The 57,671-nt window shown below is 48.0% G+C and carries 48 protein-coding genes and 15 tRNA genes (1 of these 63 running past the window's edge); 58 read left to right on the forward strand and 5 right to left on the reverse strand.

Annotation, left to right across the window (positions count from 1 at the left end):
- The first annotated feature begins 3 nt into the window (after window positions 1-3).
- From FHS17_RS26285 to FHS17_RS26405, 25 genes are all read left to right on the forward strand, one after another.
- A tRNA-Ser gene (locus tag FHS17_RS26285) sits at window positions 4-94 on the forward strand.
- A 43-nt stretch (window positions 95-137) separates the two neighbouring features.
- A tRNA-Glu gene (locus FHS17_RS26290) sits at window positions 138-212 on the forward strand.
- Between the two features lie 79 nt (window positions 213-291).
- Window positions 292-367 (forward strand) — tRNA-Val (locus FHS17_RS26295).
- A 16-nt stretch (window positions 368-383) separates the two neighbouring features.
- Window positions 384-460: transfer RNA gene (locus FHS17_RS26300), tRNA-Met, on the forward strand.
- A 36-nt stretch (window positions 461-496) separates the two neighbouring features.
- Window positions 497-573: transfer RNA gene (locus FHS17_RS26305), tRNA-Asp, on the forward strand.
- 15 nt (window positions 574-588) lie between these two features.
- Window positions 589-664, forward strand: a tRNA-Phe gene (locus FHS17_RS26310).
- Window positions 665-692: 28 nt separating this feature from the next.
- Window positions 693-768, forward strand: a tRNA-Thr gene (locus FHS17_RS26315).
- An 8-nt stretch (window positions 769-776) separates the two neighbouring features.
- Window positions 777-860: transfer RNA gene (locus FHS17_RS26320), tRNA-Tyr, on the forward strand.
- Window positions 861-864: 4 nt separating this feature from the next.
- Window positions 865-938 (forward strand) — tRNA-Trp (locus tag FHS17_RS26325).
- A 24-nt stretch (window positions 939-962) separates the two neighbouring features.
- A tRNA-His gene (locus FHS17_RS26330) sits at window positions 963-1,038 on the forward strand.
- 33 nt (window positions 1,039-1,071) lie between these two features.
- Window positions 1,072-1,147, forward strand: a tRNA-Gln gene (locus FHS17_RS26335).
- 5 nt (window positions 1,148-1,152) lie between these two features.
- Window positions 1,153-1,227, forward strand: a tRNA-Gly gene (locus FHS17_RS26340).
- A gap of 14 nt (window positions 1,228-1,241) precedes the next feature.
- Window positions 1,242-1,315, forward strand: a tRNA-Cys gene (locus tag FHS17_RS26345).
- Between the two features lie 18 nt (window positions 1,316-1,333).
- A tRNA-Arg gene (locus FHS17_RS26350) sits at window positions 1,334-1,410 on the forward strand.
- A 12-nt stretch (window positions 1,411-1,422) separates the two neighbouring features.
- Window positions 1,423-1,504, forward strand: a tRNA-Leu gene (locus tag FHS17_RS26355).
- 160 nt (window positions 1,505-1,664) lie between these two features.
- Complete coding sequence (locus FHS17_RS26360; protein ID WP_167281738.1) at window positions 1,665-3,131, forward strand: spore germination protein; 1,467 nt, start codon at window positions 1,665-1,667, stop codon at window positions 3,129-3,131.
- 11 nt (window positions 3,132-3,142) lie between these two features.
- The gene (locus FHS17_RS26365; protein WP_167281741.1) at window positions 3,143-4,345 is read left to right on the forward strand and encodes a Ger(x)C family spore germination protein; all 1,203 of its coding nucleotides are present in this window, start codon (window positions 3,143-3,145) and stop codon (window positions 4,343-4,345) included.
- A gap of 2 nt (window positions 4,346-4,347) precedes the next feature.
- Window positions 4,348-4,581: a hypothetical protein gene (locus FHS17_RS26370; RefSeq protein WP_167281744.1), complete on the forward strand. Its 234-nt coding sequence runs from the start codon at window positions 4,348-4,350 to the stop codon at window positions 4,579-4,581.
- A 12-nt stretch (window positions 4,582-4,593) separates the two neighbouring features.
- A complete protein-coding gene (locus FHS17_RS26375; protein WP_167281747.1) occupies window positions 4,594-5,688 on the forward strand; it encodes a GerAB/ArcD/ProY family transporter in 1,095 nt (364 codons plus the stop codon).
- 198 nt (window positions 5,689-5,886) lie between these two features.
- A complete protein-coding gene (locus FHS17_RS26380) occupies window positions 5,887-6,186 on the forward strand; it encodes a LiaF transmembrane domain-containing protein (protein ID WP_167281750.1) in 300 nt (99 codons plus the stop codon).
- 23 nt (window positions 6,187-6,209) lie between these two features.
- On the forward strand, window positions 6,210-6,896 hold the full coding sequence (locus FHS17_RS26385) for a PspA/IM30 family protein (protein WP_167281753.1): 687 nt from the start codon (window positions 6,210-6,212) through the stop codon (window positions 6,894-6,896).
- Window positions 6,884-7,366: a PspC domain-containing protein gene (locus FHS17_RS26390; protein ID WP_208420583.1), complete on the forward strand. Its 483-nt coding sequence runs from the start codon at window positions 6,884-6,886 to the stop codon at window positions 7,364-7,366. Before FHS17_RS26385 ends, FHS17_RS26390 begins: the two co-directional genes overlap by 13 nt.
- Before the next feature lie 2 nt (window positions 7,367-7,368).
- Window positions 7,369-8,064 (forward strand): PspA/IM30 family protein, encoded by a 696-nt coding sequence (locus tag FHS17_RS26395; RefSeq protein ID WP_167281758.1) that lies wholly within the window; start codon window positions 7,369-7,371, stop codon window positions 8,062-8,064.
- 88 nt (window positions 8,065-8,152) lie between these two features.
- The gene (locus FHS17_RS26400; RefSeq protein ID WP_167281760.1) at window positions 8,153-9,160 is read left to right on the forward strand and encodes a histidine kinase; all 1,008 of its coding nucleotides are present in this window, start codon (window positions 8,153-8,155) and stop codon (window positions 9,158-9,160) included.
- Window positions 9,161-9,186: 26 nt separating this feature from the next.
- A complete protein-coding gene (locus FHS17_RS26405; RefSeq protein ID WP_462931740.1) occupies window positions 9,187-9,855 on the forward strand; it encodes a response regulator in 669 nt (222 codons plus the stop codon).
- A 73-nt stretch (window positions 9,856-9,928) separates the two neighbouring features.
- Here the strand turns inward: FHS17_RS26405 and FHS17_RS26410 are convergent, their stop codons facing one another.
- Both FHS17_RS26410 and FHS17_RS26415 read right to left on the reverse strand, forming a co-directional pair.
- Entirely contained in the window at window positions 9,929-10,594 is a 666-nt protein-coding gene (locus FHS17_RS26410; RefSeq protein ID WP_167281762.1) for a hypothetical protein, read from the reverse strand.
- Between the two features lie 75 nt (window positions 10,595-10,669).
- Window positions 10,670-11,053: a hypothetical protein gene (locus tag FHS17_RS26415; protein ID WP_167281765.1), complete on the reverse strand. Its 384-nt coding sequence runs from the start codon at window positions 11,051-11,053 to the stop codon at window positions 10,670-10,672.
- A gap of 115 nt (window positions 11,054-11,168) precedes the next feature.
- On the opposite strand from FHS17_RS26415, the gene FHS17_RS26420 reads away from it, so the two are divergent.
- From FHS17_RS26420 to FHS17_RS26460, 9 genes are all read left to right on the forward strand, one after another.
- Window positions 11,169-11,918 carry a YwmB family TATA-box binding protein gene (locus tag FHS17_RS26420; protein WP_167281767.1) on the forward strand — a complete coding sequence of 250 codons (750 nt, stop codon included), beginning with the start codon at window positions 11,169-11,171 and terminating at the stop codon, window positions 11,916-11,918.
- A gap of 123 nt (window positions 11,919-12,041) precedes the next feature.
- Window positions 12,042-13,586, forward strand: a complete 1,545-nt coding sequence (zwf, locus tag FHS17_RS26425) for a glucose-6-phosphate dehydrogenase (protein ID WP_167281769.1) — start codon at window positions 12,042-12,044, stop codon at window positions 13,584-13,586.
- A 30-nt stretch (window positions 13,587-13,616) separates the two neighbouring features.
- Window positions 13,617-14,240, forward strand: coding sequence for a cyclase family protein (locus FHS17_RS26430; protein ID WP_167281771.1), 624 nt, complete (start codon window positions 13,617-13,619; stop codon window positions 14,238-14,240).
- A 39-nt stretch (window positions 14,241-14,279) separates the two neighbouring features.
- Complete coding sequence (locus FHS17_RS26435) at window positions 14,280-15,866, forward strand: peptide chain release factor 3 (protein ID WP_167281774.1); 1,587 nt, start codon at window positions 14,280-14,282, stop codon at window positions 15,864-15,866.
- A gap of 222 nt (window positions 15,867-16,088) precedes the next feature.
- On the forward strand, window positions 16,089-17,090 hold the full coding sequence (locus FHS17_RS26440; protein ID WP_424992020.1) for a LacI family DNA-binding transcriptional regulator: 1,002 nt from the start codon (window positions 16,089-16,091) through the stop codon (window positions 17,088-17,090).
- A 28-nt stretch (window positions 17,091-17,118) separates the two neighbouring features.
- Window positions 17,119-18,288 carry a Gfo/Idh/MocA family protein gene (locus FHS17_RS26445; RefSeq protein ID WP_167281776.1) on the forward strand — a complete coding sequence of 390 codons (1,170 nt, stop codon included), beginning with the start codon at window positions 17,119-17,121 and terminating at the stop codon, window positions 18,286-18,288.
- A 30-nt stretch (window positions 18,289-18,318) separates the two neighbouring features.
- Window positions 18,319-19,014 (forward strand): ThuA domain-containing protein, encoded by a 696-nt coding sequence (locus tag FHS17_RS26450; RefSeq protein WP_167281778.1) that lies wholly within the window; start codon window positions 18,319-18,321, stop codon window positions 19,012-19,014.
- Window positions 19,007-20,107: a Gfo/Idh/MocA family protein gene (locus tag FHS17_RS26455; RefSeq protein ID WP_167281780.1), complete on the forward strand. Its 1,101-nt coding sequence runs from the start codon at window positions 19,007-19,009 to the stop codon at window positions 20,105-20,107. The genes FHS17_RS26450 and FHS17_RS26455 overlap by 8 nt, the downstream gene beginning before the upstream one ends.
- A gap of 144 nt (window positions 20,108-20,251) precedes the next feature.
- Window positions 20,252-21,454, forward strand: coding sequence for an alpha-D-ribose 1-methylphosphonate 5-triphosphate diphosphatase (locus FHS17_RS26460; protein ID WP_167281782.1), 1,203 nt, complete (start codon window positions 20,252-20,254; stop codon window positions 21,452-21,454).
- Window positions 21,455-21,457: 3 nt separating this feature from the next.
- Here FHS17_RS26460 and sspI read toward each other — a convergent pair whose 3' ends face one another.
- Complete coding sequence (gene sspI / locus FHS17_RS26465) at window positions 21,458-21,685, reverse strand: small acid-soluble spore protein SspI (protein ID WP_208420584.1); 228 nt, start codon at window positions 21,683-21,685, stop codon at window positions 21,458-21,460.
- 162 nt (window positions 21,686-21,847) lie between these two features.
- Here sspI and FHS17_RS26470 point away from each other — a divergent pair, with 162 nt between their 5' ends.
- The 14 genes from FHS17_RS26470 to FHS17_RS26535 all read left to right on the forward strand — a co-directional run bounded on the left by FHS17_RS26470 (window position 21,848) and on the right by FHS17_RS26535 (window position 40,116).
- Entirely contained in the window at window positions 21,848-22,513 is a 666-nt protein-coding gene (locus FHS17_RS26470; RefSeq protein WP_167281785.1) for a potassium channel family protein, read from the forward strand.
- Window positions 22,514-22,521: 8 nt separating this feature from the next.
- Window positions 22,522-23,316: a TrmH family RNA methyltransferase gene (locus FHS17_RS26475; RefSeq protein ID WP_167281787.1), complete on the forward strand. Its 795-nt coding sequence runs from the start codon at window positions 22,522-22,524 to the stop codon at window positions 23,314-23,316.
- A 324-nt stretch (window positions 23,317-23,640) separates the two neighbouring features.
- Window positions 23,641-24,066, forward strand: coding sequence for a MarR family winged helix-turn-helix transcriptional regulator (locus FHS17_RS26480; RefSeq protein WP_167281789.1), 426 nt, complete (start codon window positions 23,641-23,643; stop codon window positions 24,064-24,066).
- Window positions 24,067-24,258: 192 nt separating this feature from the next.
- Window positions 24,259-25,590 carry an NtaA/DmoA family FMN-dependent monooxygenase gene (locus tag FHS17_RS26485; protein ID WP_167281791.1) on the forward strand — a complete coding sequence of 444 codons (1,332 nt, stop codon included), beginning with the start codon at window positions 24,259-24,261 and terminating at the stop codon, window positions 25,588-25,590.
- A gap of 186 nt (window positions 25,591-25,776) precedes the next feature.
- Window positions 25,777-27,222 (forward strand): DHA2 family efflux MFS transporter permease subunit, encoded by a 1,446-nt coding sequence (locus tag FHS17_RS26490; protein ID WP_167282076.1) that lies wholly within the window; start codon window positions 25,777-25,779, stop codon window positions 27,220-27,222.
- Window positions 27,223-27,288: 66 nt separating this feature from the next.
- Window positions 27,289-28,020: an NADPH-dependent F420 reductase gene (locus FHS17_RS26495; RefSeq protein ID WP_167281793.1), complete on the forward strand. Its 732-nt coding sequence runs from the start codon at window positions 27,289-27,291 to the stop codon at window positions 28,018-28,020.
- A 281-nt stretch (window positions 28,021-28,301) separates the two neighbouring features.
- Window positions 28,302-29,153: a helix-turn-helix transcriptional regulator gene (locus tag FHS17_RS26500; protein WP_167281795.1), complete on the forward strand. Its 852-nt coding sequence runs from the start codon at window positions 28,302-28,304 to the stop codon at window positions 29,151-29,153.
- Between the two features lie 63 nt (window positions 29,154-29,216).
- A complete protein-coding gene (locus FHS17_RS26505; protein WP_167281797.1) occupies window positions 29,217-31,028 on the forward strand; it encodes a cache domain-containing sensor histidine kinase in 1,812 nt (603 codons plus the stop codon).
- Window positions 31,028-32,677 carry a response regulator gene (locus FHS17_RS26510; protein ID WP_243865554.1) on the forward strand — a complete coding sequence of 550 codons (1,650 nt, stop codon included), beginning with the start codon at window positions 31,028-31,030 and terminating at the stop codon, window positions 32,675-32,677. Before FHS17_RS26505 ends, FHS17_RS26510 begins: the two co-directional genes overlap by 1 nt.
- A gap of 111 nt (window positions 32,678-32,788) precedes the next feature.
- Window positions 32,789-34,387 carry an extracellular solute-binding protein gene (locus FHS17_RS26515; RefSeq protein ID WP_167281799.1) on the forward strand — a complete coding sequence of 533 codons (1,599 nt, stop codon included), beginning with the start codon at window positions 32,789-32,791 and terminating at the stop codon, window positions 34,385-34,387.
- 33 nt (window positions 34,388-34,420) lie between these two features.
- Complete coding sequence (locus FHS17_RS26520) at window positions 34,421-35,383, forward strand: ABC transporter permease (protein ID WP_167281801.1); 963 nt, start codon at window positions 34,421-34,423, stop codon at window positions 35,381-35,383.
- Between the two features lie 14 nt (window positions 35,384-35,397).
- Complete coding sequence (locus FHS17_RS26525; protein ID WP_091183665.1) at window positions 35,398-36,285, forward strand: carbohydrate ABC transporter permease; 888 nt, start codon at window positions 35,398-35,400, stop codon at window positions 36,283-36,285.
- Between the two features lie 36 nt (window positions 36,286-36,321).
- A complete protein-coding gene (locus tag FHS17_RS26530) occupies window positions 36,322-38,337 on the forward strand; it encodes an alpha-L-arabinofuranosidase C-terminal domain-containing protein (protein WP_167281804.1) in 2,016 nt (671 codons plus the stop codon).
- A 15-nt stretch (window positions 38,338-38,352) separates the two neighbouring features.
- Window positions 38,353-40,116, forward strand: a complete 1,764-nt coding sequence (locus tag FHS17_RS26535) for a glycoside hydrolase family 2 protein (RefSeq protein ID WP_167281806.1) — start codon at window positions 38,353-38,355, stop codon at window positions 40,114-40,116.
- A gap of 134 nt (window positions 40,117-40,250) precedes the next feature.
- Here the strand turns inward: FHS17_RS26535 and FHS17_RS26540 are convergent, their stop codons facing one another.
- Window positions 40,251-41,087: an AraC family transcriptional regulator gene (locus tag FHS17_RS26540; RefSeq protein ID WP_167281808.1), complete on the reverse strand. Its 837-nt coding sequence runs from the start codon at window positions 41,085-41,087 to the stop codon at window positions 40,251-40,253.
- A gap of 129 nt (window positions 41,088-41,216) precedes the next feature.
- Here FHS17_RS26540 and FHS17_RS26545 point away from each other — a divergent pair, with 129 nt between their 5' ends.
- The 10 genes from FHS17_RS26545 to FHS17_RS30975 all read left to right on the forward strand — a co-directional run bounded on the left by FHS17_RS26545 (window position 41,217) and on the right by FHS17_RS30975 (window position 56,563).
- The gene (locus FHS17_RS26545; protein ID WP_167281810.1) at window positions 41,217-43,154 is read left to right on the forward strand and encodes a glycoside hydrolase family 127 protein; all 1,938 of its coding nucleotides are present in this window, start codon (window positions 41,217-41,219) and stop codon (window positions 43,152-43,154) included.
- A 203-nt stretch (window positions 43,155-43,357) separates the two neighbouring features.
- Window positions 43,358-45,535, forward strand: a complete 2,178-nt coding sequence (glgP, locus tag FHS17_RS26550; RefSeq protein ID WP_167281812.1) for an alpha-glucan family phosphorylase — start codon at window positions 43,358-43,360, stop codon at window positions 45,533-45,535.
- Between the two features lie 247 nt (window positions 45,536-45,782).
- Window positions 45,783-47,306 carry a family 43 glycosylhydrolase gene (locus FHS17_RS26555; protein ID WP_167281814.1) on the forward strand — a complete coding sequence of 508 codons (1,524 nt, stop codon included), beginning with the start codon at window positions 45,783-45,785 and terminating at the stop codon, window positions 47,304-47,306.
- Window positions 47,307-47,523: 217 nt separating this feature from the next.
- Entirely contained in the window at window positions 47,524-49,125 is a 1,602-nt protein-coding gene (locus FHS17_RS26560; protein ID WP_167281817.1) for a response regulator, read from the forward strand.
- Entirely contained in the window at window positions 49,122-50,930 is a 1,809-nt protein-coding gene (locus FHS17_RS26565; RefSeq protein WP_167281819.1) for a cache domain-containing sensor histidine kinase, read from the forward strand. The genes FHS17_RS26560 and FHS17_RS26565 overlap by 4 nt, the downstream gene beginning before the upstream one ends.
- The gene (locus FHS17_RS26570; protein ID WP_167281821.1) at window positions 50,927-52,495 is read left to right on the forward strand and encodes an extracellular solute-binding protein; all 1,569 of its coding nucleotides are present in this window, start codon (window positions 50,927-50,929) and stop codon (window positions 52,493-52,495) included. Before FHS17_RS26565 ends, FHS17_RS26570 begins: the two co-directional genes overlap by 4 nt.
- A 173-nt stretch (window positions 52,496-52,668) precedes the next feature.
- Window positions 52,669-53,571 (forward strand): ABC transporter permease, encoded by a 903-nt coding sequence (locus FHS17_RS26575; RefSeq protein ID WP_167281823.1) that lies wholly within the window; start codon window positions 52,669-52,671, stop codon window positions 53,569-53,571.
- Window positions 53,572-53,617: 46 nt separating this feature from the next.
- Complete coding sequence (locus tag FHS17_RS26580) at window positions 53,618-54,514, forward strand: carbohydrate ABC transporter permease (protein WP_208420585.1); 897 nt, start codon at window positions 53,618-53,620, stop codon at window positions 54,512-54,514.
- Between the two features lie 74 nt (window positions 54,515-54,588).
- Window positions 54,589-56,226: a DUF3502 domain-containing protein gene (locus FHS17_RS26585; RefSeq protein ID WP_167281826.1), complete on the forward strand. Its 1,638-nt coding sequence runs from the start codon at window positions 54,589-54,591 to the stop codon at window positions 56,224-56,226.
- A 211-nt stretch (window positions 56,227-56,437) separates the two neighbouring features.
- Window positions 56,438-56,563, forward strand: coding sequence for a hypothetical protein (locus tag FHS17_RS30975; RefSeq protein ID WP_279590394.1), 126 nt, complete (start codon window positions 56,438-56,440; stop codon window positions 56,561-56,563).
- A gap of 116 nt (window positions 56,564-56,679) precedes the next feature.
- Here FHS17_RS30975 and pdxR read toward each other — a convergent pair whose 3' ends face one another.
- Window positions 56,680-57,671, reverse strand: partial view of a MocR-like pyridoxine biosynthesis transcription factor PdxR gene (gene pdxR / locus FHS17_RS26590; RefSeq protein ID WP_167281828.1) — the 3' portion only. The gene runs 448 nt beyond the window's last position; 992 of the gene's 1,440 nt are visible here — the last part of the coding sequence; its start codon lies off the right edge, out of view; its stop codon occupies window positions 56,680-56,682.

The following is a 57,671-nucleotide window of genomic DNA, read 5'->3' on the forward strand; positions in this document are numbered from 1 at the left end:
TATAGAGAGGTGTCCGAGTGGTCGAAGGAGCACGATTGGAAATCGTGTAGGCTCTAACCGGGTCTCGAGGGTTCGAATCCCTTCCTCTCTGCCATATAACTTTTCTTACGGAGTAGATCATACTTCGCAAATTGCAAGGCCCGTTGGTCAAGGGGTTAAGACACCTCCCTTTCACGGAGGTAACAGGGGTTCGAATCCCCTACGGGTCACCATCTTTACAAAAAGATTAAAAAAAGTTCTTGCAAAACAGACTTCGATATGATATATTATAAAAGTCGCTCGAGAGAATATGGAGGCTTAGCTCAGCTGGGAGAGCATCTGCCTTACAAGCAGAGGGTCGGGGGTTCGATCCCCTCAGCCTCCACCATATAAATTTTCGATGACGCGGGGTGGAGCAGCTCGGTAGCTCGTCGGGCTCATAACCCGAAGGCCGCAGGTTCAAATCCTGCCCCCGCAACCAAAACTTTATCTTCGGTTTTTACCGAGAACACGATGTGGAGCTGTGGTGTAGAGGCCTAACATGCCTGCCTGTCACGCAGGAGACCGCGGGTTCGAATCCCGTCAGCTCCGCCATTTAATCAAACATCAGGCTCGGTAGCTCAGTTGGTAGAGCAGAGGACTGAAAATCCTCGTGTCGGCGGTTCGATTCCGTCCCGAGCCACCATGTTAGATGGCTCAAATAATTTTAATATGCCGGTGTAGCTCAGTTGGTAGAGCAACTGACTTGTAATCAGTAGGTCGTGGGTTCGACTCCTATCGCCGGCACCATAGCTTGTGGAGGGCTAGTGAAGTGGCTAAACACGGCAGACTGTAAATCTGCTCCTTCGGGTTCGGTGGTTCGAATCCATCGCCCTCCACCATTTTAGGGGCATAGTTTAAAGGTAGAACAAAGGTCTCCAAAACCTTTGGTGTGGGTTCAATTCCTGCTGCCCCTGCCAGATTTGAATAAAGTAGTGAGTATGGCGGTCGTGGCGAAGGGGTTAACGCACCGGTCTGTGGCTCCGGCATTCGTGGGTTCAAGTCCCATCGATCGCCCCATTTTCACTCTTCGTTCAAAAAAGATGTTTGTGTTGGGGATTAGCCAAGTGGTAAGGCAACGGACTTTGACTCCGTCATTCCAAAGGTTCGAATCCTTTATCCCCAGCCATTTTTGCGGAAGTGGCTCAGCGGTAGAGCATCGCCTTGCCAAGGCGAGGGTCGCGGGTTCGATTCCCGTCTTCCGCTCCAAAAGTTTTTAGGATGGCGCCATAGCCAAGTGGTAAGGCAAAGCTCTGCAAAAGCTTTATCCCCAGTTCGAATCTGGGTGGCGCCTCCACAATTGTTTCGAAAAGATGTGCCCTTAGCTCAGCTGGATAGAGCGTTTGACTACGAATCAAAAGGTCAGGAGTTCGAATCTCTTAGGGCACGCCATATTCACAAAATGCCGGTGTGGCGGAATGGCAGACGCGCGCGACTCAAAATCGTGAGGGAAACCGTGGAGGTTCGAGTCCTCTCACCGGCACCATACTTTAAAATCACAACGCTGATTGCAGATTCTTGCAGTCAGCGTTTTTGCTTTGAAATGAAGTGCTTAAGATCTTAAGCACTTTTTTGTTTTGTTTATCGACTAGGTTCTTTGACCATACTGAAGGGTATCTGAAAATGCGAAGAGGTCGTTAGACAGCATGAAGCAGCCATTTGATATTCCGGCGATTAAAGTGATGCTTTCCAAAAGCGCGGATGTTGTTTGTCGTGAATTTAGGATAGGCAAAGATGGCGTAAACATAGATGCAATTTTGTTTTACACAGATGGACTAGTAGATACGAAGGCGATTCAGGATTTTATTCTTGAGACGCTGATGATTGAAGTTGATAAAACCGATTTGATCTCCAATAGGTTAAAAGATTACATAACTGCCGGAGATATCTCGACGGTTGAAGATACGGAGATGCTGTATCATCATCTATTTTCCGGACATGCGATTTTACTGTTGAATCGTGGGTCATTATGTTACTCCATTGGTATGTATGCAGCCAAGGGAAGAGAAGTAGCAGATTCAATTGGAGAAACGGTGATCCGTGGACCAAAGGAAGCTTTTACAGAGACGATCCGGATAAATACGGCATTAATAAGACGTAAAATCAAGAATCCCAATCTGTGGCTGGAAAACAGACAGATCGGGAAAATCACAAAAACAGATGTTTCAATTATGTATATCAATGGGATTGTAAACGATTCGATTGTGCAGGAAGTAAGGGACAGATTGGATCAGATCGATATTGATGGCATTTTGGAAAGCCAGTATATCGAAGAGTTGATTCAAGACGATATCTACACTCCTTTCCCTACGATGTACAACACAGAGCGGCCGGATGTGATCGCAGCTGAGCTGTTGGAAGGGAAAGTTGCGATTTTAGTGGATGGGACTCCACATGTTCTTATTGTACCGGCGCTGTTTATCTCGTTCCTGCATTCGGCAGAAGATTATTATCAGCGTGCGGATATTAGTTCGTTGCTGCGGATGCTGCGATTTGTTGGCATATTCATCGCGCTGCTTGGGCCTTCGCTATATATTGCGATTACTACGTTTCATCAGGAAATGCTGCCCACTCCCTTGCTCATTAGTTTAGCAGCTCAGAGAGAGGGGATTCCTTTTCCAGCGTTGATTGAAGCACTAATGATGGAAATTACGTTCGAGGTGCTGCGTGAGGCTGGGATTCGTATGCCTAGGCCTATAGGTCAAGCCATCTCCATAGTAGGGACACTCGTTATTGGCCAAGCTGCTGTTGAGGCGGGGATTGTCTCAGCTGCAATGGTTATCGTTGTGTCGATTACGGCGATTTCCAGCTTTGTAGTGCCTTCCATTAATATGTCGATTTCAATACGGATGATCCGTTTCATCATTATGGGACTAGCTGCCTCATTTGGACTTTATGGAATTGTGATTGGTATTCTTGCTCTTATATTGCACTTATGCAGCTTGCGATCGTTTGGAATTCCATACATGACCCCATTTGGACCCTATAATGCAGATGCCAAGAGGGATACGATATTCCGTTTACCTTTCTGGGCGATGAAGACTCGTCCACGATTAGTCAGCCAGAAGAATGTAACGCGTAACAAAACAAAGCCTCCGGGCCCAAATCGGTAGGTGAAGGAATAATGAAACAGAGAACATTAGCCTTTCTGCTTCTACTGCCTTTACTTCTCACCATAACAGGCTGTTGGAACCGGAGAGAACTGAACGACCTGGCCATCGCGGTGGGACTTGGCTTCGATAAGGTTGATGATCAATACCTGGTGTCCGTGCAGGTTGTAGATCCGGGAGAGGTCGCTTCTAATAAAACCTCTGGAGCAAGGACACCAGTAACGATGTATCAGGCAAAAGGACAAACCATCTTCGAGGCGATGCGTAAGATTACAACGGTGTCGCCAAGGAAAATTTATAATTCCCATCTTCGTATTCTTGTCATTCAAGAAGACCTGGCAAGAGAAGGAGTAAATGATGTTCTTGATTATGTATCTCGTAATCATGAGCATCGTACTGACTTTTTTATTGTTGTTGCAAGGAAGACGAGTGCAGCCAGTACGCTTAAAGTATTAACTCATCTGGAGGCTATCCCGGCGAACCAAATGTATTATTCGTTAAGTGCTTCGCAGAAAGCTTGGGCGCATACGTCTACCATGACACTTGATATGCTTATTAGAGACATTGTCACCGAAGGTAAGAATCCTGTTTTAACCGGTATTCGATATACAGGGCCGCAGGAGGTGGGCAAGAGCAAGAAAAATGTTGAAGAAATCTCATCACCAGCAGAGCTTGTGTATACAGGGCTTGGAGTTTTTAGCAAAGAGAAGTTGATTGGATGGCTGTCAGAGGAAGACAGCAGAAGCTATTCGTTCATCCATGATGATATTGATAGTACTGTGCTTGTTATTCCTTGTCCAACAGGCGGAAAGTTATCTCTTGAGGTAATCCGTTCTCAAACTAAGATAAAGCCAAGTTTAACTGCAGATAATCCGGCTATAAAGCTGGCTACTCGAACAGAGGTTAATATCGGGGAAGTGAAATGCCGGATTGATCTGACGAAACTGGATACGATTAATGAGCTTGAAACCATTGCAAGTGAGCAGCTTCAGAAGAATATGGAGAAGGCCATTAAAAAGGTACAACAGACATATGGATCCGATATTTTTGGTTTTGGTGAAGCGTTCCATCGCTCGTACCCAAAATATTGGCATAAGGTTAACGACCAATGGGAAACTGTTTTTTCAAGTCTTCCTGTAACCGTGAAGGTAGATCTTAAAATCCGAGAAATAGGTACGCTTAATAACTCCTTTATGGAGCAGAAGCAAAGGGAGTAAATATGTGGAGCATTATTGGTGTTCTCATCGTCACCGCAGCAATTATTGCCTATGAGATTCCGAAGCTGACCAAGAGAAGATCAATCCGTGACGGCGTTGTATTCGGATTCCTGATTGTAATTGGATGTACAGCGGCAGTTCTCGGAAGCTTGCATGTGGATCTGCCGAATCCTGTGACAGGCATTAATGCTGTTTTCAAACCGCTTGGTAGTATGATTTATGAATCATTCAAATGAGGGATGCCGGACATGCTGGAAAAAGGAAAAATAAGCGCACGCCAATTTACTATATTGGTATTTCTTTTTATGATTGGCACGTCTATCTTGATCGTTCCCTCAATGGTTGTTAGTCTTACGAAGCAGGATGGCTGGATTTCTGTATTAATTGGGCTCGTCTTAAGCATGCTTTCCGTATTGTTGTACTATGCTCTCGCGGCTCGATACCCGGATAAAACTTTAGCCGAGTATTGTGAGCTTATTTTAGGAAAATGGCTGGGAAAGCTAGTTTCTCTCTTTCTTATGTCGTATATCTTTTTACTAACGGCTCTTCTGCTACGCGTTGTGGGCAACTTTATGACGACGGAGATTATGCCCGAGACGCCTATTGAAGTCATTCACATCCTTATCGTAGCTGTGGTGATCTATGCGGTCAGGCTGGGAATTGAGACCTTCAGCCGCACTTCAGAGATTATGCTGCCGGTCATCCTCGTTCTGTTTCTTTTATTCGCCGTTTTACTTTTGAAAGAAATAGATATGGAACGGATTCAACCCGTTATGGAGTGGGGGATGAGGCCGGTACTCCTTGCTTCTTTTTATTTTTTTAGTCTTCAGGAGCTTGTGGTCTTCCTGATGCTTGTTCCTTATGTGAATCGGATAGATAAGGTTAGACGGAGCTGGATGATGGGGACTATGCTTGGGGGAGTGGTTCTATTAGTGTCCATTCTCCTATGTATTCTAGTTTTGGGCAGTGATTTTACTGCACGTAACATGTATCCGACTTATACCCTGGCGAAACAGATCAATGTCGCAAACTTTTTGCAAAAGGTGGAGTCCGTAATTGCTGTTATATGGTTGATTACGATTTTTTTCAAAATTACAATCAGCTATTATGCAGCTATTCTAGGTATGGCACAATCGCTTGGCTTAAAGGATTATCGTACGTTGACGCTGCCACTTGGCATCATTCTGGTGGTGCTGTCGATTGTTGTGTACAAAAATATTGTAGACTATATCGAATTTACACCGAGGGTATGGTCGGTTTATGCAATGGTTTCTATGGTTGTTATTCCTTTGCTTCTTCTGCTTGTTGATCTTATTCGATCCAAGTTGAAACCAAGCACTTAGCGCGGGTTCCCTCGATGGAATCGGCGTTTTTTGTCTATTTGACCCTTGAGGCGGAAGCGCGACTCGACTAAGGTCTAGCATAGATACCGTCGGTGGTCCGTTTTAGAAAGAGTGAAATCGATCTACAATAGGTACATAAGCAAGAAGAGCTTCACAGTAACGTAAAGGAAGCGATTCGGAGAGGCGGTGGAAGAAGCAATGGATGGGAAAAAGGCGTTAGGCTTAGTGCTTGCTGTTGCAGGCGGCATCATGGTACTTAAATTCTTTGGGATTCATCTCGGGTTTTTATTCGGTACCCTGTTCGCGATTGTGTTAATTGGACTTGGGGTAGTTGCTTGGAGAAGCAATAGAAAAATAATCGGTGGGATCGTTGGTGCTATCGGTATTATCATGCTCCTGCCAGCATTGTCCAAATTGATTATGCTTGGAATCGCGGTTGTACTGATTTTGTTCGGTATCTCCATGGTTAAGAAAAATAACAATCATCGAAATTTCTAATATAAAAGTTGGGAGGGCCATACATGAGCATTATGCGGCGAGTGCGCGACATAACGGTCGCCACCTTAAATGAAAGATTAGAGAAAGCAGAAGATCCGGTTCGCTTGATTGATCAGTTCCTCTGGTCAACACGTGAAGATATTATTCAAGCGGAGAAGCTGCATCAGCAGTACTTAGGACATAGCAATCATCTGAAAGCGCAATGGCTGCAAGCTGAACACCAAAAGGAAAAGCGAGAGCAGCAAGCACTTACAGCACTAAAAGCTGGTGAAGAGCAGCTGGCGCGAATGGCGCTTCATGAGAAAGCAACCAGTGAGGAGCGTTCTGTGCAATACCGCGATTTGTATGAGCAAAGCCGGCAAAATACGATGGAGCTGGAAGATCAGCTTCGCGAAATGCGAAGTGAGTACCAGCTGGTATATGACAAACGCGAGTATTACGCAGCGAGAATGGAGTCACTTAGACTTCAGCAGCGTATGAACGCCCGGTTTACAGAGGGCAGCCAAGCGGGCGGCGTACAGCCAGGTACGATGTTCAGAAGGCTGGAAGATCGTATCGGTGATATGGAGATGGAAGCGAAGAGCCTGCACGATCTGCGCAGAATGGGCAAAGAGTTCATTACAGAAGCAGGTAACCAGGTGCAATCCATTATTGACCGTGAGCTGCAGCAATTAAAGAAGAAGCTTGAGAAGGAAGGATGGTCGTCTTGAAAAAACTGTACCGATCCCGCCGCGACAAGAAGCTGTTTGGCCTTTGCGGTGGACTAGCGGAAATGATCAATGTAGACGTGACGCTTATCCGTATCCTACTTATCGTTGTAACGATCTTTACGAGCGGCTTCGCTATTCCGGTCTACCTCATTGCAGGCTTTATTGTACCGAAGGAACCTGGCTTCCCTAACGGAGGTTTTGGACCAGGTCCCGGATTTGGTGGCGGGTATGGAAGCGGCTATGGCAATAACTATGGCGGCAACCAAAATGGTTACGGTTCATCCTTCGGTGGTCCATATAAAAACCCTCCACAAGGACAATGGGACAGCTATTCACAATCCAGCAACAACCAGCAATCTTCTTCATCGCAATTCGATAGCATGATGGATGATCTTGAAAAAAAAGCATTACGTAAAGAAATCGAAGAGTTACGTGCCAAATTGGCCAAACATGAGAAGGGAGAGATTTAACAATGGGAATTTTTAAAAGAATGAAAGACATGACGAAGGCTTCTGTAAACGAGGTATTGGATAAAATGGAAGATCCGGTAGTTATGCTTAATCAATACTTGCGTGACATGGAATCGGAAATTCATCAAGCAGAAGTAACGGTAGCGAAACAAATGGCGAACGAACGTCGTCTGAAACAACGTCTGGAAGAAGCGGTTCGCGCTATTACCGACCGTGAATCCAAAGCAGAAGCAGCGCTTCGTGCCGATCAAGAAGATTTTGCCCGCAAGCTGTTGGAAGAGAAGCTTTACTTCGAACAAAAAGTAGGTGAGTACACAGAACTTCACGCTCAAGCAAAAGTACAGGCGGAAGAGCTGATGCAGCAGCTCCATGGTATGAAAGAGGAATTCTACCAGCTTCGCAATAAACGTAATGAGCTAGCGTCCCGCGCTCAAATTGCTAAAGCTCAGAAGCAAATGGCACAAATTTCTTCGAACCATTCGATTGACAGCGGTACAGCATCTAGAGGCTTCCACCGTATGGAAGAGAAAATTATGCAGCTTGAAGCAGAAGCGGATGTTCTTCGCACCCCTTATGCGTACAATGGCAATGGAAGCACGACGGGTACATTTAACGCCATCGATATGGAGAAAAAGCTGAAGGTTGATGAGCAGCTTGAGGCGTTAAAAAATAAGATGAGTAAACCGGTAGAACAATAATTAAGATAACAGCATGACAAAGCGGAAGAGCGGACCGGTTAGCCGGTCTGCTCTTCCATGCGTGCGTACTAAAAAGGAGTGGACTTAGGTGGCCCAAGGGCAGTCAAATGAGCCCCATCATACGGATAGACCGAATCAAGAGGCAAGGCGCAAACATGTGACGGAGACTATTCTCTGGCTCATTATTATTGTCAGTCTCGTCATCATTGTGCTGCAGGCAATCGGTTATGTACAGCTCTATACCTTTAGAGGGAAATGGGCCATTCTAGGGCTCACCGTTATTGGTGCAGCAATAGCAGCCGCGGCTGTAGTCGGTTTTCTGCAAAATTCAAAGCTGAAGCAGGCTGTAGAGCGTTTAAGTGAGCAGCAGCGCAGGCGCAGCTACCGCGTAACGCTGAATTCTGCAGAAGAATCCGAAGGAAATCATGCGAACGAGCAAACGGAAAGCGAAGCAATATGGACTGAGAAGGTCAAGTTCTCGGCAGTCATTGAAGAGCGGCAGCGGCTAGCAAGAGAGCTGCATGATGCCGTGAGTCAGCAGTTATTCGCCATATCCATGACAGCAACAGCTGTCAGCCGTACGATCGAGCGTGACTGGGAGAGAGCCCGCAGGCAGGTTCAGCTGATTGAAGAAATGGCTTCTGTTGCCCAATCTGAGATGAGGGCGTTGCTGCTTCATTTGCGGCCCGTTCATTTGGATGGCAAAAATCTGGCGGCAGCTCTAACCGCACTTGTGGACGAGCTTAAGCAGAAGGTTCCAATGACGATTGATTTGGATGTCGATGATACGATAACGCTCAAGCCAGAGGCGGAAGATCATTTATTCCGGATTGCACAGGAGGCTTTATCCAACACGCTGCGGCATTCCAAGGCTGATCGGATGCAAATTAACCTGCATCGGAAAGGCCATGAAGTACGTATGTTAATTAAAGACAGCGGGATTGGATTCGATCTGGAAGCGAAAAAACAGACATCTTATGGATTACTCACAATGGAAGAGCGTGTAAATGAGCTTGGCGGCTATTTACATATGGTTTCTAAACCGGGGGAAGGAACAGCTATCGATATTAGTGTTCCGATTGACGGAGGAAAGTGAATGCAAAAGAAAGCGGTGAATAATAGGTGGAACCGATCGAGCAGCTAAATGAACAAATTAAAGTTTTATTAGTGGATGATCATGAAATGGTACGAATTGGTCTTGCTGCCGTGCTTGATACGGAGGAAGGTATTGAGGTTGTAGGGGAAGCCAGCAACGGTTATGACGGTATTCGGCTGGCCCAGGCCTATAAGCCTGACATCGTACTCATGGACCTTGTAATGGATGGTATGGACGGTGTGGAGACGACACAAAAGCTGCTTGAGCTTTATCCAGAGTGCAAAGTCATTGTATTAACGAGTTTTATTGATGACAGCAAGCTATATCCGGTTATTGAAGCGGGTGCATTCAGCTACTTGCTGAAGACAGCTAGAGCAACGGAGATTGCTGATGCCATCCGTGCAGCAGCAAGGGGCCAATCTGTGCTGGAGTCACAGGTTGCAGCCAAGATGATGAACCGACTTCGCAAACCGAAGCAGCCTGTACAAGCTGCACTCCATGATGATTTGACGGAGCGGGAGATGGACGTGTTAAAGCGGGTCGCTCAAGGTATGTCCAATCAGGAGATAGCGGACGAGTTGTTTATTGGTGTGAAGACAGTGAAATTTCACATTACGAATATTTTCAATAAGCTTGACGTTGACGACCGTACACAAGCAGCAATCTACGCACATAAGCAGGGGATTGCAGAATAATGACATCTATTTATTTCGATGAGGGCTGCCTGAAGTTTATCTTTAGGAGAGCTCCTTTTTTTGCTAAAATAAGTTAAAGAAGGCGATTTAACAGCATCCCGCTTGTTGGAAAAGGCCAGTATGTTTTCATGGAGCTATAATAACAACTGTACGGCTGCAGAAGCGGGATATCCCCACGCAGCAAATCCAGCGCCTTGACTGACAGCGGCTCTTCCAGTGCTTTATGAAGACCAGTCATCCAGCCTCTTGGACCAATTAATGTTGGAATAGAGGATTCAACAGGAAAGGATTTTGGAAAATCAATATGCCAGTCTCCTGATTCTTTGGTTAGACCAAATTGCTTCGCATCGGGATGCTGCATGGCCACCTCGATAGATGTCCACAGCTCAGGTTTTAGGTAAGCTTCGAGGTCCTTATAACGGATATGCAGTCCGTTGATTGTATCGACTACACGCTGCAGCTGCTCTTCCAGAACAAGCAGAGAAGGATTATGTTTGATCTGACGAGCGGAAGCTCTGATGGTGAGCTGGGCTTGTCTACTATGCTGCAGCCACTCTGCCGCACATTCTGCAGCTTGACGGTAAGGCTGGTTCCAGTCGAAGCTGTCATAGAAACCAGGTTCAGGAGGCAGTCGTGTCGGCTCCTCTTCACGGAATGGGGCGCTGCCGTAAGGTCGGATTGGAGAAACGACGGATAATCGTTCTGTGCGTTTGGCGTACGACAACGGTGTAATGTACATTTTTGGCTGCCTCCTTATCTATAATGACTCCAGCATATTACGTATTAATGGCAAAGGCTGGCGAATGATGTCCTATTAGAAAATAAGAAATAGAAAGGCGATAAGCGCCAAATCAATGGCAATCACATCACGGAACGGAAAGTACGGGCGTGGTTCATAATAGTAAGGATCGAACGGGTAGGATTGCGTCTGAACCGGCAGCTCAGCCGGCTTACTGGATTTGGACGGTGATTTTGATTTCCCGCTTTTTTTATTCTTTTTCGAAGATTTTGGAGGTTCAGTTTCCGCTTCTGATTCAACTGCTGCAGCTTTATTAGGATCCTCATTCAGTGTCAGCTTCCCTTTGCTGCATTTGCTCAATATACCGATATGCCTCGATCCATCCTTCATCACGACATAAACAGGCATCCCGCAATATTGTGAGATCAGGTCCTCCTCTAAGGGATAGATTTGATCCATGATTCATTCCTCCTTGTCTATAACTGAAGTAGGCTTTGCAACCAGTGTATTCACCTACAGGCGAATAGGTATGGTTATATACCTAGCGGTAATAAATGGTTGAAGGGAGAGCTTCATGATGTCAACAAATCGATTCGCTCGCAAGACAGCTGATCAGGCAGCATCCCAAAGAGCCCGGCTTGGAATTATCATTGCTGCAGTTGTGTTATTATCCGGGGTTATATGGGCGGCAGTGAACAAGGATCAAATTCGTAACCAGAAGAACGACAGTGTTCTGGCCCATGATATCGCTCTGCTCTGGCAATGGACGGACAAGCTATACAATAAAGGGGCTGCAAATACGGTATGGACGCTCAGATGGGATATCGAAGGAGAGGGAGCAGTATTAGAGCAGACTGGGCAAAAGCTGCAAGCGGATGAAATTGGTCAGGAACAGGGCACACTGTCCATATTCCCGTTATCCTCTGAAAATCAAGCCATGATTGTCTATGTCACGAAGCAAGGGACAGCAAAGAAGCAGCTGCTAGCTATTGTTAACATGGTGGAGACTGACTTAAAGGAATCAGGGTTAACTTATTCCGGAGGAATGACGGTTCGAGGCGATACGGAATATAATAACGCAGCAGAGCGGCTGGCTCATGCAGCCAGCGGAAAACGGATCGATCGGTATAAGGATAACAGTGGGACAGTAAGTGAGGCATACTACTCAGAAAAATTGTTCTCAGCTGTAGAAGCAGGAGCGGGGAAAAAGGCTAATCTTCAGATCGCAGCGCATCGTGAAACAGAGTCAAAGCAGCTTTCTCTGATCATAGGAATTCCACTGATAACAGGCGATTACACCGTGTCACAGCAAGGAATCGATTAGAAGAAATAAGAATGCTAATCAGTTTTTTTTATGATTGGATGAATAGCAGTTTAAGGATTAATATGCTAAACTACATAAATAAAAATAAAAAAATAATAGGAAAGAATGAGGGAACTTACTGAAATGAACGTTGAATCATCAAATGCGCAAGGCGCTATTTATTATATTTTTGGAGCGACAGGCGATTTGGCGAAACGCAAGTTGTTTCCTGCCCTGTTTAGCCTATATAAAGAAGGAAAACTTTCAGAAAATTTCGCCGTTGTAGGTCTCGCCCGCAGAGAGCGTACGAACGAACAGTTCCGCGCTGATCTGTACGACTCGATCGTAGAGTTCTGCCGTTATAAAGCAGATGACGTTGAGCTCTGGAACCGTTTCGCAGAGCATTTCGAATATATGCCGCTTGATATTAACAATGTAGAAGCATTCCGTGGTCTGGCTACTCTGTCGGATCAACTGGATGCCAAATTTAATATTCCGGGTAACCGTTTGTTCTACCTGGCACTTGCTCCATCCCTGTTCGGACCAGTATCGTTCAGCCTGCGTGATGGCGGACTGCTGGAGTCGAAGGGCTGGCACCGCGTGGTTATCGAGAAACCATTTGGTTATGATCTCGAGTCGGCTCAAAAGCTTAACGATCAAATTACACAAGTATTTAAAGAAGAAGAGATCTACCGTATTGACCACTATCTTGGCAAAGAGATGGTTCAAAACATTCAAGTTATCCGTTTTGCTAACGCATTTTTCGAGCCGCTGTGGAATAATAACCATATCGCTAACGTGCAGGTTACATTGTCGGAAACGGTTGGTGTAGAAGAACGCGGTGGTTATTATGATAAATCCGGCGCTCTTCGCGACATGGGCCAAAACCATATGCTGCAAATGCTTACGATGATTGCTATGGAGCCGCCTAGCCGCCTGCATGGTGAAGATATTCGCGATGAGAAGGTAAAAGTGCTTCGTTCCCTTCGTCCATACAGCTCAAGCGATGTTGTACGCAGCAACGTAGTGCGTGGTCAATACAGCGAAGGCTCCCATAAAGGGAAGGACCTCCCTGGCTACCGCGAAGAGGATTCCGTAGGTGAGAACTCTACAACGGAAACTTATTTTGCAGCGAAGCTGGCCGTTGATAACTTCCGCTGGGCGGGTGTACCGTTCTATATCCGTACAGGCAAACGCCTGCCGGTTAAAACAACTGAAGTTGTTATCGAATTCAAATCGATGCCGCAAAACGTACTGTTTGCTCAACGTCATGACCTGCAGCCAAACCTGCTTGTTATCCGCGTTAACCCGATGGAAGGCATCTACATTAAAGTAAATGCGAAAACACCGGGCGAAGATAATTCGGTACAGCCGGTAATCATGGAATTCTGCCAAAGCTGCCAAATCGGCATCAACACGCCGGAAGCTTATGAGCGCCTGATCCATGATGCGGTCCGCGGCGATTCGACTTACTTTACACGTTGGGATGAAGTAGCTCAAGCATGGGAGTTTGTTGACCGCATTGCAGCTGCATGGCGTGAAGATTCGAATGACCTGCAGCATTATCCAGCAGGTTCATGGGGTCCTGAGAAAGCTAATCAATTGCTGGCACAAGATGGCTTCAAATGGTGGCCGGTTAACGGACAAGAAGAAGACAATGTCATTTGGGTATCAAATAGCGGCAAGTAAAGTACACCGCTCACGGAGGGATTTACCTTTATGTTTAAGGTTTATGATATTTCGATGACAATCGAAGAGGGCATGCAAGTATGGGGAAACCATGAAAGTAAGCAGCCTCAAATAAACTCCCAACCTACCTCTCCAGACGGCGTTAATGAATCGCGCATCGATATGGATGTCCATTGCGGCACCCATGTCGATGCGCCTCTGCATATGCTGGAGGATGGCGCTACTATTGAGACGATTGGGCTTGAAGAGTTGGTTGGTAATGCTCGCGTTCTTGATCTTACCGATGTGGTAGATAGTATCACAAGAGAAGATCTTGAGAAGCATGGTTTGCAGAAGGGCGAATGGATCCTTGTAAAAACAAAAAATTCTTATTCGAATACGTTCGAATCTGATTTTGTGTTTTTGCGGGAAGACGGCGCCCGGTATTTAGTTGAGGTTGGAGTACGTGGTATAGGTACGGATGGTCTTGGAATTGAACGATCTCAAGAAGCGTATCCTACACATCGGACGTTATTCCGCAACAATGTCATTATTGTAGAAGGTCTTCGCCTGAAGGAAGTGCCGCCGGGCACTTATTTCATGGTGATCGCACCTTTGAAATTGACCGGTATTGAAGCAGCGCCGGCACGCGCACTGCTTATCGGGAATGGATAAAGGGGCGTTGCATCGCGACGCCATGAAGGGAAGGCAAGCATGAGCCAAACATTAAGTAATGAAATTTCGCAGGAAGTTGATAAGCGCCGTACGTTCGCGATTATCTCTCACCCTGATGCCGGTAAAACGACATTAACAGAGAAGCTCCTCTTATTCGGGGGAGCTATTCGTCTTGCAGGGTCGGTAAAGGCTCGTAAAGCCAGCCGTCACGCAACATCTGACTGGATGGAAATCGAGAAGCAGCGTGGTATCTCGGTTACGTCCAGCGTTATGCAATTTGATTATTTGGGACATCGGGTCAACATTCTGGATACCCCAGGTCACCAAGATTTCAGTGAAGATACGTACCGTACGCTGACAGCAGCGGACAGCGCAGTTATGTTGATAGACGTTGCGAAAGGCGTCGAGGCGCAGACGATTAAGCTGTTCCAAGTCTGCCGCAAGCGGGGGATTCCGATCTTCACGTTTATTAACAAGCTGGACCGTGAAGGTCAAAGCCCATTCGAGTTGATGGAAGAGCTGGAGCGGGTACTTGGGATCCGTTCGGTTCCAATGAACTGGCCAATTGGTATGGGCCGCGAGTTATGTGGTGTGTATGACCGGATGAAAAATCAGGTTGAGCTGTTCCAAGGGAATGACCATGACGTTATTGAGGTTCGTAAAGTCGATGACTATAACGATCCCATTATTCGTGAGATGGCAGGCGACTACTTGACTGATCAGCTTGTGAATGATTTGGAGCTGCTTGATGTAGCAGGCGATCAGTTTGATTTTGAAAAAGTTCAAGCGGGCGAACTGACTCCAGTCTTCTTCGGAAGTGCGGTTAATAACTTTGGTGTTCAAACCTTCCTTGAGAACTTCCTGCAGCTGGCACCAAAGCCGACTTCACGGAAAAGTACGGCAGGAGAGATCGAGCCTACGAACGAGAAATTCTCCGGCTACGTCTTCAAGATTCAAGCGAACATGAACCCGGCGCATCGCGACCGTATTGCGTTCCTGCGGATTTGTTCCGGACGGTTCGAACGCGGGATGAGCGTTAGACATGTACGCGCTGGCAAAGATATTAAGCTATCCCAGCCTCAGCAGTTCCTGGCACAAGACCGTGATATTGTCGAGACGGCTTATCCTGGCGATATTATTGGTTTGTTTGATCCAGGTATCTTCCGAATTGGCGATTCCTTATCGCAAGGCTCCGAGATCGTGTTCGACGAGCTGCCGACGTTCTCGCCGGAGATCTTCGCCAAAGTAACGGTTAAGAATGCCCTTAAGCATAAGCAGTATCAGAAGGGTATCGATCAGCTGACAGAGGAAGGTACGATTCAAGTGTTCCACTCTGCAAGCGGCTTTGAGGAAACGATTCTTGGCGTTGTTGGTCATCTCCAGTTCGAGGTATTCGAATATCGGATGAAAGGTGAATACGGGGTAGATATTCAATTGCACCGTATGCAATTTCAATTCGCCCGCTGGATCGTTGACGATAAGATTGATCCTTCGAAATTCCGTATCAACTCGACACTCGTGAAGGATAAGAAAGGCAATTATGTTGTCTTGTTCGAGAACGAGTATGCGATGCGTACTGCAATGGATAAGAATCCAACGATGAAATTCCTGGAGACAGCTCCATAAGCTGAACATATAGCAATTAACAAAAATCCCCTGACGTGTTAGTACTTGCTGTCCTCCGTCAGGGGATTTTTGCTGTTTAAATGAAAAATAAGGTAAAGTTATTCACTTAATCCGGTTGACGGAAGAGCGCTTTCATGACATAATGTACGCGTGTACATTACTTACAAGAATGACAGCGGCAAGTTGTCTTTTGATTAGCGAGCATACAGGAGGCTGTCGATTATTAGCAGGAAAGAAGTAGCGAAGCTGGCGGGTGTATCGGAAGCGACGGTATCTCGGGTCCTGAACAATGTAGGTCCTATCAAGGAAGAGACACGTATTCGCGTCCTCGAGGCTGCGAAAGAGATAGGTTATGTGCCTAATGCGCTTGCACAGCGGTTTGCCCGCAGGAAAAGCGGGAATGTTGGCGTTATTCTGCCTTTTGTTCCAAAGGTGCATTTGTTCTCTACCTATTATTTTGCAGAGATCTTAAGCGGGATCGGTGAAGCGGCGAAGGCTTGCAACTACGATCTGCTTCTTATCTTCCGGGAACCGGATAGTCCCCGTGATTATGCCAAGCTGTACCGTACACAGAAAGTGGATGCCTGCATCGTGCTGGGCGCACAGGATGTGGCGGAAGAGCGTGCAGCACTTAGGGAGCTTCAGGTGGAGGGTTTCCCGTTTTGTCTCGTGAATCAGCGGTTTGACGAAGAAGAGTATTTAACGGTTGATGCAGATCACGAATCGGGCAGCTTTGCGGCTGTACAGCACCTTATAGCGAAAGGCTTTAAGCGCATTGCTTTCCTAAACGGGCCTAATGCGTTCTCAAGCAGCGGCGATCGTCTTGCCGGCTATGAGCGGGCACTGACAGAAGCCGGCATTCCACTTCTGGAAGAGAGGATCTTCACTGGCAACTATAGCAGGAAGAGCGGATTTGAAGCCGCAGCTAAGATCTTTGAAGGTATAGAGAAGAAGGAGATCGATGCTGTATTTGCCGCCAATGACCGGATGGCGATTGGGCTGATGGATGGGCTAAGGGAACGTGGTATTGAAGCGGGCAAAGATATTGGGCTTATCGGCTATGATGACTCGGACAGTTCAAGAATTGTGAGTCCCAAACTGACGACGGTCTCAGTTCCCTTTTATGAAATGGGTCGTAGGGCGGCGATGAAGCTGCTTGCGGAGGAATCCGAAGAGGGGAATACAATTCTTCCCGTTCAGCTAGTAAAACGTGAAACAACTTAATTACTTATTCGAGAGGCGGTAGTTAGGAATGGGCAAACTTCGTGTCGGGATGGTTGGATATAAATTTATGGGTAAGGCGCATAGCAACGCTTATCGCGCAGTGCCGATGTTTTTCCCAGAAACAGCGGTATTGCCGGAGATGACAGCTATTTGCGGACGTGATCCAGAAGGACTCGAGAAAGCACGCGCACAGTTCGGCTGGCAAAGTGCCGAAACGGATTGGCGTAAGCTTATCGCACGTGATGATATTGATCTTATTGATATTAATGCGCCAAGTGATGCTCATAAGGAGATTACGATTGCCGCAGCTGAGGCTGGTAAACATTTGTTCTGTGAGAAACCTCTGGCTCTGACTTTGGAGGACGCGAACGAAATGCTGGTAGCTGCTGAAAAAGCTGGTGTAAAGCATATGGTTGGCTTTAACTACCGCTTTGCTCCTGCCGTACAGTTGGCTAAGAAGCTGATCTCCGAAGGTCGTATCGGTAAAATCCATCATTTCCGCGCTGTGTTCCTGCAGGACTGGATTCTTGATCCCGAATTCCCGCTCGTATGGCGTTTGCAGAAAGAAATTGCTGGATCCGGTTCTCATGGTGACCTGGGGGCGCATCTGATTGATATGGCTCGTTTCCTTGTTGGTGAATTCCAAGAAGTAATCGGTATGGAAGAGACGTTTGTGAAAGAGCGTCCGGTTTCCTCCGGTATGACGGGACTTAGCGGAACGAAGAGTGGTGCCGATGCGCCGCGTGGCGAAGTAACGGTTGATGATGCAACCTTGTTCATGACTCGCTTTGAGAACGGTGCGCTTGGAAGCTTCGAAGCAACACGTTTTGCCGCTGGTCATCGTTGTACGAATGCTTTCGAGATTAACGGCAGCAAGGGCAGCATCAAGTTCGACTTCGAACGGATGAATGAGCTTCAAGTTTACTTCACAGATGATGCAGAGGATGTACAAGGCTTCCGCCGCGTACTCGCTACAGATGCTGCGCATGCCTATATGGATGCATGGTGGCCGGCTGGTCACACAATTGGTTACGAGCATACCTTCACCCATGAGGTTCATGAGCTGATGACTGCTATTGCGGAAGATCGTCAGCCGGTACCAAACTTCTACGATGGTGTGAGATGCCAAGAGGTGCTTGTTGCGGTTGAACGCTCGATTGCAGAGCGGCGCTGGGTTGCTTTGAAAGAGTTTCAATAGATTCCACGAGCAGAGGAGATTAATTGGATCATGAGAAAAGCACTAATCGTATGGGGTGGCTGGGATGGTCATCAGCCGAAGGAAGTTGCAGGTCTTTTTCAAGAGGTGCTGATGAAGGAAGGCTTTGAGGTTGAAGTGTCGGATTCGCTGGATGCCTTCGCAGATGGTGAGAAACTGAAAGCATTGGATCTGATCGTACCGGTCTGGACGATGGACAAAATCAAACCGGAATACGTTGAGAACGTATCCTTAGCCGTACAAAGCGGTGTAGGACTTGCAGGCTGCCATGGCGGTATGTGCGATGCCTTCCGTGAGAATGTAGACTGGCAGTTTATGACCGGCGGCCAATGGGTTGCTCATCCAGGCAATGACGGTACGAACTATGTCGTTAACATCAAGCACAGTTCCAGCCCGCTAACGCAAGACATCGAAGATTTCGAAGTAAGCTCGGAGCAATATTATTTACATGTTGACCCTGCGGTTGAAGTGCTTGCGACTACTCGTTTCCCAGTTACAGAAGGTCCACATTCCCTGAACAAAGCAGTGGATATGCCAGTCGCTTGGACGAAGCGTTGGGGCGTTGGGCGTGTCTATTATAACTCTCTTGGTCATCAAGCTAACATTATCGATATCCCAGTGGTGAAGGAAATGATGCGCCGAGGCTTCCTCTGGTGCGCGGAAGGTAAAACTGCAGCGGTAAACGGAGGGACTCATACTCATGGATAAGTTAAAGGTTGGCGTTATCGGAACAGGAAATATTAGCAGCGCTTATTTGAACAATGGCAAGAAGTTTGATTCGATGGAGATTGTTGCTTGCGCGGATCTCGACGTAGAGCGGGCTAAAGCGAAAGCGGAGGAATTTGGTATTCACGGCTGCTCCGTAGAAGATCTTCTGGCTGATCCAGAGATTGGTATGGTTATTAACTTAACTATTCCACAAGCTCACGCTGCCGTTTGTCTGCAAGCACTGGAAGCTGGTAAGCATGTGTATGTTGAGAAGCCTTTCGCGGTCACTCGTGAAGAAGCTCAGCAAGTCCTTGAGCTGGCTGAAAAGAAAGGCCTGCTTGTTGGCAGCGCACCGGACACCTTCCTTGGCGGCGGCATTCAGACAAGTATTAAGCTGATTGAAGATGGCTGGATTGGTACTCCAATTGGCGCGACTGCATTCATGATGTCAGGCGGCCATGAAACTTGGCATCCGGCTCCGGAATTCTATTATCAAAAAGGCGGCGGCCCAATGTTCGATATGGGTCCTTACTATTTGACAGCGCTGGTTGCGATGCTTGGACCAATCAGCCGTGTAACCGGCATGGCACGTGCTTCGTTCCCTGAGCGTACGATCACTAGCCAGCCGAAATTTGGACAAAAAGTTCAGGTTGAGGTTCCTACTCATGTAGCAGGTGTGATCGAATTCGCTGCTGGTCCAATTGGTACTTTGGTGACAAGCTTTGACGTGAAAGGCGGTTCGACTTTACCTTGGATCGAAGTATACGGCACTGCTGGCAGTATGCTTGTGCCAGATCCAAATAATTTCGGCGGTACCATTAAGATCAGACGCAGTGGTTCGACCGAATGGACGAGTATTCCGCTTGCCTTCCAAAACACGGAGAATGCAAGGGGACTTGGTGCGGCCGATCTAGCTAAGGCTGTATTGACTGGACGCAAGCATCGTCCTAGCGGTGAGCTTGCCTATCATGTACTGGAAGCGATGCATGGCTTCTTCGACGCTGCCGAGCAGGGCGCTCATTACACAATGAAGAGCACATGCAATAAGCCAGCTCCATTCACACTTGGCCTTGCTGCCTATTGCTTGGATTAATAGCACTTATAAGTTAGATATAGAAGCAGGCTGGCGGGCACCCCGTCAGCTTCTTTTTTTCGTCAGCAGCATCTTAATATCGGTGTAAAAATATGGTATTGTTTGGAGTGTGAAGAACAACAGCGGGAAAGGGGAACTCGGCTGATGACCACTCCTGCGCTTAAGCGCAATATGATTATTCAAAATGGAAATGTAGTCCTCGAAGACGGGATCGTGCATGCAGCGATAGCTGTTAAGGACGGAATCATTGATGAGGTGTTGACCGACGAGGCCACTCTGCATGAGTATGAGAATCGCTACGGTGAGGATAATCTAGCTAGAATTGATGCAGCAGGGCGATATATTCTCCCCGGACTTATTGATATTCATAATGATGCCATTGAGAAGGAAGTACAGCCTAGGCCGGGTACGTTATTTCCACTTAAGATGTCTTTCCTGGAATTCGAACGAAAAATGCCGATTCATGGCATTACCACGATGTATCATTCCTTATCACTTGGTGTTGGGCTTAGCTTGCGAGGCGATCATCTGCTGACCGAACTGGTTGAGCTTATCCATAACTATCGAAGTTCGAGATCTATTATCCGCAATCGTATCCATTTGCGTTATGAGGTCTCTTATCTGACAGGTTATCCGATCGCTCAGCAATACATCGAGAATCAGATGATTGACTATATGTCCTTTATGGATCATTCACCGGGTCAGGGGCAGTACCGGGCACCAGGCTCTTTTGAGCGGTATGTCATGAAAAATCAAGGTGTAGGAATAGATGAAGTTCACACGATTGTAGAAGAGTTGCTTATGCGGCGCCGTCAAATTGATTGGGAAAAGCTTCGTCAGCTTGGGAAGCTGGCGGGACAGCAGGGTATCGCACTTGCCTCTCATGACGATGACTCGATTGAACAGGTGGAACTATCAAGAGAGTTTGGGGTGTCGGTAACGGAATTCCCCATTAACATGGAGACTGCTAAACACGCATCAAAGTCAGGCTTATTCGTATGTGTTGGAGCACCTAATCTTGTGAGGGGAGCCTCTCATGACAATAACTTACGCGCCATTGATGTGATTACGGAAGGGGCAGCTTCCATTATATGCTCGGATTATCATCCGTCAGCCTTATTAACGGCTATTTTTGTCTTAGTGGAAAAAGGTATCGTGGAGTTGCCGGAGGCTGTTCGTATGGCTACCCTTTATCCGGCACAAGCGCTCGGTATTGCAGATCATTACGGAGCGATTGCACCGGGCAAAGCGGCAGATCTAATTATCGTTGACCAATATGATGGTCATCCATGGGTGACGCAAACGATTGTAGGAGGCAAGACAGTCTATACGGCGGATGTTCTTTAACTGCTAAGTAGCTGCCTGCTTGGTTCCCTGAAGCTTGTTATGCAAGGCATCAACAAGACGGTTTTGCTCTTCGGCACTTAGCTCTTTCCAGATCAGCTCGAACAATACGCCTAGTCCGGGGAGCGTTTTTTCATCATTGCCAATGGAGTCATTAATGACTTCTTTCATTTCTTCCTTTGTATTGTTCTTAACGTTGTTGATAATGGCTTGACGTAAATCCAGATTGATCAATTGGATTCCCTCCAAGTCTACATGATAGTGGCTTATTTACTGTTTCCGAATGAGGCGATTTTCATCCGAGTGTGATGGATATGCTATAATAATCAGGATTAGGTAATGGATTTATATGCGCATCTTGTAAGCTTGAGCTTGAAGGGAGTAGGATGAAACGAAATGCCCAAAAAACAGTTTGCGGTTATCGGAATGGGGCGGTTTGGCTCCAGTATTGCCACTTCACTCACGAATATGGGGTATGAGGTGCTTGCGATTGATTCGAGTGAGCAGCGCATTCAAGAAGCAATCAATATGGTGACCCATGCGGTGTCAGCAGATTCCACGGATGAGGAAGCATTACGCTCCCTTGGCGTACGTAACTTCGACGTAGTTGTTGTAGCGATTGGAGAAGATATTCAGGCGAGTATTCTGACGACGCTCATCTTGAAGGATCTTGGTGTGAAAATGATTGTTGTGAAAGCGCAGAATGAATTACATGGTAAAGTGTTAACGAAGATCGGTGCGGACAAGGTTGTATATCCGGAGCGGGATATGGGACAACGTGTTGCTCATCATTTAATATCTCCTAACATTTTGGACTATATCGAGATTTCTGAGGATTACAGCATTATTGAAGTGAAAGCGCCGGAAGCGATGATCGGGAAAAGCTTGAAAATGCTGGACATTCGGGCGAAGTTTAAATGCAATGTGATGGCGATTAAGACCAATGGCAAGATGAATATCGCTCCTTATGCGGAAGACCTGATCCGGCCAGAGGACATTCTTGTTATTGTAGGTAAGAACTCGGATTTATCCAATTTGGAAATAGCTTATTCGGAAGGCTGATCGGATTAATGAATCATTTATTATTAACCTCCATTCAAAATGATCGAGTGAAGCAGTGGGCTTCCTTGCTTGATAAAAAATATCGTGACCGGACAGGCCTGTTTATTATTGAAGGCGTCCACCTCGTGCAGGAAGCATTCCGGGCTTCTGCTGCAGTGAACTGTGTCGTCTATAATGGAGAGCGTGGTATTCCGCAGGAGTTAGAGCAGCTTGCTGTGGAAGGCGGCACGGAATGGATTCAGGCGACGCCGCAAGTAATGGCCAAATGTACGGGGACGGATACACCGCCGCCGGTCTTTGCCGTGCTGGAGAAGCTGAAACGGGATGAAACGGCTTTGTTCCGTGATAACAGTCTTGTTGTGATTCTGGATGGTGTTCGTGATCCCGGTAATGTGGGTACAATTATCCGCAGTGCAGATGCCGTTGGCGCAGATGCTGTCGTGCTCGGCAAAGGCTGCGTGGATCTGTACAATCCGAAGACAGTGAGATCGACGATGGGCTCGCTGTTCCATCTGCCGATTCTTGAGGCTGATCTAGCGGAGCTGCTGCCTGAGGCGAAAGCCAAAGGGATTAAACTGGTAGGGACAAGCCTGCAGGCGAGCCACACTTGCTATTCCTATGATTGGACGGCTGGCACTTGGCTCTTGATGGGTAATGAATCGGAAGGGTTGTCCGAAGCTGTTCGGGAGACCGTGGATGAGTCGATTATTATCCCGATGCAGGGCGATGCAGAGTCGCTGAATGTGGCAATGGCTTCGACTGTTTTGTTGTATGAGGCTTTGAGACAAAGGAAGTATAGGTAAATTTTATCAATTGTTGAGATAATCTTCATTTAATGAATAGCAGTTCATATTGACTCAATCAGTGTATTTAATTTGGACAATGTTGAAAGTCCTGACATTCAAGATACCCTTGATATATCAGGACTTTTAATTTTCATGGGTCATGGAGGAGATCTACATGCATGATATAGGGGGAAGGATAAAACGGTTAAGAAAGCTGCAGATGATTAATCAGATTGAATTCGCTAAGCGAATTGGAATAATTGAGCTCGGTTGACACAAGAATTTCATCATGATATATTTAGTGGGCTAAATATAACTCATTGACTGTTGAGGAGAAATATTATGACAGATACGGTGGATTGCGATATTCGTCAATCAGTAGATAGAATCTCCTCCCAAATGCGTCGAGATTATAGCGAATCTCTTAGGGAACTTAACCTTTACGTAGGCCAAGATAATTTGCTTTCTCGTTTGTGGTTGGGCGATGGCGTAACACAAATGCAACTATGCGAGCATTTAAAGTGCGAACCGCCCACGGTAACGAATATGGTTAAATCACTGGAGCAAAATGGATTTATATACCGTAAACGTGATGAACATGATGCAAGGGTTATGCGAATTTTTCTAACTGACAAGGGCAAAGAATTAGAGAAACCAGTATCAATCAAATGGAGACAGCAGCAAGATAAATTACTGCATTCCATTTTACCGGAAGAGCGCTTATTATTAAGACGGCTATTGAAGCAAATGGAGAGTAACTTATGTTAAGTTTTCTCTTGCGCTTATATTTAGCAAGCTAACTAAGTCTATTTATTTAGCAAGCTAAATATTAATCGAAGCTTTATTGCTTAAATAAGCCCCTTCATGTCCTTAGACTGCTAACTATAGAAGTCTGTTTGTGTATGTTACCTTAGGTTTTTTTGTTTACATGGTCTATCTAGAATAAAGGGGAAGAGAAACATGAAAAAAAAGAAAGAGATGCAACTAGCACTACAAATGGTTTCGGGGTACGGAGCCGAATTCAGCGCTTGGAGAATGCCTGGCACAGACCCGGAAGCTTATACAAATATGGATAGTTATGTTGAGCGGGCAAAATTAGCTGAAAAAGGAAAGTTTCAAATGATATTTATTGCCGATACCCCGGCACTAACTGTTGACTTAGGTCCTCAAACTCCCTCGTTCCCAATGGATCCTATGTTAGCACTTATGGCTGTTGCCAGAGAAACCAAACATATTGGGCTTGTTGCTACCCTATCCACGACATTCAATTATCCATATAACATAGCACGTCAGTTCAAAGCATTGGATGTTATAAGTCGTGGACGTGTAGGATGGAATGCGGTCACCACATCCGAGCCGTTAGCCTCAGCTAATTTTGGTGAACAGGTTGCCAGCCGTAAAGAACGATATGACAAGGCTCATGAATCCATACAAATTGTTCAGTCATTGTGGGGGAGTTGGGAAACAGACGCTTGGACGTTAGACGTAAAAGGTGGAAAATTTGCCGACATGGACAAGATTCAACCTATAAATCTTGAAGGGCAGTATTATGCATCTCGGGGTCCTTTGCCAATCCCCCCTTCCGAGCAAGGGCAGCCTGTTATTTTCCAAGCAGGCGGAGGGGAAGAAGGATTAGAAATGGCGGGGAGGTACGCGTCTGGTGTCTATGCGAATCCTTATGATATAGAGTCTGCCCGTGAACACAGGCAAGCACTTCGACTAAGCGCTGCCCGTTATGGCCGAAATCCTGATGACATCAAGATGTATACAGGCTTTATGTTTTCCTTAGGCTCAACGGAAGAAGAAGCTTTAGAACGGCGAAGACAACTTATGAGTTTTAATCCTGAGGAGATTCCAAGCAGGGTAAGATACCTTGGTTTCATGGTTGGGTTGCCATTATCGGTAAATGCGTTAGATATTGATCAACCTTTAGCACCCGACCTGTTGAAAAATGCATATGCCAATCCACGGGACCCACGTTCATCCATAGCTTTAAAGCTGCTGAAACTGGGGCTATCCATTCGAGACGTTCTTGCCCATGGGGTCATTAACTATCATCCGGTAGTTGCAGGTACCCCCGTACAAGTTGCTGACTTCTTGGAAGAATGGTTTTTGGCGGAGGCATGTGACGGTTTCTCGGTTGTTCCCGATATAGCCTATGATGGAGTTGCTGATTTTGTGGAACAGGTTGTCCCAATTTTGCAGGATCGCGGTTTATTTCACAGAGAATATGAGGGCAAAACACTACGCGAGAATATGGGAGTTCCCTACCAATACGGAAGGCTGAAATAAAGAAATAATATAGAAGAGAGAATCAAATGAATTATACGATTGAATTGCTTCATAATCATCTATCCGTTCGGTCTTTCAAACTTCATCATTCAGTCTTTTACAAGAGGTCTCATCATTAGAATTACAAATCCAGAACTACGAAAAAAGTGTGCGAAAAAATAAACGTTTATTTTCATATAAAAGGGGATACAGAAAGTGAAGAAGCAATACAATACGCGTGCCATCTTGGCATCGCTGCTTATCTGCGGTTTTGTTGGCATGTTTAGCGAGACGGCTCTAAACATAGCCATGACGAATTTAATGGAAGTGTTCCAAATCTCGCCCGCAACGGCACAATGGCTAACAACTGGGTTCTTGCTGACACTTGGTATTTTAATGCCGATGAGCGGGTTGATGCTGCAGAGGTTTACAACGAGACAGCTGTTTACAGGTTCGCTCATAAGCTTAATAATGGGTACACTAATTGCGGCACTCGCGTTTAATTTCGAAATGTTGATGTTCGCCCGAGTTTTACAGGCGGTGGGAATGGGAATGTTGCTCCCACTTATGTTCAATACCATTCTAGTCATCTACCCGCCGGAGAAGCGTGGAGCGGCGATGGGATTCGTCGGACTTGTTATCATGTTCGCGCCTGCAACCGGCCCTACCATAGGCGGTCTATTAATAGAGTATTTGACATGGCATTATATCTTCTGGTTCTCGCTGCCGTTCCTGGTTATTGGGTTATTGATAGGGCTGAAATATTTGGAAAATGTTACCGATGTAACCAAGCCCCGGATAGATCTGCTGTCTGTCGCATTGTCAACGATTGGCTTTGGAGGAGTTGTCTTCGGCTTCAGTAAGGCAGGTGAAGGATCTGAAGGCTGGGGCAGTGCAGTTGTGGTCACTTCAATCATTGTTGGACTCATCGCGCTGGTGTTGTTCATGCTGCGGCAGAATGTTATGCGCGATCCGATGATTAATCTGAGAGTATTCAAGCATCCGATGTACGTTGTTGGGCTACTTATGGTACTGTCGTGCATGCTTATTATTATGTCGAGCATGATTATTCTGCCGATGTTTCTGCAAACGGGTGCAGGTTTGTCTGTGTTCACTGCGGGACTCATGCTATTGCCGGGTAGCGCGCTGAACGGTATCCTATCCCCGCGTATGGGGAGCTTGTTCGATAAATATGGACCAAAGTGGCTCGTTATTCCTGGATTCGTGATCGTTTCTGTCGTGTTATGGTTCTTTACTACACTATCTCCTGCTTCCTCAGTGGCTTTTATCGTGGCTTTGCATATCGGACTGATGGTTGGGATAGGTATGGTATGGATGCCTGCTCAAACGAATGGGCTTAATCAATTGCCGCCGGAGCTATATCCGCATGGCACGGCAGTCATGAACACGCTGCAGCAGGTCGTAGGCGCGATTGGAACAGCGATCGCAATCAGTATTCTTTCGGGCGGTATGGAGAACTACTTGCACGGTTCCTCTGCTCCTACCATACATGCCGAAATTGCAAATTCGATGACGGCAGGATCACAAAACGTATTCTTGTTTACGATGATTATCGCACTAATTAGCGTGGTTATGGCGTTCTTCATCCGCCGCGTAGTTGTCAACGGAGAGTCGATAAAGTCGATACATTGATATACTCGACGGCAACCGATGAGACGATCGCAGAGGCCAAATAACTTTTAGAATGGAGAAATGAAAATGAAATTTGGAATTATTGGTGCAGGACCAATTGCGTCGAATATCGCAAAAAAGTTAGTTGAGAATGGACATGATGTCAAAATTGCAGATGCTCGCGGAATTGAACGGCTAGAAGGGAAAGAGCTTGCAGGAACACCTGTGAGTGTTGAGGAGGTCATTACAAATATTGATGTTCTAGTCATATCTATTCCTTTCCATGCACTGCCAAGCCTTCGCAGCATTATGGATAAAGTTGGTGAGGAAGTAGTTGTTGTAGATACATCAAATTATTATCCTCAACTGAGCGGCAAAATCGAAGAAGTTGAGAACGGGATGGTCGAAAGTGTTTGGGTATCCAATCATTTAGGTAGACCGATCATTAAAGCTTTCAACAATTTCTTAGCCTACACATTAGAACATCATGGAACTCCCGAAGGGACTCGTGGACGCATTGCCATAGCGATTGCCGGTGATGACCTATCCCATAAACAAATAATTATGGATGTCGCAAACGATCTAGGCTTCGACGCTGTAGATAGTGGTTCTTTAAGCGATTCGTGGAGACAACAGCCAGGAACCCCTGCGTACTGCACAGAACTTACAAAAGAGGAACTAACCATAGCCTTAACTAAAGCGAATAAAGAAAAAGCGCCATTTCTACGCGATAAGGTGATGGAAAAGCTGGCAGCTTCAGGTGGTACATTTACAATTCATGATGTTATTAAAGCAAATAGAGAAGTATTCAATTCATAAATTATAAATCGATAGTTCAACGAAACTTGGAGCAAGCTGCCGCGGCAGTTTGCTCCTCTTCACTAAAAATCATTTTCTCCAAGGTTGTTCTGATACTCAGAGCAGCCTTTTTTATTTTATTGATAATAAACGAATCCAAAAATATCATTATGTCAGGTTTACGAAATCAGGATAACATAATATGCTTATTCATATTCCTATTTTAAACATCAAGTGGTCAAGTGGTTGATTGATTTATTGTTGTCATTTTGTTAGCTGTAGTTGTGGGGGGATAAACGGACATGAGGGAATACGATTACGAATATGCGGACTTTATCTACTACACGCCAGGCGAACTGGACAAGGCAGGAGGGCTGTGGCCGGTCCGGGCAGGAAGATGCCTGGCGAAGCCTCATTATAAGGTTGGACCGAAACGAATTGAGTGCTTCAGCATTCATTTCGTTCGTGAAGGGAGACTGCGTCTCGAATATGATGGCCGGCAGGTGGAGCTTGCAAGGGGAGACTTCTTCGTCCTATTCCCGGACCGAACATATTATTACGACATGCTCCCGGCCGAATGGCCGCTCGAGATGCGCTGGCTGGCTATCGACGGAGAAAGAGTAGAGGCGCTGCTTGAACTGGCTGGGCTAACGGAGCTAGAACCATTTCGCAGAGGTACTGTCTCTTCGCGGCTTGAAGTTGCTGTAGACCGGGCTATCGATGCACTGGAGCGGGTCCAGCGCTTGCGGCCGTCGGAGGCACTGGATCTGCAAGCACATCTGTATGGGCTGCTCGCGGCCATGATGCCGGATGAACCAACGCAGGGACTCGAGCTTGCGAGCTGGATCCACGAATGCGCGGAGTATATGGAGCTCCATGCGACTGAAGGAATTACCGTCCATCAGGTGGCCGAATATGCGGGCGTACACCGTTCTTATTTTACTCAAGTATTCACGGAAGAGATGGGGATGCCCCCGATGAAATATATGCAGAAGGTTCGGATGGAGAAGGCTAGACGCCTCTTAATCGATACCCATGCATCGGTGACGGAGATCGGGCTGTCGCTTGGTTACCCCAATCTATATACCTTCACAAGGGCTTTCAAAATGTACTTTAAAGAATCTCCGCTGGCTTTAAGAAAGGCAGAGGCTTAGCCGATTCAGTCCTCTTATTCATGTAAGCGATTGCATTTTATCTCCGCAAAGGAGTTGTCCGAAATGAAGCTGTCTACCCTTAGGCGATGGGTATCGCCAAGCCTCAGCATTCAAGGCAAAATTTTTCTGGCGTTCAGTCTTGTCGCTCTTCTCTCTATCGTATCTATCTCCGTCATTGTCTACCTCAACATGCGGGAAACGATCAAGTCCAATGCCGTAACCTCGGTGTCGGACAGTATACGTCAAGCCGATGAGTCGCTCAACATTATGCTGGAGGAAATTGACCGTCTAAATACGGTTGTTGTCACGAACAAAAACACCGTGATCGATACGGTACTTAGCCCATCGGAGGAGATTAGCTTCGAATGGTTCCAGGAGCAGAAGCGAATCGAGGAATTTCTGTCATCCCTGGTTGCAAACAAGCCTTATATTGCGAGAATTGCCGTTGTTGGTTTAAACGGAAAGGTATTTTTCACCGGAGGGCCGTGGCTGGATAAAAGCATTCTCGAAACTCCGATGATGGATTACATGCTGCGCAACGGCTCACGACATGCTTATTTGAAGCAGACGGGCGTCACGGAGACGATTACAGTTGGCCGCGAAATCCGGTACAACCGCCAGACGATTGGCGTAGTTATGGTCGATCTGAATTATGATTTTATCCGCAAGACATACGGCGTGAGGCCAACTGCGGACAGCATGCTGTATGTGCTTGATCAGCAGGACGAATTTGTGTATCGGTCGGACCAGACGCCAAGCTTTGCGCCCTCCGATCAGAAAATCTTAAGTATGAAGCACAAATTTGCCAAGCATGGCAAGGTTGAAGGCGATGTGGAGGAGAAGGTCATAGGCGGCAGGTCCTATATTGTGGTAAGCCGGCAATCGGACCATACGGGCTGGACGACGCTGGCGCTAATTCCGACGGATTCGCTGCTCAGTGAATCTGCCCGCCTGCTGAAGCTGATCATCGAAGCTTCTGCGATCGTCCTGCTGGTTGTCTTAATTGGCTCGCTGCAGGTGTCGTCGCGCATCACGATTAATATCCGGCGTCTAAAGTCCATGATGATGCTGGTGAAGGACGGCAATTTGACTTTCCCGAAGAAGGAGATAAAAACGAAGGACGAGGTGGGACAGCTGTACCACGTGTTTATTGGCATGGTGGAAGAGCTGAAGCGGTCATTCGAAGGGATACGCATCAGTGAACAGGAGAAACGGGAGGCCGAACTGACCGCGCTCCAGGCGCAAATACGCCCTCATTTTCTATACAATTCGCTTAATACGATCAAATATTTGGCCAAGCTCAACGGAACTCCAAACATAGAAGAGGTATCCGGCTCATTAATCGATTTGATGAGGGGCGTGCTGGGCAACTCCAACGAGTATTTGACGGTAAGGGAGGAGCTGGATTACGTGCGCAGCTATATCTCTATCGTTAAATACAAATATATGGAGCCTATCCTTGTTCACGAAGAGATTGAAGATCCGTCGTTATTAGATAGCCGAGTGCTTAAGCTTACGCTGCAGCCGATTGTGGAAAACGCGGTTCTGCACGGAATCGGCTCGAGGGACCAAGGCGGCTTTGTCACGATACGAGTATACGAGGACAACCGCGATCTGATGATCGAGGTGACAGACAACGGCAAAGGAATGACGCCGGAGCAAATGGAGCAATTGCTGGGCGGACCGGCGGGTACAAAGCCGACCTCTTCCCGGTTCAGCGGAATGGGCGTGCGCAATGTGCATGAGAGAATCGTCCGTTCGTTTGAAGCGCCATTCGGTATCAGGCTGTATAGCGAGCCTGGCTTGTATACGAAAGTCGAAATTCGTTTTCCCAATCTGCGGGGCCAGATAGGCGCCGGACAAGAGGTGAGCTAATGATGTATCGCGTGTTATTGGTAGACGACGAGCCGCTCGTTCGCAACGATCTGCGGTCTTTATTGGATTTCCGTACACATGGCTTTGAGATCTGCGGTGAGGCCCAAAGCGCGGAGATGGCATTGGTGATGATTGGGGAACAACGTCCTGACGTGGCTATTCTTGACGTCAACATGCCGGGAATGAACGGCGTGGATTTGAACCGGATGATCAAGCAGCGATATCCCTCCGTCCAGACGATTATGCTCAGCAGTTATGATGATTACGACTACGTCCGGGACTGCCTGAAGAACGGCGCGGTAGATTATTTGCTGAAGCACCGGCTGGACAAGGAGACTTTGCTGGCGATGCTTGAAAAAGCAGTCCAGGCTGGTAAATCATCCGAAGCCGCGGGTGATGCCGACGAATCGGCCCTCTTCCGTTCCGAGTTAGTCAGGAGCCAAATCGCTGATCTCGCAAGAGGCAAGGCGGAAGCCTCAAGGGAGCTTGAAGGAAGTATAAGGCGTTACGGCATGTACTCGCAGGCAGATTTGTATGCGGCAGCGGTCCTCCAGATCGTTCCTTTCCTACTGCTGACGGAATCGAATACCGACGTGCAGACGAACCGGCTGGTTCAGCAGGTTGTCGAGCTTATACAGCAGAGCTTGGGAGACGCACGTGAGCGTACGGCAGCTTACGTGGAGGACGGGCGAATTGCTGTCGTGTTTGCCATTCGGGAGCGAAGCGAGCATGCAGCCGCAACGGAAGCGGCCAGAAGCATGAGCAAGCTTGGCCACGCCCTCGAGATGTACTTGAATTTAAAATCAATCTATGCGGTTGGGCATGTATGTAACAGCCTGTCGCAGCTTGGAGCAAGCTACGCCTCCGCAGAGCGGTCGCTCGACCCAAACGCTCAGGCTGCTCATCCGAATCCAGAGCGCGGAAAAGGCACGCGCGAGAGCCGCGTCGCACTTACGATCGATGAGCAGAAGCAGCTGCTGCTTGCCATCGAGAGGCTGGACGGGCAAGGTGCGCAGCGTCTGATCACTTCGGTCTTCGAACCACTTCGCGGGCTTCCTTTGCACTCGCACGTGGTGCAAATGACGGTCAGCGAGCTGCTTCATATCGCAGATAAGGCGTTAAAAAAAGGGAACCGTTCCCCGCTTGGGACAACGAAGGATGCGGACCGTCTGCCATCACGCGGCGAGATTAACCGCCTTGGAAGTGTCGGTGAGTTGGAGAAGTGGCTTCAGTCGTTCTATGTCGTCTTGCTGGTGCTGCTGAAGGAGCATCACGCGACGGGCAGCTATTCCCGCCATGTATCGCAGGCAATCGGCTTTATTCTGGAGCGGTATTCCGGCATCGTGACGCTTGAGCTAGCCGCGGGCTTCATCGGCTTAAACGCGTCATACCTGAGCCGGATCTTCAAGGAGGAGACGCAGTCGACGTTCTCCGAATACGTGAACCGGGTACGGGTCGACGCGGCGCGCAGGCTGCTGGAAAGCGGCCAATATACCATCAAGCAGGTCAGCGACCAGGTGGGCTTTTCCACGCACAACTATTTCTTCAAAGTGTTCAAAGAAGTGACGGGCATGACGCCGCAGGCGTATTGGAACAGTCTCGGAGACGGAAAGGCAGCGGCAAAAGATTCCGTAAAATATGTGGAGTAAATAGTCATATAAGTGTAACTCGGCGATACCGGCTGTATTTTATAATCGAGTAACACCGGTGGTAAACGCTTACAAGAGCCGGTGAATTGAAGGTCTGGAGGGTATATACACATGCGAAAAACATGGGGGAGATATGCTTTCGCCACGATGCTTGTTAGCGGATTAATCGTATCCGGCTGCAGCAACGGAGGCAACGGCAACAGTAATGATAAAGGCAGTAATACGGGGGATTCCAAATCGACGGGTTCGGCGGAGAATGCGGTAAAAACGGAAGGTTTTCCGATCGTTGATGCGCCAATCAAGCTGAAGATGTTTACCCGCGTCGCACCCGTAAACGGTCCGTTCAAGGACATGCCCGTCTTCCAGGATTACGAGAAGATGAGCAATATCAAGGTCGATTTTATAGAAGCGCCGACCGATGGCTTTGCGGAGAAGAAAAACCTCTTGTTCGCATCTAATGAGCTTCCCGATGCGTTGTACCGTTCGGGTCTGACGCAGCTGGAGACGGTCCGCTACGGAGCTGCGGGACAGCTGATCCCGCTCGAGAATCTGATTGATCAATACGCACCGAACCTGAAGAGCCTTATGGAGCAATATCCGGAAATCCGCGCGGGCATCACAACGCCGGAGGGACATATTTATGCGATTCCGGGCATTGTGACGCTAGGCTCCGCGCGGACCGACAAGAGATGGATCAACAAGGCATGGCTGGATAAGCTGGGCCTGAAGGTGCCTGAGACGACCGACGAATTGTATGAAGTGCTTAAAGCTTTCCGCGACGGCGATCCGAACGGCAATGGGAAAGCGGACGAACTTCCGATGACTGCGCGTATCGGCATGCCAATCGTTTATCAAATGGCGGGAGCATTTGGACTTGATTCCCAGCTTGGCTACAACATTAATGTCGAGAGCGACAAGGTGCATATCTGGAGCGGCGACGAGCAGTACAAAGAGCTGCTCATGTATTTGAACAAGCTTTATAAGGAGAAGCTGATTGACCCGGAAATCTTCTCTCACACGGAAGCGCAATATCTTGCTAAGCAAGGAACTGGCAATACAGGCTACTTCTTTGATCAGACGAACAATAACTTCCTGACCATTCAGGATCAGTATGTAGGCATTGCCCCGCAGGCAGGTCCTAATGGCGACCGCCTGCATAGCCAGATCGCTCCGGTGCCGCGCGACTATGGAGCATTCGCCATCACGTCAGTCAACAAATATCCGGAAGCGACCATGCGCTGGATCGACTACTTCTACAGCGATGAAGGCTCAACTCTGCTGCGTTTTGGCCGGGAAGGCGAGCACTATGATCTGAAGGACGGCATCCCTTACTACAAAGAGGAGCTTCTGTCCGTAGCGGGCGAACAAGCGAAAATTACGCCATACGCCGGCGGCGGAGCGCCTCATATTATCAGTGATAAAGTAGCTTCGTTCATCAACCCGCCTCAAGTACAAGAGGCTTATGAGCAGCTCGAGCCGTATTTGCCGAAAATCCGCTATGCACCGCCGTTATTTGACGAAGAGACAGCTCAGAAGGTTAACGTGCTGCGTAATGACATCGATAAGTATTTCGAAGAACAAAGTACGAAGTTCATCGTTGGGGCGCTCAGCTTCGACAAGTGGGACGAATTCCAGTCCACGCTGAAGAAAATGAACATTGCCGATCTTGAGAAGCTTTACCAGGATGCTTATGACAAAATGGCCAAATAAATGTGATGCCGCGAAGAGAGGGAGGGGCTGCTCATGGACAGCATGATAGAGAACGCGGGGGCCGCCCCCGTTCCTGGCCGCAAGAAGCGGAGCGACGGACTGCTGAGAAAAATGGCGAAGCGGTATGATTTGTATCTCATGCTGCTGCCGCCGCTCGCTTTCTATTTGATCTTCCATTACGGGCCGCTGTACGGCCTGCAGATCGCTTTCAAAAACTTCAATCCGGCCAAAGGCATTATCGGCAGCCCATGGGAAGGCTTTGGCCATTTCGAACGGTTTTTTAACTCGTACTACTTCTGGCGGCTGCTGTGGAATACCGTATCGATCAACTTGTTCTCGCTCCTAATTGCATTCCCGGTTCCAATCCTGCTGGCGTTGCTCGTGAACGAAATCAAGAGCCGGGCTTACAGCAAATGGCTGCAAAATATTACGTACATTCCGCATTTTATCTCGGTCGTTGTTATCGTCGGCATTCTGAACGTATTTCTGTCGCCGAAGACGGGACCAATCAATCAACTGATTGAAGCGTTTGGCGGCACGCCGATTAATTTCCTGCAGGAAGCCGCCTGGTTCAAACCGATCTTTATCGGCTCGAACATTTGGCAGAGCATGGGATGGCAATCCATTATCTATATCGCCGCGCTCAGCGGGGTTAATCCCCAGCTGTATGAGGCGGCTAAGATGGACGGCGCTTCACGGCTCCGCCGTATCTGGCACGTATCGCTGCCTGGCATTATGCCGGTTATCGTCATCTTGCTCATTCTCGATATCGGCCACTTCATGAACATTGGCTTCGAGAAAATTTTGCTCATGCAGAACAACCTGAATCTGGAATCCAGCGACGTCATCTCCACGTTCGTCTATACGACGGGAATCTTGAAGGGCGAGTACAGCTACACGGCAGCCATCGGCCTGTTCAACTCGGTGATCAATCTCATGCTGCTGCTGCTCGTAAACCGTTTTGCCCGCAAGACGTCGGAGACGAGCTTATGGTAAGGAGGTAATCGCTTATGGAAAAGAGCATAAGTCCGTCGAATGAACGTTTGTTCGACGCCATTGTATATGTCATAGCCGCCATTATTATGGTCATTGTGTTGTATCCGCTGCTGTTCATTGTCAGCGCGTCGTTCAGCGACCCGGCCAAAGTACTAAACGGTGATGTGTGGCTGCTGCCGCAAGGTCTCAATGTCGAGGCTTACGCTAACATTTTGCAGAATGACAAGATCTGGACCGGCTACGGCAACTCGATTATGTATACCGTCATTGGAACTGTTATTAACATCATCATGACGATCCTCGCGGCGTATCCGCTGTCGAGACCCGATCTGCCCTTGCGCAACGGAATCATGGTCATGATTACGATGACGATGTTTTTCAGCGGAGGACTTATTCCAAGTTATTTGCTGGTCAAAGACCTTGGCATGGTAGACACCATGTGGGCGCTGATCGTGCCGGGCGCTATCGCGACGTACAATCTTATCGTTATGCGTACGTATTTTCAAAATAGTATCCCTTGGGAGCTGCAGGAGGCGGCCCATATGGACGGCTGCTCCAACTGGAGACTGCTCGTTAGCATCATCCTGCCGCTCTCAAAACCGATTCTTGCCGTCATGGTGCTGTTCTACGCGGTTGGCCACTGGAACTCGTTCTTTAATGCGCTTATCTATATTCGCGACGAAGGCAAATATCCACTTCAGCTTGTACTTCGCGAAATATTGCTGATCAGTCAATCCGCCCAAACGGATGGAGGAAGCGTTGGGCTGGAGAAACAAATCCTGCTGTCCGAAAGCATTAAATTCGCGGTCATTATCGTGTCCAGCCTGCCCGTGCTGATCATGTATCCCCTTGTGCAGCGGCATTTCGTCAAAGGCGTCATGATTGGTTCCGTTAAAGGATAAGGCGACTATACCTAACGATTTCATTGGAGGTTCATTTTGAATAATAACGCTAATATAACCGTCGATTGTGCCGGAGCGAGCCGGCATGTGGTCAACCCGTATTTGTTCGGACATTTCGTCGAGGACATCCGGGACCATATGGAAGCTATGCTGGCCTTCCCGCTCAAGGATATGGATTTCGAGAGCGAGTCCGAAACCAAGAAGGAAATATCAGGGAGCTGGTACGCTTATACGAACGGCCGCAATACTAAATACGCGCTGGAGGCGCCTGCACCAAAGCATTCGGGGCGAGCACAGCGAATCCGATTGACGAGCGACGATGAGGCATTTGCCGGTATTGCGCAGAAGGCTGCTCTCAAAGGTCCGGCCGATTATAAGGTGAAGTTAGTTGCAAGGGCGTCCATTGAGCTGAAGCAGCTGGTGGTGGAAGCGGTGGACCGACATACGGAGGAAAAGCTTGGTTCATTGGTAATCGAGCTTGCCGGTCATAACTGGCGGGAATATGAAGCGGACTTGTCCATTTCCCGCGCTTGCGCCGACGCCGAGCTTCGCGTCTACATTCCGGAGGATCATCCTCGCTGGACGGATCACGTGTCGACCGGCATGCTTTGGCTCGACCATGTATCCCTGCTGGCGGCAGACAATGTCGCCCTAGTGAAACGCGAGGTCGTCGAAATGACGAAAGAGCTGAACGCCGGCATGATGAGGCTGGCGGGTAATTACATCAGCGCCTACCATTGGGAGCATGGCGTTGGTCCCGTGCTGGAGAGGCCGGTCATGTACAACGAGGCGTGGGGCGGCTGGACGAGCAAATATTTTGGTACGGACGAATTTATCGCCTTCTGCCGGGAGCTGCAGGTTGAACCACTCATTTGTGTGAACGACGGATCCGGAACGCCTGAAGAGGCAGCGGCATGGATCGAGTATTGCAATGGCGCGGCTGATACGCCGATGGGCGCCTTGCGCGCCGCGAACGGATATCCCGAGCCGTACGGCGTGAAATATTGGGAGATTGGCAATGAGGTATGGGGAGGGTGGCAGGTAGGAACCTGCTCTGCTGGGGAATTCGCGGCGCGTACGGTATCGTTTGCCGAAGCGATGAAAGCAGCGGACCCGTCCATCGTGCTGTTGGCCTGCGGCCATTACGACCAGGCATGGAACAAACCGGTGCTGGAGCAGGCCGGTGAGCTTATCGATTATTTGACGCTGCATATCTATCACGGCTACGGACCTTTTGGTATGACCCGGAACACGAATGCCGAAGACCGATATAAGGCGATTGCGGCCTATCCCGAGTTTACGCGGCATTATTTGCAGGAGACCACGGACAGCATCAAGGCGAATCCGAAGCATGCTCATGTGAAAATCGCCATTACAGAATACAACACGATGTATTACCCGAATACCATTCGCAAGGGGCTGCCAAACGAGCATACGCTTGGAGCAGCGGTTGCCAATGCTGCCAATCTTAACGAAATGCTTCGTTCAAGTGACATGGTGCATATCGGCAGCTTCTCCGACTTGGTCAACGGCTGGCTTGGCGGCTGCATCCGGGTAGGCGATTATTATGCCGACCAATATTGCGGCAAACAGTCCGGCTGGAGCAATCGGCCTCTCGACGTATACGGGACACCGACCTATGAGGTCATGAAGCTGTATGCGAACCAGGATCTGCAGCATATGCTTCCTGTGCAAGCGGATTGTGCTACGTTTACAGTGCCGACATTAAAGGAGACGCCGGTCAACCTGAACGGGCTGCCGGCGCTGGACATCACGGCCGGCATTAACGGAGCAGGCGATACCGTTACGGTATTCATTGTGAACCGCGGGCTGAATGAAGTAAATGCCGTGCTGGAGCTGGCTGCTTTCGACGCGGCTGGAGGGACGGTGCTGTACGAGATAACCGGCGAAGGCTACGACGAGATCAACAGCGTCTCGGAGCCGGAGAATATGATGTGCAAGAGCCGAGCCGTTCCGACGGCCGAATGGCAGCGCGGCGTTACGCTTCGCCCGTCTTCCATCTATGCGGCTGTATTTCAAGGCAAGGTATAGGAGCAGGAGGACAGCATGACGACGAAATCATATAGCAAGGATTATCCCAGACCCCAGCTCGTGCGTGGCGATTGGCATAATCTGAACGGTGAATGGGATTTCCGCTTTGACGATGCAAACGCCGGCGAGCGCGAGAACTGGAAGGAAACGTTTACGGCAACACACCGGATTAACGTACCGTTTACCTACGAAACAAAAGCCAGCGGTATTGGCGAGGAAAGTTTTCATCCTTATGTGTGGTACAGCAGAGAGATCTCCGTTCCGGCAGAATCGGCGGGCAAGCAGGCAATCCTGCATTTTCAGGCCGTGGACTACGAAGCTAAAGTATGGATTAATGGCGAGCTGGCCGGGGGGCATCAAGGCGGATATGCTGCATTCTCCGTCGACATGACGCCATATCTCAAGTTCGGAGAAGATAACCGGATAACGGTTAAGGTAACGGACAGCAATAGCTGCTACCAGCCCAGAGGCAAGCAGCGCTGGGTGCCGGATAACTTCGAATGCTTCTATGTCCAGACGACGGGCATCTGGCAGACGGTATGGATGGAATATGTAGAAGAGCAGAGGCTGGAATCGGTCAAAATAACGCCGGATCTTGACCGCCACATGGTTCGTCTCGATTACGAGGTGAACGGTGTCAAGGCTGGAAGTGATTTGCTGCTCGAAGCAATTGTGACATTCAAGGGTCAGCCCGTGAAGCGAGTTGCGCTGGGGATTGACCGTCCGTGCCTTTCGGTGGAAGTTGATCTTCACCACGAAGCGAACGGACCGTGGAAGCGGGCGTATTGGACTCCAGCTCGTCCGAATTTGTACGATGTAGAGTTCGTTCTAACCTCGGGCGGACGAGTCGTCGACCGGACGCTCTCTTATTTCGGCATGCGGAAAATATCCATCGAGAACGGAAAGGTGCTGCTTAACAATGCGCCAATCTACCAACGGCTTATTCTGGATCAAGGCTACTGGACGGACAGCCATCTGACGCCTCCAAGCGAAGCAGCGTTGATAGAGGATATTGATCTCATTCTAGCGATGGGCTACAACGGCGTGCGCAAGCATATGAAGATCGAGGATGCCCGTTTCCTGTACTGGTGCGACGTGAAGGGGCTGCTTGTCTGGTCCGAGATGGCGGCGACCTTCGAATTCCATGACCGCGCAGTTGAGGCTTTCACAAGGGAATGGCTGGAGATTATTAAGCAGCAGCATAACCACCCGAGTATTATTACGTGGGTACCGTTCAACGAGTCGTGGGGGATTGGCAACATCCTTCGCGACAAGCGGCAGCAGAAGTTTACGGAAGGCATCTACCATCTGACGAAGTCGTTTGATCCGAACCGTCCAGTCATCGTCAACGACGGCTGGGAGCATACCGTATCGGATATCGTGACGCTGCATGATTATGTCCAGACCGGAGACGGTTTCTTGAAGCGTTATCGCGATAACAAGGACGCTATCATGTCGGGAGAGACGACCTGCAACCATTGGAAATATGCCTTTGCCGAAGGCTACAGCTATCGTGGACAACCGATTATCATCAGCGAGTTTGGCGGCATTGCGTTCCAGTCGGACAAGGGCTGGGGCTACGGGGAGCAAGTGGCCTCAGTGGAAGCATTCACGGAACGGTTCAAGGGAATTACGCAGGCAATCAAGTCTGTTGATTATATTTGCGGATATTGCTATACGCAGGTGACCGACGTGCAGCAGGAGATTAATGGTCTGCTCACGGAGGACCGCAAGCCGAAAATTCCACTGGATGAAATTCGGGCTATTAACTTGGGCTGACGCCCTTGCGACCCAGAGCTGAAGCATCGAACAAGCCAAACAACTTAGTAAATAAGACCACTACCAGCTATGGAAAGACAGCTGTAGTGGTCTTTTTACAATTGAAGAACTTGGTACATGCTTAAGAAAAGCGGCTAATGCTGTACTGATTTGCGATAGCGGAGCGGTGATATTCCCTCTCTGCGCTTGAAGCATGCGGAGAAATAAGGTGCGTATTGAAAACCAACTTCATTGGCAATTCGCTCAATCGACCACTCCGAGGAAATAAGAAGTTTTTTCGCCTGTTCCAGACGGAACTCAAGCAAGTAATGGCTTGGCGTCATGCCATATTTCTTCTTCATGCAGCGAACGATGTAATTGGGATGGAAATGGAGCTCCTCGGCAAGGAGCTCATTCGTTATGTCATTACGAAAGTTCTGCTGTATATAAAATGCAGCTTTCTCCGCGAGACGTGTGGCAGGAGTGCTGTTTCTGTTCAAGCGTTCGCCTTCGAGCATAGCCAGGAGCTGCGCCAGCAAATTTTGTTCTTCCCAAAAGGAATCCCCAACCGTCAAACTTAGCAGCTGGCGCATCAGCTTAAAGGCATTCTCAGGATCGGCCAGCGAGATGTGCTTAGGGATATGGATAGTCGGAGGATTCGAGAAAGAATTCGCAGTAGCTCCTTCCTTCGCACTTGTACTCCAAGTCTTATGCTCGAAATGGATCCAATAAAAAATAGTATCCTGTTCGCAGGGCTTAACCGAGTAGTGCTTACCATCCGGCAGCAGGAGCAAGGTATCTCCTTTTCCAAGGGACCATTCCTGCCCGTTCTCTCCTATAAATAACTCCCCCTCAGCCACGATAATCAGGTCGAATATACCAAGTTTCCTTCGATTGGGATGCCGTTCGCCCACTCGAAACTCTGAACGGCCAGACTCCCAATAATAAGGAAGAGGTGGAGTTTGTAATTTTACGAGGTTGTCTTTATTCAAGGGATCCACGCTTCTATCTGTGTTATTTTGTATAGAAAAAAGTTCAATCCGTTCCTATTGGATTTGATGGATAAAGCATATACTCGAAAATAGATGGAGTCAATTTGTATCGTTTTGAGGAGGAGCATTATGAAATCTACACACACCCATATAAAAGATAATTTCTGGAATGAATATTCAGAGCTTGTACGCCAAACGGTTATTCCGTATCAATGGGAAGCATTAAATGATCGAATTCTAGATGCAGAGCCAAGCTACTCAATCCGTAATTTTCGAATTGCAGCAGGTCTAGAGAAGGGGGATTTCGGTGGCTGGATCTTCCAGGACAGCGATCTATACAAGTGGCTGGAGGCTGTTGCTTATTCACTTGAACGTCATCCCGATCCGGAGCTGGAACAAATCGCTGACGAGGCTATCGCGTTAATTGGACAAGCACAGCACGAGAACGGGTATTTAAATACGTACTTCACGATTCAGGAGCCTGGAAATGAGTGGACGAACCTGTATGAAGCCCATGAGCTGTATTGTGCAGGTCACCTGTTCGAAGCCGCAGTTGCTTACTATAAAGCTACGGGTAAGCGGAATCTGCTGAATATTTCCTGCCGTTTCGCCGACCTGATTGCTAGCTTATTCGGTACGAACCCTGGACAAATGAAGGCTTACTGCGGCCATCCGGAGGTTGAATTGGCTTTAGTTAAGCTGTATCAGGTTACAGGTGAAGAACGGTATTTGAACTTAAGCCTTTACTTCATTGACGAACGCGGCAGCAAGCCAAGCTACTTTATTGAAGAATGGGAACGTCGCGGGCGGACTACGATCTGGGCTCAGGGAGCTCCTAATCTTGAGGTTTATCAAAGCCATCTTCCAGTACGTGAGCAGCCGGTCGCCGTCGGACATTCCGTTCGAGCGGTATACCTGTATACGGCAATGGCCGATCTTGCCCGGTTAACTGGAGATGTCAAACTCCGCGAAGCTTGCGAGCGGCTATGGGCGAATACGACTGGCAAACAAATGTACATCACCGGAGGAATAGGTGCGACTCATCTCGGTGAAGCCTTTACATTCGATCACGATCTTCCTAACGATACCGTATATGCAGAGACCTGTGCCTCGATCGGCTTGATCTTCTGGGCACGGCGGATGCTTCAATTGGAAGCAAAGAGTGAATATGCCGATGTAATGGAACGAGCTTTGTACAACAACGTACTTGGAAGCATGGCTAAGGACGGTAAGCATTTCTTCTACGTGAATCCGCTCGAGGTTCTACCTGAAGCTAGTGTCAAGAATCCGGATAAATTCCATGTCAAGCCAGTTAGGCAGAAATGGTTCGGATGTTCCTGCTGCCCGCCTAACGTGGCGCGCTTGATCGGTTCACTTGATGAGTATATTTATGATGTGTCGGAAGACGGTCGTACAGCTCACGTTCATTTGTATATCGGGAGCGAGGTGTCATTCGAGGCTGGAGGCCAAAAGGTAGTGTTGAGCCAGAAATCGGAGCTTCCGTGGGACGGCCGGGTTGAATTCATGGTGTCTCTGCCGGAGGAAGCAAATGAAGCTTCGTTTACTCTAGCGCTGCGTGTTCCGAACTGGTTTAATAGTGATCGTCCGACATTAAAAGTAAATGGAGAATCCATTCATTACAGTATCGAGCAAGGCTATGCCAAGGTCGACTGCATGTGGAAAGACGGAGATGTGGTGGAGTGGCTGCTGCCAATCGAGACAAAGCTGATTGCTGCGAACCCGCTAATCCGCGCGGATGCTGGTAAAGCCGCGATCCAACGCGGCCCGTTCGTGTATTGCGTGGAAGAGGCGGATAACGGGAAGCCGCTCGCCTCATTATCGCTTGCCGATGAACCAACCCTGACAGAGCGTATGGCTGCCGATTTGCTCGGTGGCTGCGTCGTCGTAGAAGGTGCCGGGTTTGTTACGGACGATTCTGGCTGGGAGCCGGGCCTTCCATACCGAACATTAAGCAAGCAGAAAAAAGCCGTTCGCTTCAAGGCCATTCCTTATTACCTGTGGGGCAACCGTGAGCCAGGAGAAATGAGCATCTGGCTGCGCTATTAGCCTAAAAAATCCTATAAAAATAATTAATAATGAGCCAGTGGAATTTCATTCTACATGGCTCATTTTTTTGGTAATTAGACAGGAATCTAATGGACCTTGGTTCGCGAATATAGGCACATGTACCATAAATCGTCATATAGTAGTAAGGCACCAAGTTATTAGGCGCTTTCATGGTGCAATTTGGTGAAAAATGGGGTGGAATTATGCAAAACAACAGTATTGCGTATTTCTCGGCGGAATTCGGACTTGATGAATCCTTACCGATCTACTCGGGTGGCCTAGGCATATTGGCTGGCGACCATGTCAAGGCGGCAGCAGACTTGAATATTCCGCTTACGGGCGTAGGTATATTTTATGGCAAAGGTTATTTCCAGCAACGTATTGACGAAAGTGGTTCACAGCATCATTTGTACCCCCAAGTGGACCTAGAGGCGAGTGTCTATCCGGTTCAACTCGTGCGGGATGATAACGGTCGGCCGATCATCATAGAGGTTCCGCTCCAGGGCAGAAAGGTATATGCGAAAGCATGGTCCGTGCAGGTGGGCTCGGTCACCTTGTACCTGCTTAATACCGATGTTGAATCGAACAGTGATGCGGACCGCCACTTGACTGACACGCTATATCCAGGTGCACAGGACATTCGTATTAGCCAGGAGATCCTCCTCGGCATCGGTGGTACAAGATTGCTTACGACATTAGGCATCCGGCCAGAGGTCTGGCATATGAATGAAGGGCACTGCGCCTTCCTAACACTCGAACGAATCCGCATGCTTTCTGCTGAAGGTTTATCTTTCGAGACAGCCCTCGAAGCCGTCAAGGCAAGCACCGTCTTTACGACGCATACACCGGTTCCAGCTGGGCATGACGTTTTCTCCATCGATATGATGGACCGTTATTTCGGCGACTATTACTGGCAGCTCGGGGCTGACAGGGATCGGGTATTGTCACTTGGCAGCATGAATGGTGTATTCAATATGACGCGGCTTGCCGTCAGTACCTCGTCGAAAGTGAACGGGGTGAGCAAACTGCATGGTGAGGTTACCCGGGAGATGTTCCACCGCTGGATGCCTCATATTCCAGTAAGGGACATTCCCGTCGATTCGGTCACAAACGGCATCCATACCGGGACATGGCTAGGCGCTGACTTGAAAGAGCTGTTCGACCGGTATCTCCCGTCCGACTGGACCTTGCAAACCGCAGAACCGGAAGTATGGGCTGCCGTTCGGGATATTCCGGGCACCGAGCTGTGGGAGGAACATCAGCAGGCTAAGCTCAAGATGCTTCAGGCTTTTGGTCTTCCGCTCCCCCCATCTGATAGAATGCCGTTAATCATTGGTTTTGCCAGACGATTTGCGACGTATAAGCGGGCATTGCTTATCTTCAGTGACCCGGAGCGGATCGCGCGTATCCTGGGTAATCCAGACCGCCCGGTGGTCCTCGTTTTCGCAGGTAAGGCGCATCCCGCTGATGGACCCGGGCAGGACCTGATTCGCCAAATTGTGGAGCTGTCCCAGGATAATAGGTTCAAAGACCGCGTCTTCATGATAGAGAATTATGCTATGGATAAGGCAAAGCTGCTCGTTCAAGGTGTTGATGTATGGCTTAATACGCCACTGAAGCCAATGGAAGCCAGCGGTACAAGTGGGCAAAAGGCTGCTCTGAATGGCGTGCTTAACTGCAGTGTACTAGACGGGTGGTGGGTAGAGGGTTACAACGGTCGAAACGGATGGGCCATCGAGAGTACGATGGATGGCGACACCGAGCTCCAGGCGAAGCAGGATACCGAAGCGCTTTACCGGCTGCTGGAGGAAGAGATTATTCCGCTGTTCTACAAGCAGGGTGATCAGAAGGTTCCGATGGAATGGGTCAACGTAATGAAGGAATCGATCTGCTCACTTGCACCTGTCTACAACACTCAAAGAATGGTTACCGATTATTGGCACAAGATGTACGTTCCAACGAGTGCAAGAGGGAAGCGTTTCGCTGCGGATAACCTTGAGGTTGCGTCAAGGGTTGCGGCTTACAAGCATTTTATCCGAGACAACTGGTCTGGTGTCCAAGTCAGGAAAGTGGATATTATTGAAGACAATAGCTGCAGAATCGGACTGAACAAGAAGGCTTTCCGGGCTGAGATTGAGCTCGGCGCCATATGGCACAAGGACGTCCTCGTGGAGGCGGTTGGCTCCGATGGTCATCGCGGTCTCTGGAAGGTGACACTAAAGGCGATAAAGCAGCAGACTAAGGGACTCTATATTTACGAGGGCACTTCTTCAGACATCCCGGTAGACAACATCTGGAAGGCTGACGTAAACGTGCGGGTCACACCAATCAGTCCTGATTTCGCTAGCGATTTCGAACTGGAGTTGGCCGCTTGGGGTTAATTAAGGAAAATCCCCAGCTGCTTGATAACATGGAGGCTGGAACTGAATAGTGGAGAGCGAGGAGACTGCCGTGATGGGCAGTCTTTCCTCGGTCTCTTTTTTTATTAATCGTAAGTTAGTAAAGAAAATCATAACTTCTTCCGCTTTCACACTATTTGAAAGCGCTTTAAAATATACAACGACTACAACAGAAAGGAGGAGTTAGAGGAAGGAGTATGTACCAATATCGTAAAGAGAGGTGCTAGGAATGAAGATGAAGTTGAAATGGTTGGCCACTTTGCAAAGCTTGATATTGTTCGCCGCTGTTGCGTTATCCTTTGGCGCACAGACAGCAAGTGCGGCGGCTAAGACGATTAATAATGATGTATTCTGGAAGGATACCTCAGGCAATCCAATCTACTCTCAAGGCGGGAATATTTTGAAAGTTGGCAGCACGTATTACTGGTACGGAGTCAAATATAATGGAGCGGTAACTTACTATAATAATCCGTCTTCCAAAAACAGCGACACAAGCTTCGCTGCTGTGACCTGCTATTCTTCTACTGACCTTGCCAACTGGACGTTCTGCGGCAATGTGATAACCGGTGCGACCGATGGCTCGACCTGGGATGCGGATTGGCTGGGGCGCCTTGGGGTTGTGTACAACACAAATACGCAGAAATATGTGCTGATCACGCAGTATGCGGGTCCAGCCGGAAGCGGGATTGCCTTTGCAACAAGCAGCACGCCAACCGGAACCTTCACCTTTGATCATGTTCAAACCTCAATTACGAATGTAGTAAACAACATGTCAGGCGACCAGTCCACCTTCGTCGACGATGACGGGAAGGCTTATCTTATATTCAGTAATGCCAGCGGAAGAAGTCATCTTTATGTCTCTGAGCTTCGGGCATCAGATTATTTGAACGTCGAACCGGCGACTAACGTGTTCAACAGCAGCGCAGGCGGCCGTGAAGGGAATGCAATGTTCAAATATAACGGTGTGTATTACTTATGCTCATCCGACCTGCATGGATGGAATGCTTCGCATACTTACTGTATCACTTCGACGAGCATTAAAGGCACATATGGCAGTGAGTTTGTCATGAATGGAACAGATGCAGACTTCTCGCATGTCTCGCAAACTTCCATGTTTATTAAAGTGCAAGGAACCTCACAGACCACGATTCTATTCGGCGGTGACCGCTGGAGCGACTTCGCCGGCAACGGAATTGGTTATAATCAATGGATGCCGATCTCGTTCAGCGGTACGACACCAACCATGAATTCTGTTAGCCAGTTTAATCTGGATGCGGCAACGGGAACCTGGAGTGTGGGCAGCGGAAACAACTATGCAAAGAATCCAAGCTATGAGGCGGACAGAGTATCCCAGATCAGCCTGGCAGGATGGAGTACCTGGTTTAACGTCGCTGTAGATCCGAACTCCAATGTTGATGGCGGAGCCCATTCGGGAAGATGGTCGGGTAATCAATATGCCACGACTGCTTACAGCGCGAGTCGTTATCAGACGGTGACCGGTCTGCCGAACGGAACGTATACGCTGAAGGTATGGGTGAAGAGCAGCGGCGGGCAGACAACTGCCCAGATCTATGTCAAAAATTACGGTGGCTCCGAGCTGGATGCCGCTATTAATACGTCGATCAGCAGCTGGACACAGATAACGGTACCTAATATTCAGGTGACAAACGGGCAAGCACAGATTGGCCTGTATTCGGTTGCTAATGCCGGCAACTGGGTGAGGGTAGATGACTGGTCATTGATTAAAAACTAACTATTCAATTGCAGGCAGCAAGCCGGGGAGCATCTCCAAGGCTTGCTGCTTTTGCTATGCCGATACCAAGGAGGAATCATCTTCAAGAATCAAAGGTAATCATAGCTTTTTCCTGTATGCAGGCCACAATCTTCCTTCTATAATGAGGTGACGGAGTCGTGTCCACAATTAGCTAGTGTGAATCTTATCCGTTACATCAGATTCAGGAGGGATTCTCTTGAAGTTATTAATTATTGACGACGAGACTCGGACAAGAGAATTATTGAAAAATTATATCCCTTGGGACACTGTTGGTATTGATGAAGTAGAAACGGCGCGCAACGGACTTCAGGCACTCGAGATTGCAATGGAACATAAGCCTGATATCATTTTGTGTGATATAAGAATGCCGAAGATGAGCGGCATCGAATTCGCCAGCCAGTATCGGGAGACCGATCCTGATTGCCCGATTATTTTCCTCAGCGGCTTCTCCGATAAGGAGTATCTGAAATCAGCCATTCAACTGAAAGTATTTACATATATTGAGAAGCCCGTGAATTTGAACGAAGTACGTGATGTGGTGGAGTCCGCCATTCGGCTCCGCAAGGAAGAGCAAAAGCGCAAGGAGGAAGAACGGAAGCTCCAAGAAGGGTACGACCACAGTCTGCCTTATCTGAGACAAGAGATGGTGCGCCGGCTTGTATCTAACCCGGAGTCCCCCCATGTTATTCCTGCGCTGCGAAGCCGTGAAACGTTCCTGCTTCCAGCGGAAGGACCTTTTACGATAGCGGTCTCAAGCCTTTATTGGAGTCCTTTCAATCTCCCGGAAGATCCAGGTGTGACGCAATTAAGAATACTAGAAGCGATTTCGAGCTGTTATTATTTTAATGAAATGAAAGCGCTTGCTGGATTTGATTCGCTCAATCATCTGGTGCTTATCTTGCCGGGTGAGTATGGCAGCACCTATCGAAAGGGCAGAGCAGAGATAGAGGATGTTTTCTCGGAGCTCCGTGTTATTGCGGGACCAACCGTCGATATTCGAATCGGAATCGGGCAGACGGTATTCTCTCATAAGGAAATTCCGGAATCCTATCGAATGGCTTCACTTGCTTGTGCTTACCAATATTATAGCAGCGGATCAAAGCCGATTTTCTCTGATGCCCTTGATAGCCATGCCCCAGTTGTGACGAACTGGGAAGAGGTACGGATGATGCGTGATCAGCTGCGTAAAGGCCATGTAGATGAAGCCAAACGAATCGTGGGGGAATGGACGGCTTACGCACGTAAGCAGAGGGACCTTGATATTTTGCGTCTCAAAGATACCTATTTTCAATTCCTCATTGCGATTATGGAGACAGCTGTACAGCTTGGGCTGGCTGAGATTTCGAAAGATACCGAGAGGCGCTACATGTGGAAGGAGATCGACCGCATTCCAAGCCTGGAGGAGCTGGAACAATATGTGTTGTCGTTTCTTGATGCGATGGCCGAGCCAAGCGATGATGAGGCAGGAGCGGGAAGCGGTAAGATGAGGGAGATTATGCGTTATATCCATGCCCACTTTCATGAGAAAGGCTTTACGATCCGTGCGATAGCTGATCATGTTCAGCTAAGTGAAACGTATCTATGCGCTTATTTCAAGAAGCATAGTCGGCAGACGATTAAGGAGTATATTACGGATACAAGGATGAACAAGGCGAAGGAGCTGCTGAGTGATCAGAATGTAAAAATGATTGAAGTGGCGCTTCTGATTGGCATGACTGATGCTAATTACTTCACCACCTTTTTCAAACGTAACGCAGGCTGCACTCCTTCCGAATTCAGGGAGCGTGCCGCCCGATGAGAAGAAGACTGAAACGACCAATCTTCTTAAGCATTCGGTATAAACTGTTTGCGACGTATGTTCTTGTCATTATGATCCCGTTTCTGCTGCTATTGTTTATTCATATCAGCACCACGCAGCAAGAGAATAAAGAAGCGGCGGTCTATGCCTCACGCAAAATGCTGGATGAGACGAAGGCTTATCTCGAATATAAGTCGGAAGCGATTACGGAAGTGCTTAATTTTATCGCCTTTAACGAGCTTGTCCAGAAGGCAGTTGATGAGGATTCCAAGCCTTACGAGGACATTGACGTCTGGCATATGGCTTCGCTGCAGCTCTCAAGGCTTATTAATCAGTTCCGTTATAACGAAGATATTGATTCCATTCAGATCTATATGAGACAAGGCTTAGCCGGCGCAACGGAAAATATTGATTTCCTGGATATGAAGAAAGTGGAATCGGAAGCTTGGTATACTCGGTTCTCCTCTGTTAACGCCTTTGTCGCATGGCTGCCTTCCACTGCCATAACGCCCGGTGCTGACAGCCGGGAATTAACTATCCTGCGTAAAATTCCGAATGAACATGATATTCAGCAATTTGATGGTATTGTCCGAGCCCGCGTAAAGCCTGCAGCGATGGAGTCTGTTCTTAACCATGCTATCCTGACTCCGAATGCAGCTGCGTTCCTGTTCAATGATGAAGGAGAGCTGCTTGGCAAATCCGACCGGTTCTCTTATTCGGATGAGCTTGTGAAGGAAGTAAGCGAGCTGTACCTCGATTCCGACGAAGTGGACAACTATTATAACAATAATTATCCGATCGAAGGAAGCCGGCATTTGCTTGGTGTGCAGGCTATTCCTCATACGGATATGAAAGTTGCACTTGTGGTGCCTTATACCGATATATTGCAATCCAGCGTCAAAGCGAGAAACCGGATAATATCGATCTTCCTAATCGTTGTGCCCTTTATGCTGCCTTTCTCTTTCTTCGTAGCTGCTTCGGCGACAAAGCGGATTCGAAGGCTGATTGTTCATGTGCGGAAGGTGAAGCATGGACATTTCCAGCTTGCTCCTCTGCCGGCGAATGATGATGAGATCGGTGAGCTGACCCATAACTTCAATACGATGGTTCAGAACATATCTGGTCTAATCGAAGAGAAGTCGTCGCTTGGGCGCGAGGTTAAAAATAAAGAATTGAAGGCGCTCCAGGCGCAGATCAACCCTCATTTTCTGTACAATACACTTGATCTGATCAATGCGATGGCGATTGAATCCAATGCGGGCGATATTAAGCGGGTCGTAGACGAGCTTGCTGTTTTCTACAAATTAAGCTTGTCGAACGGCAAGGAATATGTCTCGCTGGAGAGCGAGCTGAAGCATATTGAAGCGTATGTTCGAATCCAGAATATGCGCTTTGGTGACAGCGTCAGATTAGAGTTTGAGGTTTCAAGAGATCTATACGACTGCCAGCTGCCCAAGATTCTGCTCCAGCCGCTTGTTGAGAATGCAATTCTGCACGGCATTATGGAGAAGGACAGTGAAGAAGGAGAGATCAGGATTGCAGCCTGGACCGATAAGGGTGATCTTCTGATTAAAGTGACTGATGATGGAGTAGGCATGTCTGCCGAGCAGCTTAGTACGATCCTGCAAGCCCCTTCAGTGGAGGGTGACAGGGGAGGTTATGGCGTCCGTAATATTGAAGAGCGGCTGCAGCTGTCTTATGGTCTTCAATACGGCCTGAGGTTCGACAGCTCAGAGGGAGAAGGAACCAGCGTTTTGCTGCGGCTGCCCGAACGAAGACTGGATGAACGGGGGAGAGCGCAATGAGACGGGGAATAAAAGGACAGTTATGGCTGGGTACGGCTCTGCTGTCCGTACTTCTCGTGCTTGGATTGACAGCTTGCACTGGTAATGGGGATGAACAAGAAGCAGCTAACCCAGGTCCTGGTCACGAGAAGGAAGTGAAGCTTGTAGGTTATCTGCTTGGAGAGGCACCGAAGGGCATTCAGCAAGTACTGCAGGCGATTAACGAGAAGCTGAAGAAAGATATCAATGCAAAGATTGAGCTTAATTACATAGCGTGGAATGACGTCGCTTCGAAGTACCCGCTTGTTCTTGCAAGCGGCCAGGATGTTGATTTTATTTTTGCAGCGGACTGGAACTTCTATGTATCTGAGGCTACAAAGGGGGCATTCTATCCGCTTAGTCAATCCTTGCTGGAGCAATACATGCCGAGGCATATGGAGGCTATGGCGCCCGAAGCGCTCCGTGCAGCCGACGTAAATGGAACACCTTATATGATTCCGACCTCCTCTCCCGATCGTAAGGTGAATATTGCCTTATTCCGTAAGGATGTGATGGATAAGGCAGGCATGACGCAAATTACAAAGTTCTCGGAGATTGAGCCGTACCTCGCTGAGATAAAGCGCAGTTATCCAGGCATGATTCCTCTCAACCTTGATTCCCAATATGATCTTCCAACCCCGTTTACTTATTTGCTGATGGAGAAATTTGCCTGGTTTAGTGCTCCATTCGATTCAGGTGATCCGCTTGCTCAAGGAATAACAGCGGATATGGAGGACCCGGAGGGTGTCATGTACAGCATGACAGAGGAGCCGATCCTGAGCTGGCAGAAGGAAGTCGCTTATATAATGAAGGACTGGTATGACAAGGGATATATGAATAAAAACCCGTATGCCAACAGCATTCGTTCCAAGGACAATTTCTGCAACGGCAAATCGGGTATCGCATTCGGCAATTCCATCGATATGATGAATGTTTTTATGTCCTGCAAGGAGCAGGGCATTGATGTATATCCATTTCCGATGGTGTATCCGTCCGGGAAAGCCACGAAGGCAAGTTGGCTGAACAATGGTGTAGCAATATCCGCTTCCTCCAAAAATCCGGAGCGTGCCATGGAGGCTCTTGATCTGCTTATGGAGGATCCCTCCTACGCGTATCTGGCTTATTATGGCATCGAAGGGATCAACTATACCATTACGCCTGACGATAGGATTGGCTTGCCAGAAGGAGTTACGTCCGAGTCGAATACATATCCTCCTGATGCTGCCGGCTTCTGGTTTGTGAATAAGAACCTCTTTAAACCGGTTGCCAATTGGACGGATCCCTATAAGGCTTTGCAGGAGCGGGTTCAGCCGCTGCTCGAGCCGACCCCTTTACTTGGATTCCTGTTTAATTCTGATCAAGTGAAGTCGGAGATTGCCAATCTGAAAAGTGTATCCACACAATATGCGCAGCCGATCTATATCGGGGCGGTTGATAATGTGGAGGCTGCTTTTGACACGTTGGTACAGCATATGAAGAAGGCTGGAATTGATAAGGTTAAGGCGGAAGTACAGAAGCAAGCGGCTGATTATCTTGCAAATCAATAATTAGATTGAGGAAGCCTGTCCGGGCGGTAATGCCGGGTGGGCTTTTTTTTATAAGTGCCGGTAGATGTGATTTTCAAAGATGATCGTAAGTTTACCCCGTGTGAGGCGGAATGCACTTTCGGTAACATAGAAGCAGATAGAGATTGCTGGAGAGAATGCTATGGAGGTTGCACATGAAGGATATTCGAAAAAATTGGCTGTTGTATCTGATGTTTGTACCCGTTGCTGTTTATTATGTTGTATTCGCTTACATTCCGATGGGCGGTATTGTTATGGCGTTCGAATCCTATTCCAGGCATGGTGGCATGTTCTTAAGTGAATGGGTTGGATTGGATAACTTTCATTACTTTTTCGCTTCGGGGAAGGCTTGGCTTGTGACTCGCAATACGATGGTATATAACGTTATATTCCTAGGCTGCTACACCGTGTTCTCCATCGTTGCTGCCGTTTTCTTATCCGAGATCCGCCGCAAGTCGTTCAAGAAGCTGAGCCAAACACTGATGTTCCTCCCTTATTTTATATCCTGGGTTACCGTATCGGCGTTTGTCTATAACTTCCTTAATTATGAGTATGGCATTGTAAACAAGGTTCTTCATTTTCTCGATATACAGGCACTTGATATTTATTCCAACACGAGCTATTGGTACTTCCTGCTGCCGTTCCTGTATGTGTGGAAGTGGGTGGGCTACGGAAGCATTTTATACCTGGCTGCCATTGTGGGCATTGACCAGGAAATATATGAGGCGGCAACCATTGACGGGGCTACCCGGCTCCAGCGCATTATGCAGATTACACTGCCTCTGCTAAAGCCAACGATGGTCATTTTGATTCTACTGGGTCTAGGCCGGATTATGAGAGGCGAGTTCGATATGTTCTATCAGTTAATCGGTAATAACGGCTTGTTAATGGATGCCACAGACATTATCGACACGCTTGCTTTCCGCTCTTTGATGGGGTCTGCAGACTTCGGTATGGCGTCTTCGGTTGGTCTGTACCAATCCGTGCTGACGCTGATTATTATCTTGGCAGCCAACTGGCTTGTCCGCAGATATGACAAGGAACAAGCCTTGTTCTAAAATCTGCAGCCTTTATTCAACTTAAGTGAGAAAGCAGGGTGTTAACATGAGCAGTCAAGCTTCTACAGGAAAGCTGAATTCCGCTCCTATCTTTACAACGATATCGTATACGGTCGTCTCCATTATCGCGCTGATCTGCCTGCTGCCCTTTATTGTTCTGCTGGCCGGTGCATTCTCTTCGGAAAGCTCTGTGCTGAGTGATGGATATTGGTTCTGGCCGAAAGACTTTTCAACAGAAGCGTTCCGGTATATTTTCCGCTACCCCGGGGATGTTCTCTCCGCTTATAAGGTTTCGGTTATCGTGACCGTTGTTGGTACAGTTATATCGCTCTTCATCTCGACGATGGCAGCGTACGTCCTCGGGAGGAAGGAGCTTGCGCATCGCAACAAGCTGGCGTTCTTTCTTTTCTTCACAACGCTGTTTAATGGCGGTCTTGCACCCTATTATATTTGGCTCAGCCGCAATCTTCATCTGACCAACACTTATGCCGTGCTCATTCTGGGGCCGATGTTCAACGTGATGTACATTCTGATTCTTCGAAGCTTTATCAAAAGCTCCGTTCCTGAACCGCTTATTGAATCCGCGAGGATTGACGGAGCGGGGGAGATGAGGATTTTCTTGCAGATGATTCTTCCGCTTAGTAAGCCGGCGCTTGCCTCTATCGGAGTGTTTACTGCCTTGGCTTATTGGAATGACTGGTGGACAGCCATGATGTTCACCACGAAGGATTCTATGATTCCGCTGCAATATTTGCTGTATAAGATGTTGTCTTCAATTAATCTCTCGTCGGCTATGGCCCAGCATGTGACAAGCCTGGATGCTCCGAAGGAGACATTTAAGCTAGCGATGACAGTCATCGCAACAGGCCCTATATTGCTTGTCTTCCCGTTCGCTCAGAAATATTTCGTAAGTGGTGTCACGATTGGTGCTGTAAAAGGGTGATATAGATTCCGATCTGATCTCGGAGTATATATAGATGATGTAATTGCTTGGCCACTATAAGGGGAGGGATTCACTTGAAAAGAAATACAAAAAGCCTATTTACTATGCTGGCATTGATCGCAATGATTGCGCTTCTAATCACAGCCTGCAGCAACAACAACAATAATAATAGTAATACAGCAGCATCTTCCAATGCCTCAACGGAGCCTTCGGCTTCACCATCTGCTGACAGCACTGAGCCGACAGCCACAGATACCGGTAATGACCACTCGGAGGAGATAAAGCTTGTTGGTTATTTACTTGGCGAAGCGCCAAAGGGTATGCCGGATGTGATGACGGCACTTAATGAGAAGCTGAAGAAGGACATTAACGCAACTCTAGAAATTAACTATATTGGATGGGGAGACATCGCTTCCAAATATCCTCTTATTCTAGCGTCCGGTGAAGATGTCGACTTCGTCTTCACGGCGGACTGGAACTTCTATGTGCCTGAAGCGAACAAGGGCTCTTTCAAAGAATTGACTCAGGATATGTTCCAGAAATACATGCCGAAGTACACGGCAAAGCAAGACCCGGCTGCTTATAAAGCAGCTCAAGTTAACGGCAAGCAGTACATGATCCCAACAACAACGCCAGACCGCAAAGTAAACGTCATTGTCCTTCGCAAAGACGTAATGGAGAAGGCTGGTTTAACTAATCCGACTAAGATCTCGGAACTTGAGCCTTACTTCGCTGAGGTCAAGAAAGATTATCCGAACATGATTCCGCTTAATCTGGATTCCCAGTATGACTTACCTACGCCATTTGGGGCTTTGGTATCAGAGAAGTTCGCTTACGCTGGTGCTCCGATTGATTCCGGTGACCCTTCCGGTATTGGCAACTATACGGATCAGGAAGATCCATCCGGCAAAATCCTAAGCATTACGGATGAGCCCGTTCAAGGCGCGTTCAAATACGCAGCAGGCATTATGAAGCAGTGGTATGATGCAGGGTATGTTAACAAGAATCCCTATTCCAACAAGATCCGCTCGAAAGATAACTTCTGCGATGGCAAATCAGGTGTAGCGTTTGGCAACTCGATTGATATTCAAGCGACACTGTCGTCCTGCCAAGACAAGAATATCGAGACTTACATTATGCCGGTTCTGTCACCAACAGGCCATGCACCGTCCAATAGTTGGCTGAACAACGGTATTGCAATCGCTGCTAACTCCAAACATCCGGAGCGGGCGATGGAAGCACTTGATCTGATCATGGAAGATCCTACTTACGTATTTAACGCTTATTACGGTATCGAAGGTAAAAACTATGTTATTACGGCCGATGATAAGCTGGCTCTGCCCGACGGTGTAACTGCTGAAACCAACACATATCCGCCGGATGCCGCAGGCTTTTGGTTCGTTGATAAGGATAACTTCAAGCCAAGCGTTAGCTGGACGGATTCCTACATTGAATTAAATAACAAGATTAAAGATTTCTTGCAGCCTGTTACTTATCTTGGCTTTACATTTAACACGGATAACGTGAAGACAGAAATCGCGAACTTGAAGAACGTATCCACGCAGTACTTTATGCCACTTGCTATTGGAGCTGTTAAGGATGTCGATAAACAGTTTGATTCGCTCAATTCCAAGATGAATGCAGCTGGTATTGCTAAAGTGAAGAGCGAGCTTGAAACACAGGCAACTGCGTTCCTAGCTGCTAAGGGTTGATAGCTATTATAGAGTAAGTAAGATGTCAACAAGCCGGTCAGATGCTGCATCTGACCGGCTTGTTATTTTACTTGCTTATAAGCTCTTTGCTAACCACTCCAATTACAAAATTGGATGGTATAAGATTATACGCAATTGGCTGGTTACATTCGTACTTCTCCAATCTATGATTAATAGTAATAAAGTCATACGAAGAAGAAGGTGATTACGAATGGAAGCATTGATTTCTTTCATCATGGTTAGTTTAGCGTTTATCTCCGGTCCATTTATTATCGTTATGTTCGGGCGCCAGGTCATTCGTCATGAAGATCTTAATGAGGCTAACAGTAAAGGGTAGGGATATAACGACCTTGAGAGCCTTCACAACGGGATTGCTGTCCGCATTGCTGGCATGTACCGGTGGAGCTATACAATTGATAAAAAAAGGGCTAATTCATGATGATTGGCCCTTTCTTATCTGGTTATCGTTTCATGTAAAGCTTCGGAGAATTTGCTGATGCCAATCTCGATATCTTCTACAGCGGGACGGGCGTAGGATAGTCTAACAAAACCTGCCTCAGAACCATACACGCTGCCCGGGACAAACAAGACGCCACGCTTAAAACCATTTCTCAGCAGCGTATAGTCATCGACATCCTCATTTATTTTACACCAGAGATTTAATCCGCCTGCAGGCAATTCGAACGAAATCTTATCTCTTAACATACGATTAAGAGCATTTGCCATTAAATTTCGGCGGCTGCGCAAAGCCTCTCTCAGACGGTACAAATGGGGAGTTAATGCCGATGAATCAAGAAGATGAGCGGCAATCCACTGCGGGAAGATGCTAAGGCCAAAATCCATCTGCTGCCGTGCGTCTACAAGGCGCTGAAGAACGGTATGAGGCGCAACCATCCAGCCGATTCGCAGACCAGATGCTGCTACCTTTGATAATGATCCGATGTACAACACGGTGCCCGATCGATCCAAAGATTTAATTGGGGGAGGGACCTCTTCATCCATAGAGGTTAAGCTGAAGGGATCATCCTCCACGATCGGAATACCAAGCTGCTCGCAGCAGGCAAGTATGTCTGCTCTTCTTTGTGTGCTTAGAACCGTTCCCGTCGGGTTCTGATAATTCGGATTTAAGAATACCATTCGGATTCGATGCAACTTGAATAAAGTGCGAATTTCCTCCGGATCAACACCATCCTTATCAACGGTTAATCCGAATAGACGGATGCCTGCTGACTGGAACATGGGTAAAGAGTAATTATAAGAAGGGTTTTCGATAGCAACGGCATCTCCGGGACTTAGGAGACATTGGGTAATAAGGTATAAGGATTGTTGGGATCCGGATGTAACTAATATAGAATCATCAGTCGCTTTAATAGCGCGATGTTCCAGGAGAAAGGAGGCTAAAGCGTTGCGAAGTGGAACATAGCCCTGCGGGTCCCCGTATCCTA

Origin of the sequence: Paenibacillus lupini (genome assembly GCF_011761355.1) — a bacterium.
Classification (GTDB): domain Bacteria; phylum Bacillota; class Bacilli; order Paenibacillales; family Paenibacillaceae; genus Pristimantibacillus; species Pristimantibacillus lupini.

Bases quoted from the DNA above. Each gene is read 5' to 3' on its own strand.
- FHS17_RS26360 (WP_167281738.1), top strand. From the start codon at position 1,665: ATGAAGCAGCCATTTGATATTCCGGCGATTAAAGTGATGCTTTCCAAA.
- FHS17_RS26365 (WP_167281741.1), top strand. From the start codon at position 3,143: ATGAAACAGAGAACATTAGCCTTTCTGCTTCTACTGCCTTTACTTCTC.
- FHS17_RS26370 (WP_167281744.1), top strand. From the start codon at position 4,348: ATGTGGAGCATTATTGGTGTTCTCATCGTCACCGCAGCAATTATTGCC.
- FHS17_RS26375 (WP_167281747.1), top strand. From the start codon at position 4,594: ATGCTGGAAAAAGGAAAAATAAGCGCACGCCAATTTACTATATTGGTA.
- FHS17_RS26380 (WP_167281750.1), top strand. From the start codon at position 5,887: ATGGATGGGAAAAAGGCGTTAGGCTTAGTGCTTGCTGTTGCAGGCGGC.
- FHS17_RS26385 (WP_167281753.1), top strand. From the start codon at position 6,210: ATGAGCATTATGCGGCGAGTGCGCGACATAACGGTCGCCACCTTAAAT.
- FHS17_RS26390 (WP_208420583.1), top strand. From the start codon at position 6,884: ATGGTCGTCTTGAAAAAACTGTACCGATCCCGCCGCGACAAGAAGCTG.
- FHS17_RS26395 (WP_167281758.1), top strand. From the start codon at position 7,369: ATGGGAATTTTTAAAAGAATGAAAGACATGACGAAGGCTTCTGTAAAC.
- FHS17_RS26410 (WP_167281762.1), bottom strand. From the start codon at position 10,594: ATGTACATTACACCGTTGTCGTACGCCAAACGCACAGAACGATTATCC.
- FHS17_RS26415 (WP_167281765.1), bottom strand. From the start codon at position 11,053: ATGGATCAAATCTATCCCTTAGAGGAGGACCTGATCTCACAATATTGC.
- FHS17_RS26420 (WP_167281767.1), top strand. From the start codon at position 11,169: ATGATGTCAACAAATCGATTCGCTCGCAAGACAGCTGATCAGGCAGCA.
- zwf (WP_167281769.1), top strand. From the start codon at position 12,042: ATGAACGTTGAATCATCAAATGCGCAAGGCGCTATTTATTATATTTTT.
- FHS17_RS26430 (WP_167281771.1), top strand. From the start codon at position 13,617: ATGTTTAAGGTTTATGATATTTCGATGACAATCGAAGAGGGCATGCAA.
- FHS17_RS26435 (WP_167281774.1), top strand. From the start codon at position 14,280: ATGAGCCAAACATTAAGTAATGAAATTTCGCAGGAAGTTGATAAGCGC.
- FHS17_RS26445 (WP_167281776.1), top strand. From the start codon at position 17,119: ATGGGCAAACTTCGTGTCGGGATGGTTGGATATAAATTTATGGGTAAG.
- FHS17_RS26450 (WP_167281778.1), top strand. From the start codon at position 18,319: ATGAGAAAAGCACTAATCGTATGGGGTGGCTGGGATGGTCATCAGCCG.
- FHS17_RS26455 (WP_167281780.1), top strand. From the start codon at position 19,007: ATGGATAAGTTAAAGGTTGGCGTTATCGGAACAGGAAATATTAGCAGC.
- FHS17_RS26460 (WP_167281782.1), top strand. From the start codon at position 20,252: ATGACCACTCCTGCGCTTAAGCGCAATATGATTATTCAAAATGGAAAT.
- FHS17_RS26470 (WP_167281785.1), top strand. From the start codon at position 21,848: ATGCCCAAAAAACAGTTTGCGGTTATCGGAATGGGGCGGTTTGGCTCC.
- FHS17_RS26475 (WP_167281787.1), top strand. From the start codon at position 22,522: ATGAATCATTTATTATTAACCTCCATTCAAAATGATCGAGTGAAGCAG.
- FHS17_RS26480 (WP_167281789.1), top strand. From the start codon at position 23,641: ATGACAGATACGGTGGATTGCGATATTCGTCAATCAGTAGATAGAATC.
- FHS17_RS26485 (WP_167281791.1), top strand. From the start codon at position 24,259: ATGAAAAAAAAGAAAGAGATGCAACTAGCACTACAAATGGTTTCGGGG.
- FHS17_RS26495 (WP_167281793.1), top strand. From the start codon at position 27,289: ATGAAATTTGGAATTATTGGTGCAGGACCAATTGCGTCGAATATCGCA.
- FHS17_RS26500 (WP_167281795.1), top strand. From the start codon at position 28,302: ATGAGGGAATACGATTACGAATATGCGGACTTTATCTACTACACGCCA.
- FHS17_RS26505 (WP_167281797.1), top strand. From the start codon at position 29,217: ATGAAGCTGTCTACCCTTAGGCGATGGGTATCGCCAAGCCTCAGCATT.
- FHS17_RS26510 (WP_243865554.1), top strand. From the start codon at position 31,028: ATGATGTATCGCGTGTTATTGGTAGACGACGAGCCGCTCGTTCGCAAC.
- FHS17_RS26515 (WP_167281799.1), top strand. From the start codon at position 32,789: ATGCGAAAAACATGGGGGAGATATGCTTTCGCCACGATGCTTGTTAGC.
- FHS17_RS26520 (WP_167281801.1), top strand. From the start codon at position 34,421: ATGGACAGCATGATAGAGAACGCGGGGGCCGCCCCCGTTCCTGGCCGC.
- FHS17_RS26525 (WP_091183665.1), top strand. From the start codon at position 35,398: ATGGAAAAGAGCATAAGTCCGTCGAATGAACGTTTGTTCGACGCCATT.
- FHS17_RS26535 (WP_167281806.1), top strand. From the start codon at position 38,353: ATGACGACGAAATCATATAGCAAGGATTATCCCAGACCCCAGCTCGTG.
- FHS17_RS26545 (WP_167281810.1), top strand. From the start codon at position 41,217: ATGAAATCTACACACACCCATATAAAAGATAATTTCTGGAATGAATAT.
- glgP (WP_167281812.1), top strand. From the start codon at position 43,358: ATGCAAAACAACAGTATTGCGTATTTCTCGGCGGAATTCGGACTTGAT.
- FHS17_RS26555 (WP_167281814.1), top strand. From the start codon at position 45,783: ATGAAGATGAAGTTGAAATGGTTGGCCACTTTGCAAAGCTTGATATTG.
- FHS17_RS26565 (WP_167281819.1), top strand. From the start codon at position 49,122: ATGAGAAGAAGACTGAAACGACCAATCTTCTTAAGCATTCGGTATAAA.
- FHS17_RS26570 (WP_167281821.1), top strand. From the start codon at position 50,927: ATGAGACGGGGAATAAAAGGACAGTTATGGCTGGGTACGGCTCTGCTG.
- FHS17_RS26575 (WP_167281823.1), top strand. From the start codon at position 52,669: ATGAAGGATATTCGAAAAAATTGGCTGTTGTATCTGATGTTTGTACCC.
- FHS17_RS26580 (WP_208420585.1), top strand. From the start codon at position 53,618: ATGAGCAGTCAAGCTTCTACAGGAAAGCTGAATTCCGCTCCTATCTTT.
- FHS17_RS30975 (WP_279590394.1), top strand. From the start codon at position 56,438: ATGGAAGCATTGATTTCTTTCATCATGGTTAGTTTAGCGTTTATCTCC.